The organism is Deltaproteobacteria bacterium (assembly GCA_028818775.1).
In the GTDB taxonomy this organism is placed as follows: Bacteria; Desulfobacterota; Binatia; order UBA9968; family JAJDTQ01; genus JAJDTQ01.
Map to the genome: position 1 here is coordinate 1 of JAPPNE010000167.1, position 44720 is coordinate 44720.

40 protein-coding genes and 1 tRNA gene are annotated in these 44720 nt (G+C 65.1%); 12 read left to right on the forward strand and 29 right to left on the reverse strand.

Annotation, left to right across the window (positions count from 1 at the left end):
• Positions 1–842 precede the first annotated feature (842 nt).
• The 7 genes from OXU42_17700 to OXU42_17730 form a co-directional block, all read right to left on the reverse strand.
• Positions 843–1883, reverse strand: a complete 1041-nt coding sequence (locus tag OXU42_17700; GenBank protein ID MDE0031222.1) for a nucleotidyl transferase AbiEii/AbiGii toxin family protein — start codon at positions 1881–1883, stop codon at positions 843–845.
• The gene (locus tag OXU42_17705; protein MDE0031223.1) at positions 1880–2503 is read right to left on the reverse strand and encodes a DUF6088 family protein; all 624 of its coding nucleotides are present in this window, start codon (positions 2501–2503) and stop codon (positions 1880–1882) included. Before OXU42_17705 ends, OXU42_17700 begins: the two co-directional genes overlap by 4 nt.
• 133 nt (positions 2504–2636) lie before the next feature.
• Positions 2637–3170, reverse strand: coding sequence for a hypothetical protein (locus OXU42_17710; protein MDE0031224.1), 534 nt, complete (start codon positions 3168–3170; stop codon positions 2637–2639).
• Positions 3171–3205: 35 nt separating this feature from the next.
• Positions 3206–3433 (reverse strand): DUF433 domain-containing protein, encoded by a 228-nt coding sequence (locus OXU42_17715; protein ID MDE0031225.1) that lies wholly within the window; start codon positions 3431–3433, stop codon positions 3206–3208.
• Between the two features lie 137 nt (positions 3434–3570).
• Positions 3571–5079 (reverse strand): GMC family oxidoreductase, encoded by a 1509-nt coding sequence (locus OXU42_17720; protein ID MDE0031226.1) that lies wholly within the window; start codon positions 5077–5079, stop codon positions 3571–3573.
• 103 nt (positions 5080–5182) lie between these two features.
• The gene (locus OXU42_17725; GenBank protein ID MDE0031227.1) at positions 5183–6694 is read right to left on the reverse strand and encodes a GMC family oxidoreductase; all 1512 of its coding nucleotides are present in this window, start codon (positions 6692–6694) and stop codon (positions 5183–5185) included.
• 87 nt (positions 6695–6781) lie between these two features.
• Positions 6782–8140: an MmgE/PrpD family protein gene (locus OXU42_17730; GenBank protein MDE0031228.1), complete on the reverse strand. Its 1359-nt coding sequence runs from the start codon at positions 8138–8140 to the stop codon at positions 6782–6784.
• Positions 8141–8304: 164 nt separating this feature from the next.
• Here OXU42_17730 and OXU42_17735 point away from each other — a divergent pair, with 164 nt between their 5' ends.
• Positions 8305–9426, forward strand: a complete 1122-nt coding sequence (locus tag OXU42_17735; protein MDE0031229.1) for an amidohydrolase family protein — start codon at positions 8305–8307, stop codon at positions 9424–9426.
• A 75-nt stretch (positions 9427–9501) separates the two neighbouring features.
• Entirely contained in the window at positions 9502–10284 is a 783-nt protein-coding gene (locus tag OXU42_17740) for an aspartate/glutamate racemase family protein (protein MDE0031230.1), read from the forward strand.
• A 235-nt stretch (positions 10285–10519) separates the two neighbouring features.
• Here the strand turns inward: OXU42_17740 and OXU42_17745 are convergent, their stop codons facing one another.
• From OXU42_17745 to OXU42_17755, 3 genes are all read right to left on the reverse strand, one after another.
• A complete protein-coding gene (locus OXU42_17745; GenBank protein MDE0031231.1) occupies positions 10520–13588 on the reverse strand; it encodes an SIR2 family protein in 3069 nt (1022 codons plus the stop codon).
• 28 nt (positions 13589–13616) lie between these two features.
• Positions 13617–14633 carry an LLM class flavin-dependent oxidoreductase gene (locus OXU42_17750; protein ID MDE0031232.1) on the reverse strand — a complete coding sequence of 339 codons (1017 nt, stop codon included), beginning with the start codon at positions 14631–14633 and terminating at the stop codon, positions 13617–13619.
• 183 nt (positions 14634–14816) lie between these two features.
• Positions 14817–15890, reverse strand: coding sequence for a glycosyl hydrolase (locus OXU42_17755; GenBank protein ID MDE0031233.1), 1074 nt, complete (start codon positions 15888–15890; stop codon positions 14817–14819).
• Between the two features lie 494 nt (positions 15891–16384).
• Between OXU42_17755 and OXU42_17760 the strand changes: the two genes are divergently transcribed.
• Positions 16385–17305, forward strand: a complete 921-nt coding sequence (locus tag OXU42_17760) for a hypothetical protein (GenBank protein MDE0031234.1) — start codon at positions 16385–16387, stop codon at positions 17303–17305.
• Between the two features lie 7 nt (positions 17306–17312).
• Positions 17313–18182, forward strand: coding sequence for a DMT family transporter (locus tag OXU42_17765; GenBank protein MDE0031235.1), 870 nt, complete (start codon positions 17313–17315; stop codon positions 18180–18182).
• A 9-nt stretch (positions 18183–18191) separates the two neighbouring features.
• Here OXU42_17765 and rnr read toward each other — a convergent pair whose 3' ends face one another.
• The 8 genes from rnr to OXU42_17805 all read right to left on the reverse strand — a co-directional run bounded on the left by rnr (position 18192) and on the right by OXU42_17805 (position 27860).
• Positions 18192–20309, reverse strand: a complete 2118-nt coding sequence (gene rnr, locus OXU42_17770) for a ribonuclease R (protein ID MDE0031236.1) — start codon at positions 20307–20309, stop codon at positions 18192–18194.
• A gap of 4 nt (positions 20310–20313) precedes the next feature.
• Positions 20314–20601 (reverse strand): DUF4911 domain-containing protein, encoded by a 288-nt coding sequence (locus tag OXU42_17775; GenBank protein ID MDE0031237.1) that lies wholly within the window; start codon positions 20599–20601, stop codon positions 20314–20316.
• A 62-nt stretch (positions 20602–20663) separates the two neighbouring features.
• Positions 20664–23282 (reverse strand): hypothetical protein, encoded by a 2619-nt coding sequence (locus OXU42_17780; GenBank protein ID MDE0031238.1) that lies wholly within the window; start codon positions 23280–23282, stop codon positions 20664–20666.
• Positions 23283–23436: 154 nt separating this feature from the next.
• The gene (locus OXU42_17785) at positions 23437–24642 is read right to left on the reverse strand and encodes a thiolase family protein (protein MDE0031239.1); all 1206 of its coding nucleotides are present in this window, start codon (positions 24640–24642) and stop codon (positions 23437–23439) included.
• 45 nt (positions 24643–24687) lie between these two features.
• Positions 24688–25428 (reverse strand): 3-hydroxyacyl-CoA dehydrogenase family protein, encoded by a 741-nt coding sequence (locus OXU42_17790; protein ID MDE0031240.1) that lies wholly within the window; start codon positions 25426–25428, stop codon positions 24688–24690.
• Positions 25415–26278, reverse strand: a complete 864-nt coding sequence (locus OXU42_17795; protein ID MDE0031241.1) for a 3-hydroxyacyl-CoA dehydrogenase NAD-binding domain-containing protein — start codon at positions 26276–26278, stop codon at positions 25415–25417. Before OXU42_17795 ends, OXU42_17790 begins: the two co-directional genes overlap by 14 nt.
• Positions 26279–26307: 29 nt before the next feature.
• Complete coding sequence (locus OXU42_17800) at positions 26308–27090, reverse strand: enoyl-CoA hydratase-related protein (protein MDE0031242.1); 783 nt, start codon at positions 27088–27090, stop codon at positions 26308–26310.
• Positions 27087–27860: an enoyl-CoA hydratase-related protein gene (locus OXU42_17805; GenBank protein ID MDE0031243.1), complete on the reverse strand. Its 774-nt coding sequence runs from the start codon at positions 27858–27860 to the stop codon at positions 27087–27089. The genes OXU42_17800 and OXU42_17805 overlap by 4 nt, the downstream gene beginning before the upstream one ends.
• A gap of 109 nt (positions 27861–27969) precedes the next feature.
• Between OXU42_17805 and OXU42_17810 the strand changes: the two genes are divergently transcribed.
• Positions 27970–28656 carry a TetR/AcrR family transcriptional regulator gene (locus OXU42_17810; GenBank protein MDE0031244.1) on the forward strand — a complete coding sequence of 229 codons (687 nt, stop codon included), beginning with the start codon at positions 27970–27972 and terminating at the stop codon, positions 28654–28656.
• Between the two features lie 18 nt (positions 28657–28674).
• Here the strand turns inward: OXU42_17810 and OXU42_17815 are convergent, their stop codons facing one another.
• The 5 genes from OXU42_17815 to OXU42_17835 all read right to left on the reverse strand — a co-directional run bounded on the left by OXU42_17815 (position 28675) and on the right by OXU42_17835 (position 33702).
• Positions 28675–29304, reverse strand: coding sequence for a glutathione S-transferase (locus OXU42_17815; GenBank protein ID MDE0031245.1), 630 nt, complete (start codon positions 29302–29304; stop codon positions 28675–28677).
• 7 nt (positions 29305–29311) lie between these two features.
• Positions 29312–30613: an OFA family MFS transporter gene (locus OXU42_17820; protein ID MDE0031246.1), complete on the reverse strand. Its 1302-nt coding sequence runs from the start codon at positions 30611–30613 to the stop codon at positions 29312–29314.
• A 24-nt stretch (positions 30614–30637) separates the two neighbouring features.
• Entirely contained in the window at positions 30638–31381 is a 744-nt protein-coding gene (locus OXU42_17825; GenBank protein ID MDE0031247.1) for a hypothetical protein, read from the reverse strand.
• Positions 31382–31383: 2 nt separating this feature from the next.
• Positions 31384–32562, reverse strand: coding sequence for an ABC transporter substrate-binding protein (locus tag OXU42_17830; protein MDE0031248.1), 1179 nt, complete (start codon positions 32560–32562; stop codon positions 31384–31386).
• Between the two features lie 258 nt (positions 32563–32820).
• Positions 32821–33702, reverse strand: coding sequence for a deoxyribonuclease IV (locus OXU42_17835; protein ID MDE0031249.1), 882 nt, complete (start codon positions 33700–33702; stop codon positions 32821–32823).
• 152 nt (positions 33703–33854) lie between these two features.
• Between OXU42_17835 and OXU42_17840 the strand changes: the two genes are divergently transcribed.
• From OXU42_17840 to OXU42_17850, 3 genes are all read left to right on the forward strand, one after another.
• On the forward strand, positions 33855–34262 hold the full coding sequence (locus OXU42_17840) for an EVE domain-containing protein (GenBank protein ID MDE0031250.1): 408 nt from the start codon (positions 33855–33857) through the stop codon (positions 34260–34262).
• A 188-nt stretch (positions 34263–34450) separates the two neighbouring features.
• Positions 34451–34597: a hypothetical protein gene (locus OXU42_17845; GenBank protein MDE0031251.1), complete on the forward strand. Its 147-nt coding sequence runs from the start codon at positions 34451–34453 to the stop codon at positions 34595–34597.
• Positions 34598–34666: 69 nt separating this feature from the next.
• A tRNA-Val gene (locus OXU42_17850) sits at positions 34667–34743 on the forward strand.
• A 120-nt stretch (positions 34744–34863) separates the two neighbouring features.
• On the opposite strand, the gene OXU42_17855 is transcribed toward OXU42_17850, so the two are convergent.
• The 3 genes from OXU42_17855 to OXU42_17865 all read right to left on the reverse strand — a co-directional run bounded on the left by OXU42_17855 (position 34864) and on the right by OXU42_17865 (position 36663).
• Positions 34864–35325, reverse strand: coding sequence for a hypothetical protein (locus OXU42_17855; protein ID MDE0031252.1), 462 nt, complete (start codon positions 35323–35325; stop codon positions 34864–34866).
• Positions 35322–36041, reverse strand: a complete 720-nt coding sequence (locus OXU42_17860; GenBank protein MDE0031253.1) for a DUF3800 domain-containing protein — start codon at positions 36039–36041, stop codon at positions 35322–35324. Before OXU42_17860 ends, OXU42_17855 begins: the two co-directional genes overlap by 4 nt.
• A gap of 70 nt (positions 36042–36111) precedes the next feature.
• Positions 36112–36663: a hypothetical protein gene (locus OXU42_17865; GenBank protein ID MDE0031254.1), complete on the reverse strand. Its 552-nt coding sequence runs from the start codon at positions 36661–36663 to the stop codon at positions 36112–36114.
• Positions 36664–37344: 681 nt separating this feature from the next.
• Here OXU42_17865 and OXU42_17870 point away from each other — a divergent pair.
• Complete coding sequence (locus tag OXU42_17870; protein ID MDE0031255.1) at positions 37345–38505, forward strand: hypothetical protein; 1161 nt, start codon at positions 37345–37347, stop codon at positions 38503–38505.
• Positions 38506–38551: 46 nt separating this feature from the next.
• Here the strand turns inward: OXU42_17870 and OXU42_17875 are convergent, their stop codons facing one another.
• Positions 38552–39397 (reverse strand): DUF3891 family protein, encoded by an 846-nt coding sequence (locus OXU42_17875; protein ID MDE0031256.1) that lies wholly within the window; start codon positions 39395–39397, stop codon positions 38552–38554.
• 62 nt (positions 39398–39459) lie between these two features.
• Positions 39460–40434: a tripartite tricarboxylate transporter substrate binding protein gene (locus tag OXU42_17880; GenBank protein ID MDE0031257.1), complete on the reverse strand. Its 975-nt coding sequence runs from the start codon at positions 40432–40434 to the stop codon at positions 39460–39462.
• A gap of 197 nt (positions 40435–40631) precedes the next feature.
• On the opposite strand from OXU42_17880, the gene OXU42_17885 reads away from it, so the two are divergent.
• The gene (locus tag OXU42_17885; GenBank protein ID MDE0031258.1) at positions 40632–41090 is read left to right on the forward strand and encodes an Hsp20/alpha crystallin family protein; all 459 of its coding nucleotides are present in this window, start codon (positions 40632–40634) and stop codon (positions 41088–41090) included.
• A gap of 190 nt (positions 41091–41280) precedes the next feature.
• Here the strand turns inward: OXU42_17885 and OXU42_17890 are convergent, their stop codons facing one another.
• Entirely contained in the window at positions 41281–42303 is a 1023-nt protein-coding gene (locus OXU42_17890; protein MDE0031259.1) for a kelch-like protein, read from the reverse strand.
• Between the two features lie 99 nt (positions 42304–42402).
• Between OXU42_17890 and OXU42_17895 the strand changes: the two genes are divergently transcribed.
• Both OXU42_17895 and OXU42_17900 read left to right on the forward strand, forming a co-directional pair.
• Positions 42403–43449, forward strand: a complete 1047-nt coding sequence (locus tag OXU42_17895) for an amidohydrolase family protein (GenBank protein ID MDE0031260.1) — start codon at positions 42403–42405, stop codon at positions 43447–43449.
• A 79-nt stretch (positions 43450–43528) separates the two neighbouring features.
• The gene (locus OXU42_17900; GenBank protein MDE0031261.1) at positions 43529–44641 is read left to right on the forward strand and encodes a hydantoinase B/oxoprolinase family protein; all 1113 of its coding nucleotides are present in this window, start codon (positions 43529–43531) and stop codon (positions 44639–44641) included.
• Positions 44642–44720 lie beyond the last annotated feature (79 nt).

Here is a 44720-nt window from a genome sequence, read left to right on the forward strand (position 1 = left end):
GTCAGTTCGTTGAAGAGGGTTCAGCGAGTCTGTGGAGATTTCGTAGATGGGCATGGAAATCAACTCTCCAAAAATTTTTGACCGCTGCCGGCTGAGTATAAAACCCAACACCTGCTGGCGCAGTCGATCAAGGGGGGCGTATTGCAGTTCGGGAACGCTCCACCGCAACCGCGAGCTCCTCGACACCACGCGGAGCCGCCCGGCTACGAATCGCCGCTAGTCCGATGGTCTTCTGTGCCGGCAGATCTCGCTCCAGGACCACGTAGAACTCCCAAGCGCCGGGGTCCCGTTGGTCTGCCGTGTCACGTCGCTCTCCGTGCCAGGCAAACACGTAGATGTCGGCATGACGTCCGGTCTGGTCCACCCATTGTCCGCCGTCATTGATCCAATACCCGGTTCTGGGAGCGATGTCGAAGCGGGGGAGACTGCTGCGTTCCCCCCAACCCTGCGCAGACGCGGATTGCTTGACCTCCAGCCTGACGCCCGACTCGTGCTCACAGTCCCATGAATCCCACGGAGTCATGCGCTTCCAGCCGCTGTCCTTGAGTGCGAGAGCCACGATGGCTTCGACGTACTCGGATCTGTGGACGTTGTTCATCACCCGCCGGTCGTACGTTCGGCTGACCTCCGAGAGGACACTGGCAGGTATGAGCGGTGATGTCATGCGATCGACTTTGATGGCGGTTTCACAACCGCCCCGACGATGGCCGATCCTCTGGATTCTCACGTCAAAGGTGTCTCGCTTATCAGGCAACCGAGAAATGGCGACCGCAACGAAAGGTTCCGTCAAAAGTGATGCACCACCCTGGAGAATCGAATGCAGAGACCCGCTGTGGCCACGTTCAGGTTCCGTTTATTGCAGCTTCGGCATGTCGGAGCTGATCCGTGACCCATCGGAAGTCCGGGCAGTCACCGAGGATCATGCCCTGCATGGCTCGGTAGTCTTGTTCGATCACCGCGCGCAGTTCCGCTTGCGGGACCAGCCTTACCGATCCGGGAACGGCTTCCTCGAACCGCTTCCAGGCCTGCCGGAAGGCGACGATGTTGTGGTTCCGAACCGCGTCCAGCAGATCCGTGTCAACCAACGCCGACTGGCCGACTTCCGTCGCCGTGATTACTGCGACATCGTAGTAGTGACGCGAGATGCGGTCCTTGTCGGCCGGCAGGCGCCCGGCATCCCGGTATCCGCAGTGCACGCCATGCAGGATCAGCAGCTTCTCCCAATAGGTCCGCTCAGGGGCGATCACGCGAAGCCCGCCCGATGCGAATGACCAGCCCGGGAGTTCGTTGGCCATATAGGGAGTGATCGTGCATTCCCGGCTTGGGTCAAGCGCTGACCTCGCGCCAGCCTCGATCTTCACACGGGGGGCCACATAGGTGACTTCGCTGCTTGGAAAGAGGGTAGGATACTCGATAAACAGCGTCTGTCCGTCGTGGCTCTCATCCGGAACGATTTGACAGTCGGTTGCGAGTTCGTCGATCCGACTTGCCAGAGCGGTCCGCAGGGCCCCACGAATGTATCCGCGGCACGCCGCCCCGAGATCCTTGAACAGCGCGGCCCGCTTCTTGTTCGACAGGCCGCTCGCCACGGTCGGGTCGCGCTCCCCTTCGAACCCGAGACCGTCGCGGAACACCACGAGATCGATGTCCTCGGAAAAGCGTTCAATGAGTGCGAAGGCCTTGGACAAGGAGGTCCCACCCTTGAAGAGCAGCCTAGGATGCCCCTCCGGCTGACGGTTGAATAGCGCGTCGAGAACAAGGCAAACCCAGAAGTCCTTTTCCACGTAGCCCGGCAACGTGTCGAGGCGGGCTGCCGCCGCTTCGAAAACATCGCGCCTGTCCTGCTCCGGCAGGGCGAGGAACGATTCAAAGCCTCCGTTCATACGGCAACGGCTTGGTCGCTCGCGATACTGCGCGCCAACGGCAATGCCCAGCCGGGCAGATCGCGGCTGTTGTGCAACAGGTCGACCTTCACGTCGTTGGGAAGATGACGATTCAGCGTCGAAACAATCCCTCCGTCTGCGGCCGCGCGGGGACCCAGCCAACGCAGCGCCTGAACCACCGGCGCGGCGGGTCTTCCCGCCCACTTCATGACGCTGGGACCCGCGTGCCGGAACCGGACGGTTCTACCGTCGATCTTGAGCGTCCTGGAGTGGCCGTCGGTCACGTAGCTGACTTTCGCAGGCACTGCGTTGGTGAGGCCCAATTGATTCGCGGCCACCAAGCCGTCCGGCATGATCCGCACACCGTCCCGTCGTGCCAGTGCTGCAATGGCGGCATCCAGGTCGACGGGCGCGGGACGGTTCAACACGTTGCTGATCCTGGGCATGTCGTACAGGCCGTGGCTCACCCGGCGAAGCCGTCCCGCCTTGGTGAGACGCGACAGGGCCTGATCAACGGCCTCGCGGCTGCCGAGGTCCATGAAATCCTTCGGTGTGCACACCCACCTTCCGCTATCGTGGATGGATACCCTCTGCATGATCTTGTCGGCGATTCCGGTCATTGGGATCACAACGCTCGCGGTCGGAGGTGTACCTATAAGTGTCAGAAATCTATACTATTTATCTTACCGCTGCAACAGGCCCAAGAAGGAGAGCGCAGAGAATCTCGTGCTAACGGGATCGAGGCGCATCACCTTACGGCTGCTCCCAGGAGCAGTTCACGGTCGTGAGAACCTGCTTGTTGCCGCGGTAGGCCGCCTCGTAGTCACAGCTTCCGCGAACGTTGGAGAACCTGCCGGTACCGCCGTCAAGCGTTCCTCCGCCGCTGCCGCCCGTCTCCACGCCCCCGCCCGTCCTTCGACCCGACATGTAGAGCTTGTTCTCGCCCTGGGCGTCGCTGAACGTGCACACTGTCTCCAGGAGGAAGCTCTTCGGGGTTTTCCTGCCGTAGGCCACGCACGTCGTGTCACCGTGGGTACCCTTCGTAAACGGATCGCCGGAACTCTCGACAATGACCGCCACTCCGTTCAAACCGCCGCCGAAGACGGTCACCTCCGGCTGCTTCACCGTGGTGTAGCTGTGAGTCGAAACCATGAGCATGGTGAAGGTGCCGGTCGCAGCGCCGAGAACGGGCTGAACCACGCCCAAGCTTCCGGCCGCGACGATGCCCACCACGGCCGTCATTGTCCTCGCCGACGCCAGAACTCCAAGGATCTTCTTCGGTTGCATGGCAAGTCCCCGTTTGAATCGCACTTGGGCCATTCCTACTCGGATAGTGATACCGTTCGCTCCTTGGCCAACTCCGCGGCGTAGGACACCGCTGCCTGCACAGACTCTTTTTTGATGGAAGGATAGCTCTTGGCGATTTCCTCTGAATCCAAGCCTGCTGCCAAATTGTCCAGGATGGTGGTGACCAAGACTCGCGTGCCGGTAATGCAGGCTCTCCCATGGCAGACTTCGGGATCGACGGTAATGTGCTCTCGCCAGTTCATTGGCCTGTCCCCCTTTCATATTCTTGGTACGCGAAAACGGCCTCGGTTCCAACAAGGCAATGTTGGGTAGGTCAAGAGGATCACTTGGGGATCTGGGGACAGCGGCAGCGGATCGCGCCGTGGACCGTTACGGGCTTCTACGCCGCGCTGCTCAGGAACTCCGCCAGCCGCTCGCCGATGACGTAGACCGTGGCGTTGGTGTTGGCGCGCACCACCTCGGGCATGACCGACGCGTCCGCCACCCACAGGTTGTCCAGTCCGTGGACCCGCAGCCGTTGGTCCACCACCGAGGCGGGGTCGTCCGCCGGTCCCATCCTGCAGGTGCCGCTGGCGTGCTGGTAGCTGTCGTAGGTGGAGCGGGCAAAGGTCGCCCAGTCCTCGCCGGGCGCGGGGTTGCGTACCGCGCCGTAGAACTCTCGCATCGGCGCTGTGCGGGCGAGGTCGCGGATGAATTCCATGGCCGCCACCGTCTTCTCGACGTCCTTGGGATCCTTCAACATGCCCGTTTCGATGGCGGGAAAATCCCGGGAGTCCAGGCTGTTGAGGCTAATCCGGCCGGGCGCCGCCTGCTCCAGCAGTTGAAGCGACAGGGGCAGGAGCGAGCCCACACCCTCGATCTTGGTCGGAGGTCGCAGCGTCAAGCTGAAGTCGCCGTAGCCGGCGCCCGGGGTCCGCGCCATGAGGCGAAGCCTCGGCAGGGTCCAATCTACCTCGAAGTCCCTGACGGCCTCGAAGGTCACGTGCACGGTGGCGTGGTCCTGGAAGTTGCCGCCGACGCCCTCCAGCGCGTGGGTCACGGTGATTCCCAGCCGTTCCAGCTCGGCGGCCGGGCCGATGCCCGACAGCATGAGGATCTGGGGGCTGCGGTACGCCCCGGCGGCCAGCACCACTTGGCCTGCGGTGTCCGTGTGGACGCGGCCGTCCTTCTCGTAACGCACCCCGTCCACGCGGCTGCCGGACAGGGTCAGGCCCAGCACCGGTGCTTCTGCCTTGATGGTGAGGTTCGGACGCTCCCGCGCCGGATCGAGATGGCTCACCACGGCGGACTGGCGTACCCCGTCCTTGATGTTGCAGACCCCCGGACCCACGCCCACGGGATCGGGGAGGTTGGTGTCGGGCAGGCGCGAAATGCCCATCTCCGCGGCGCCGTCGATGTAGGCCCGGATCACCGGGGCGAGGTCCGAGTCCAGGCTGAAAGGGCGTTTGACGTAGACCGGTCCGGCGTGGCCGTGGTCCGGGTCGTCCGGGAAGTCCTGGTCGGCCTCGATCCGTTTCAGAACCCCGTGGACGGTTTCCCAGGACCAGTCGGAATTTCCCGCCGCCACCCATCGCTCCATGTCGTGGCGGATCGGCCACACCCAGCCCATGGCGTTGACCGACGAGCCCCCGCCCAGGATCTTGCCGGCCATGGGATAGAACGGGCTGCCGTCGATGGGCCGCTCGACGGTGAACGCATCGACCCAGGGGCTCTCGAACCAGACGCGGTCGCGAGCGCCGGAGTCCTGGATGACGTCGGGGATCGGCCGCGGGTCCGGCGCGGCGTCCAGCAGCAGCACCTTGCGGCGCGGGTCTTCGCTGAGCCGGGCGGCGGCCACGCAGCCGCCGGAGCCGCCGCCGATGATGATGACGTCGTAGTGTTCGGGCATGTGGTTCTCCTTAAGGGACGACCTTCAACGGCATATTCGCACAGAGACCGGTGGCGGCACCACGACCATGTGCTCGTACCGAACCGGCGGCCGGCAGCGGTTCCTACGCCGCGCTGCTCAAGAACTCCGCCAGCCGCTCGGCTATCACGTACACCGTGGCGTTGGTGTTGGCGTGCACCACTTCGGGCATGATGGAGGCGTCGGCCACCCACAGGTTGTCCAGCCCGTGGACGCGCAGGCGCTGGTCCACCACCGCGCCGGGATCGTCCGCTGGCCCCATTTTGCACGTGCCGGAGGCATGGTGGTAGCTGTCGTAGGTGGAGCGGGCGAAGGTCGCCCAGTCCTCGCCGGGCGCCGGGTTGCGTACCTCTCCGTAGAACTCGCGCATCGGCGAGGTCCGGGCCAGGTCCCGGAGGAACTCCATGGCCGCCACCATCTTTTCCACGTCCCTCGGGTCTTCCAGCAGTCCTGTCTCCACGACGGGGAAATCCCTGGCATCCAGGCTGGGGAGGCGGATCCGTCCCGACGCCTCCTGCTCGAGCAGTTGAACGGACAAGGGCAGCAGGGTGCCCACGCCCTCGATCCTGGTGGGCGGCCGCAGCGAAGCGCTGAAGTCGCCGTGATCGATGCTGGGGGAAGTCCGCGCCAGGAGACGAAGCCGCGACAGGGTCCACGCCACCTCGAAGTCCTTGGCGGCCGCGAAGGTCACGTGGACGACGGCGTGGTCCTGGAAGTTCCCTCCGACGCCCTCCATACCGTGCGTCACCTCGATGCCCATCCGTTCCAGCTCCGCGGCCGGGCCGATGCCCGACAGCATGAGGACCTGGGGGGTGCGGTACGCGCCCGCGGCCAGGACCACCTGGTCTGCGGTGTCCGTGTGCAAGCGGCCGTCCTTTTCGTAGCGCACGCCGTCCACGCGGCTGCCCGACAGGGTCAGTCCCAGCACCGGCGCCTCGGCCTTGACGGTGAGGTTCGGACGGCCTCGCGCCGGTTCCAGATGGCTCACCACCGCGGACTGGCGGATGCCGTCCTTGATGTTGGAGACCCCCGGTCCCACGCCCACGGGGTCGGGGATGTTGGTGTCGGGGAGGCGAGGCAGGCCCATTTCGACGGCGCCGTCGATACAGGCCCGGACCACCGGCGACAGGTTCGAATCCAGGCTGAAGGGACGCTTGACGTAGACCGGTCCGGCGTGGCCGTGGTCCGGGTCGTCCGGGAAGTCCTGGTCCGCCTCGATGCGCTTCAGGACCTCGTGGACCGTTTCCCAGGACCAGTCGGGATTCCCCGCCGCCACCCACCGGTCCATGTCGTGGCGGGTCGGCCACACCCAGGCCATGGCGTTGACCGACGAGCCCCCGCCCATGATCTTTCCCGCCAGGGAGCGGAACGGGCTGCCGTCGACGGGCCGCACGACCGGGACCATGTCGACGTAAGGGGTCTCAAGCCAGACCCGGTCGCGGGCGCTGGCCAGGCGGATGGTTTCCGGGATCGGTTGCGGGTCGGGCGCGGCTTCCAGCAGCAGAACCTTGCGGCGCGGGTCTTCGCTGAGCCGGGCGGCGGCGACGCAGCCGCCCGAGCCGCCGCCGATGATGATGACGTCGTAGCGCTCGGACATGAGGTTTCCTTACGCGGATGGGCATTCAATGGTCAATCCGCGCGAGAACGGGTAGAGGCACTACCACTATACGGGTAAAGGCCGCCCCTATGACGCGGCCGGCGTAGCGGCGCGGGCGAGGGCGCCCGCGTCCTCCAGCTCCGCCACCTTCCGGCAGGCGCGAATCAACTCTCCGGTTGAAGCCTCCCCCAGCATCGGATCGGCGAGCGCGTGGACCTTCGCGTCCATGTCCTCGTCGGACAGCGGGCACTCCAGGCTTCCCGAGGCCTGCTCCACCACCTCCTCGACGGTACGGCCGTCCTTCAGCCGTATGGTGATCACAGCGCCGGCTTCCCGGATATTCCCGTCCACCACCGCGGAGACCCGGTCGCGCACGTCCATGACCCGGGGGTCTCGCACGACCTCGTCGGTGAACTCGGCGACGCCGACCCGCCCGAGGACGAGGGCCGCCCCCACCGCGTGGTACACGCTGAACTTGCCCTGGAGACCGGTTTGCGGCGTCTTGTTGCCGGTGAGCTCCAGCACCAGCGGATGCACCCGCAGCTCCACGGACTCGATGTCATCGCCGGTGAGTCCGTGCCGTCGCTTCAGGCTGATGCAGCCGTCGAGGCTGGGATGGATCACGACGCCGCAGGGGTAGGGCTTGTAGGTGTTGAGCAGAATCTCGTAGCTTTCGCCGAGGCCGTCGCAGATGGCGGCGTAGTCCTGTTTCGCGGACAGCACCCGGGCGAACCCCCGGGGGGCCTCGAGGGCCTGCTCGGAGCCGGTCATCCCCTCGGCGGCCAGCAGGGCGGCGGCCAGGCCGTTCTGGGCCGCCCGTCCGATGAGGAAGGGCTTCAACATGGTGCCGAACATCTCCCGCAGCCCGGCGGCCTGGGTGGCGGCTCCGGCCAGGGCCCAGCACATGCGCTGGACGTCGAGTCCCAGAAGACGTCCGGCGGCGGCCGCAGCCCCGAACACCCCGGCGGTGCCGGTGATATGCCATCCTACGTCGTAGTGGTCCGGGTAGACGGCGTTGCCGATGCGGCACTCCACCTCGACCCCGAGGATCAGCGCGTGCAGGAAGTCGCGCCCGGAGACGGGGCGATGCTCGGCCAGCGGCACTAGCGCCGAGGCCACCGGACCCGCGGGATGAATGATGGTTTGCAGGTGGGTGTCGTCGAAGTCGAACACGTGGGAGCCGACGCCGTTGAGGAGCGCGGCGTGCAGCACGTCCACCCGCTCCGTGCGGCCCAGCACCGACGCCTGGGGCTGTCCCATGAAGGGACCTAGCGCCCGCAGCGTGATGTCCACGGATTCGTGCCGCGAACCTCCCACGGCGCATCCCATCCAGTTGAGCAGCGTGCGCGCGGCTTCGTCGCGCACGGCGTCCGGGACGGCTGCGATATCCGACCGGCAGACCCACTCCGCCAGTCGTTTGGTCACTTTGATGTCGGGTGTGCTCATTGGAAAGGCTTCCTCACGGGGCTTGCCGGCGCCAAGTGCCGGTGGACGTTCTCTCGATGTTCGCGGCTCACGGCCCCGCGCCGCGCCGCGCCATCCTTGACAAGGTCCATCAAGGTCATCAATGTTGAGTGCACAAATGTACCGTGAATTGCTGGAGGTGAGAAATGAACTGTGTCGACGCTGACGGCCACGTGGAAGAGTGCCTGGAAACCTTTGACGACAAGTACCTGGACCCCAAGTTCCGCGGCCAGCGGCCCCGGGTGGTGGGCGTGGACGGCATGGCCTACTGGATGATCGACGAGCAGCTCTTCCCGCGCCGGGTAGGCCGGGGCTGCAACAACCTCGGAACGCCCCTGACCATCAACGGTGAGCTTGCGAAACACTCGGTGGGCAAGGTGGACAGCGTCGGCAGCCAGGAGCTCACCAACATCCCCGAGCGGCTGGCGATCATGGACGAGGAAGAGATCGCCGTGCAGGTGGTCTACACGACGCTTTTTCTCGCCTATCCGCTTACCGACAACGTTCCCCTGGCCACGGCTCTGTGCGACTCCTACAACCGTTGGCTGGGTGACCGGCTGGGCGGCAACGACCGTCTCAAGTGGGCCGCGGTGGTGAACCTCGACGACGTGGACGGCGCCGTGCGCTCGGTGAACGAGGCCGCCGAGCTGGGAGCCGTGTCCGTCATGGTGCTGGGAACCGCCGGAGACCGGCTGCTGGACGACGACGCGCTGCTGCCCTTCTACGAAGCGGTGGAGGGAAACAACCTCGCGCTGGGCGTGCACGTGGGCTGGTCCTGCCCGTCGGTGAACAACCTCTACTCGCACATCTACCCGTCCGGTGTCATCGCGTTCCACATGCCGGTGCTGATGGCGTGCACCTCGCTCATCGCCGGCGGCGTCCTCGACCGGCATCCGGACATGCGGGTGGTGTTCCTCGAGGCCGGGTGCATGTGGGTGCCCTTTATGCTCGACCGCCTCAAGCACCGCTACGAGAACCAGGGAGAGCTGCTGCTCAAGTTCCTCCCCGAGTGCGTCCCCAACCAGGCGCTGCCGGCCATGGACTACGTCGAGAAGGGGAACCTCTTCTTCAGCACCGAGATAGAGGACTCGCTGCTGCCGCAGGTGATGGACCTGGTGGGGCAGGAGCAGATCGTCATGGGGACGGACATGCCGCACGGTGACCGCGAGCGCTTCGCCGCGCGCATCCTGCGGGAGCGCGCCGACATCTCCGACGCCGCCAAGGACGCCATCCTGGACGCCAACCCCAGGCGGCTCTACGGACTGTAGGCCTTCAACGACGGACCGCCTGCTTCGCGCCAGGAACGGAGCAGGCGGTCTTGCAGCGACTCCCGGGAGACCCGCATGGCACTGAAAGCCTCCATGGGCGCCACATACGGCTGGCGCGCCCGCATCGGTTTCGTAACTCCAAGTCCCGGCCACGAGAACAACGGCTACGAGTTCTACCTGATGGCCCCCGACGGGGTCACCATCGTGATGACGTCGCTCCACGTCACCCAGCTCACCCAACAGCAGTACGACGACGCGGTGAGCCGCATGGACGCGGCGGTGAAGGAGCTGGAGGACCGGCGGGTGGATTCGATCATCCAGGCCGGGGTGCCGCTGGTGGTGACCCGGGGATGGGGCTTCGAGGAGAAGCTCCTGGCCGAGGTGGCGGGCCACACCGCCATTCCCTTTGCCACGGACATCGGCGCCTGCATCCGCGCCATGCGGGCCCTGGGCATGAAGCGCGTGGTGATGCTCACGCCCTTCGACGAGGTCATGCACGGGCTGCTCGCCGAGTACGTGGGGCACGCGGGCATCGCAGTGGTGGCCACCCGCTCCCTGTGGCCCTCCGACGAGGCCGCCATGTCGCGGCGCTACGGCGTCTCCACCATGCCGCTGGCGGAGGTCTACCGCGCCGCCAAGGAGCTTTATCTCTCCACTCCCAACGCCGACGGCATCTGGATCACCGGCGCCCTCATGCCCAGCGTCGCCATCATCGACAGCCTCGAGCAGGACCTCGGCGCCCCCGTGGTCAGCAGCATGCAGGCGATGATGTGGGCCGGCCTCGGTCTGGCTCGAGTCAAGGCCGAGGTCGCCGGCTACGGGCGACTGTTCGACCACGCGTACGCGCCGAAGGTTTGAAAACTAGGACGTATTGAGGCAACACCCGACCAGGAGCTGCTCGCACTATGCGTGAGCAGCCACTCCGCCGAAAAAGGTGCAGGGGAACTTGTGGGGCAGCCTTCGCCCGTAGCCCATCCATAAAAAGGAAACATGCGGAGCGGAGGTTCCCCCGATGGAGCCTTCGGTCAGACGCCTGGAACCTCCGACGAAACGCGATCAGATCACCAGCGCAACATCGAACGCTGCTAGTCCGTTATACGTGAAACCAATACGGTAGTCCACGGGAGTTCCCCCGTGAAAGTTGATTCCAGATGTCTCTCTTCGTCTTATTCCTGTGCAAAAAAGCCCACTCTTTACCTTCTAGTTGTGAAACTAGTGCATATGTCGCTTCTAGCCGCTCTACTCGACCGCTGAACCGTGTTGGCGATCCCTCATCCGTGTTGAGTACGCCGCGAATTTTGTGTCTAACTTCCGGAGATACCGGTGCGGTCCGAAGCCCCCGGAAAACCTTCATGGCTTCTTCCGTCTTTCCGTTCACGTAGAGTTGCCTTGCATACCAAAACTGGGTCGAATAATTTGCGTCGCCGTCCGTAAAGGCACGGCGCCAATGGTATTCCGCCTTCATACCCTCGGCCGGAAAGTGCTCTGTAATGAGTCGCGCTAATGCCGCATTAGTTCCCTTATCACCCGGGCGGTTTTCCAAACAGGTCTCCAGGGTCGACCGTGCAGCCGGTAGGTCATCCGAGAGCGTATATAATCGCGCCAAACCTTTTGCGATAAACGGACTAGCAGGATTCCCGCGGAACGCGCGGGCGAGTGACTCCATAGCCCTAACGTCGTCCTTAACCAGTCGGGCGAGTCGGGCTTCGGCGTCAAGCAAGTACTGGTCGTCAGGAAACCGCTGCAGGCCCGCTTCAAGTTCCTTTTCTAGAGCCCTAATAGAGGTGTCTATGCGGTCATCGCTGTCGGCGTCGCTCCTAAGTAGTTGTTGTAGTTCATCCAATCCCAACTTACACAAGGTATGGAACCCGTAGGACGAATCGGCATCCGCGGAGGTTAGACTCCGAGCGAGTTGTTTAGCCGAAGTGATGTGTCGTCCGTGTTCTATAGGATTATTTGAGCGTTTGGATCTCTCGAGTTCAAGCTCGGCGAGCGTATGCGTAATACTCTTATCATAAGGCGCCAGGCGTTCCGCCACGATGAGTAGGTCGTACGCAGCCGACAGATTAGGGTTTTCCCGTCTCATCTCAAAGATAGCATATTGCTGGTAGACGTAAGCGTCGTCCACAGAAATTTGTTGCGCCTTTCTGAATAGGGTTCGTATGAGTTTGGGGTCGTGGAATAACTGAAGCAACTCGCGCGCCCGGATAAGGCGACGGAACGCAATACGGTCGACGCTGTAGCCCACATCGATTGCATCGAGTAGACGCATATACAGATCGAATCTTTCATCAGGGGAGGTGAGGGCTCTTTCGAACACGGTCTCGGCGATCCACGGGTGTCGGGCTTGGTATGCCATGTCGCGTCCAGCGACGTAATCCAGTGTCTGAACGATTGACTCTAAGGGAAGAAAAAAACGTTCTTGGAAGGTCGAAAAGGACACACCGTGCACGCGATTCACCAAGCCAGCTCGAACGAGTACATCGAGGCGGTTTAGGCTGCAGATCGTGAGGTAAATGTTACGCGCGGTTTCCGGTTCGACTGAACAGTATTCGTCGTATATTATTTCTTCAAAAGTCCTCCCCATCGTTGCTTCGTGCAGGGCTACCAATAGTTGCCGACCTGCTTTTTCGGCAAATGCTGCGACCCGCTGCGCTTCCGTAAGTTCCTCAAGCAGACCCAGGGCTTTGTTCTTTTCCAACTTGGCCAGAAGGTCGGTAATTTCTGGCAGGGAAAGGTATTTCAAGTCAAATGAGTCATTCAAAAGGTTCTTCAAGGGCCCACATTCTACGTTCCACTCGTTAGCGCGCTCGGTGCAGATCACTGTGAACCGCTGTGATTCGCGCCGCGCGCGCCGCAATAGGTATGTGAGATCAGGCACGTGATCAACGGGTCTGTCGAGAAACAAGAACAGACGATCGTTGATCAAGTCCGCAATTTCCGCCACGGCGTCATACGGCAACCGCGCGGTACCCGAATAGTATAGGCAGGTCTTCGAAAAGGTCACGGCTGCTTCCCAGGCAAGCCTTTTGAGAAAAGTCGTTTTTCCTGCGCCGGCGTGGCCCTTGATCAGATAAAAGTCGCAACCGGTCGGTCGATCGACTTCGTCGAGCAGGATACAATCGCTGAGAATTGAGTCTGTCAACCTGCGGGGCGCGTCCAAATTCTGTTGAATTGGTGACCAACCGAGGCTGGCGCCCTTGTAGAACACGTCGGGACGAACCAGGGGACATGGCATGTCTTCACGGACGAAAGTCAGGTCACCCTGGAGAAGGGCTAGTGTGGGTTCCGAAAAGCTTCGGTCCGATTTGACGATCCTGCCTTCGAGCGGGTGGGCGGTCCGAGGCGTCGATACCGCGCGCAAGGCGGGAACCAAAGAACTGTCGACGGCAGCAATGAAATCGGCGAACGAACACGGAAGGGCGGTGATCTTCTTTGTTTCCCAAAAACGTTGTTGGCGGTCACTGACATTGGGGACTACAATATAGTAACGAGGACGGTCGATCCCCTCCTCGGAGAGTTCAAGTAGGATCTGCCGAACGTCTGGGTCTGCCAAGCTATGACCAATAAAGACTACAGTATAGTTGGTGGCGTAATATTTGACGCGTTCAAATAAACTGTTTCGGTTCTTTCGGTGGATTACGTACTGATCGGTGGTGAGAATCAATGGGATGGATAGGTCGGCATGTCGGGATCTGCAGCCGTGCAGTTTGACGTACGGGAGAGAAGTAGGGGTTCGCAAGCTCGCATCGACTCGATCGGAATTTTTGTAGAAAGGGACTAACTCCTGGGCGGGCTGTTTGCAGTCCCGGTATGCGTGTTCGATAAGGAGGTCATAATTTGTGGTAGCAAGAGCAGCCCAACGAAACGTGGGAATCAAGCGATGGAAGGCTGCAGGTTGAAAATCGCGAAACGTGTCGTAGATGAAGGTTTGAACAGTGGTGAGGTCGGTTTCGGATATGGCCAATTCGGCGATTACGCCTAGTGGTTTATCAGCGTCCTCGCCACCGAGGAACTTATCGGCCAGGGCGACGGACAAGTCGTTGGTCGTAGGTAGTGGTCTACCTTCGGGCGTGTTAGCGCCCAAAGAGGCGCCGGCACCTAGAAACAACATTACCGCTCCGTCGCGGATTTGCGTGATGAGTGTGGGTGGAAGTTGCATGTCGTCAGCCGCGGCGCGCCACAACGGGTTACGCCAGCCGCGGCGCGACCTTCTCGGTGAGCAGCCGGATGGAGCTGATGACCTGTTCGTGGGGGATCTGGCCGCCGTGGTTGACGTCGAGGATCATGCCGGTCAAGCCCGTGCGTTCACGGAACTCCTCGATGCGGTCGATGACCGACTCGGGCGAGCCGTAGATGACGCGGGTGCGCAGGAACGAGTCGTAGTCTGCCAAGTACGCCTGGGCCTGGGCCACGCGGTCGGCGGCGTTCATGGCGGTGGCCTCGGCGATGACGCGGTGGAGGTCGTGCTCCACGCTGGCGCGGGGTATATCCCGCGCGGCGGCTTCCGACTCGGCGATGAAGATGGGCACGCGCACGTGGACCTCGGGCGGCTCGGCATGGCCCGCGGCCTGCCATTCCTCGCGATAGATCTGCAGGCGGTCCTCGTAGTAGTCGCCCATGAACCACAGCACCACGTTGAACCTGCTGCGGGCGGAGTGCGCGAAGCCCTCGGGCGTGCGCACCGCCATGTAGATGGGGGGATAGGGTTGCTGGAGGGGCCGCGGCGAGATGCTGACGTCGTGGTAGGAGTAGTAGTCGCCGTCGAAGGAGAAGGTCTCCTGGGTGAAGGCGCGCATGACGATCTCGAACGACTCGGTGAAACGCGCCGTGCTTTCCGAGTAGGGGATGTTGAAGCCGTCGTAGAACTTGGGGATGCTGCTGCGGCCGACGCCGAAGTCGAACCTTCCGTGGCTGATGTGGTCGATGGACGCCACCTCTTCGGCGATGCGCAGGGGATTGCCCAGCGGCAGTACCTGCACCGCCGTGCCGATGCGCACGCGTTTGGTGCGCGCGGCGATGGCCCCGGCCACCATCATGGACGCGGACAGCACCGAGGCCTTGGGCCGGAAATGGTGCTCGACGATCCAGATGGAATCCATCCCCATGGATTCGGCGGCATCCACCTGGTCGAACAACTCGTCGAAAGCCAGGGTCTGCGTCCGACCCTCGCGCACGTGACAGTCAACCAACAAGCCGAACTTCATCAAGTCATCCCCGTTGCACGGCGCGACGTACCCATCGCACGTTCGTCGCCGTCGTCCGTTGTCTGCCCGCGCGGACCGACACGGGGGCGGGTCTGAAACCCACCCCCGTGCGTTGGCCGCGGAAGCTCTTTTCGCGTTGTGTATGCCCGGCCGTGCCGAGACAAGCCCTTGGACCCCTTGGAATTACGCTGCCTGCAGGTCCCTGTAGTGGAAATCCTTGGAGATGGGCGCCAGTCCGCCGGCGATGACCGACCAGCTTTCCCCGGCATCGTCGCTGCCATAGACCTCGCCGCTGGTGGTGGCGGCGAAGACCGAGACCGAATCGCCTACCGCTTCCAGGCACAGCGCCTCGATGCTCGCCTGCAGGCGGTCCGGGAGCCCGTTGCGCAGGATCTCCCAGGTGCGCCCGCCGTCCATGCTGCGCGAGATGCGCGCGCCGGCGGAGTGGGTCCTTCGCCACTGGCCCGGGTTGTACTGCGCCGCGCTCAGGAACATCATGTCGGGATTCAGCGGGTTGAGCACGCATCCGTCCGGATAATCGCCGTTCTCGCACGGCCGCACGAGCCGCTCTTCGAAGTTCTTTCCGCCGTCGTCCGAGACGTACAGACCACGTCCGGTGACCTCGTACAAACGATCGGAGTCCTGCGGGTGGATCACCAGCCTGTGGGCGTCCTCGTAGATCCCGAGAAGCTCCTCGAAGGACTCGCCGCGGTCCCGGCTCCTGAGGAGGCCCCCCACCTCCACGCTCACGTAGACGGTGTCGGGGTCATGCGGGTCGAAGTTGATGTGCTTGGCGTGGGCGATGTGCGGCGGCACCGGGAACTTCCAGTTGGGCACGCTGGGGACCGACCGCAGCGCCGGCAGCTCGGTCCAGTGCTCGCCCAGGTCGTCGCTGCAGAACAGGTGCGCGGGCTCGGTGCCGGCGTAAAGCCGGGTGCGGCCGTTGCTGCGGGACGAATTGATGCTGTAGACGTCCAGCTCGGTGAGCCCGTTCTCGCGCGCCTCCCAGGTGGCGCCGTGGTCGCCGCTCACATGCAGCCCGGCGTGAAACGCCCCGACGAAGAACATGCCGCTCTCCGGCTCCTGGTGAATCGCGCTGATGTGCTTGTCCTCCAGCATGTGGCGGGCGACGCGCCAGCCCGCGCCGGAGTCGCGCTCCAGGACCGCGATGCCTTTGCGCGTCCCCACCCACAGTTCGTCGGAGCGGGAGGGGGACGAATACATGGTCGTTCCGCCGTGGGACAGTGCGATGGACATGGCTGTGCCTCCTTCGAGAAACGGTTCCCGGTCGCGCCCTGACAGACGGTCGTTGACGGGCGCGGAAACCCCGCAGGTGAAAGCGAAACCGACGCGTGATACCGTCCGTCTATGCAAGGCGGTACACCTTCGCTATGGTGGTGTCAAGCTTTGCCGGACGGAGCCGGCAGGCGGGAGAGCAGGCTGTGTCAATACTCCGCTCGGCTACGCCATGGCACTGAACCCCCCGAACCGTCATTCCCGCGAAAGCGGGAATCCAGGGGTGGGGAGGCGGGGAAACGCCGCTATAGCGCCCCGCCACCTCCCCTGGATTCCCGCTTTCGCGGGAATGACGGATTAGACTTTCGTCGCTGGGAAGTGGTGTGTTGACACAGCCTGTTTCGCGGGAATGACGATCCGGGGGATGCCTCTCTCAGGTGGTGTTTTGACACAGCCTGTTCTACGGAATGACGGTTCGGTGCGTTGGCACCTCGCGGAAGATGGCAGGAGACGGGATGCAAGTCACACGGCTACGGGTGCTTTACGGGGTTCTCGGCGAGGGGAGTGAACGCGTGGCGCGCGACCCCACCGGGTATCTGGGGATCGAGCAGGGGATCTACCGGCGCCACGGGCTGGAGCTGGCCTGGGACCACGTGCAGGGGACGGAGGAGCGCAACCAGGCGCTGGCGGACGGCGATGCCGACCTGTCCCTCGTCATCGGGCGCGCGTCGCTCCAGCATTTCCTGCGCACCGGGGCCACGCGGCTAGTCGGCTCGTGCATGAACAGCAGCCCCTACGTGCTGATGGCCCCGGCCGGGATACGCGAGCTCCCACACCTTGAGGGCAAGGTGCTGGCATGCCGCCGCGTCATCGCCGAGACGGCGCCCTTGGCCGAGACGTTTCGAAGTCTCGGCCGCCTTGAACTGGGAGCCGACCTGGGCCTCGATACGGTGGACACCGATCAGCACGCGCTGGATCGGCTCACGGAGGGGTCCGCGGGCGCGGCGCTGTTGCCGCGGCCTTTCGACTTCGTCGCGCGCGAACGGGGCTTCCTGCCGCTCGCCGGCTGGCCGGTGGTGGCGGACGATCCCATGCCCATTACCGTCGAAACGATGGCCGTGCGGCTGAGCGAGAAAGGCGGCATCATCGCGGCGTTCCTGGCCGCGCACCGGGAGGCGGTCCGCTATCTCCAGGGGCATCGGAGCGAGACCCTCGCGATGCTCGGCCGGGTGTTCGGCTATGCGCCCGATCTCGCGGCCGTGCTCTACGATGAGTACCTCGTGTTGCTGGACCCGCGTCTGACCGTCGACCTCCCGCAGGTGGAGAGACTTGTGCGCCTGACCGCGCCTGACGCGGGCGTCGGCGTGTCCGAGCTGGCGTCGCGCTGGCTCGTGCCGGGAGCGGCCAGCCCCGAGGCGCCAGTCGCCGGCGCCTGAGCGCCCGATGCTCCCCGAGCTTGTCGCGGTCGTTGCGGCCGCCATGTATGCCGTGAGTTTCATCGTCGCGCGCCGGGGCCTGCTCTACTCCACCCCCGCCACCGTGACGGCATTCTCCATGGTGTTCCAGGCCGGGATCTTCAGCGTGGCGGTGGCGGTTCGGGGGATGCCCGACTTCAGTTGGTACGCGGTGGCGCTGATGGTCGCCGCCGGCAGCCTGCAGCCCTTCGTGCGCCAGTTGACCTATCGAGGCATGCAGACCATCGGCGCCGCCCGGAGCGGCTCGCTTCGGGCCACTCACCCCTTCTGGGCCGGCATCATCGCGATCTCGTTGCTGGGGGAAGAGCTGACGCTGCCCGTGTTCCTCGGCAACGTGACGGTCGTCGCCGGTATCGCGGCCATTTCGCGGGAGGGCGCCAAGACCACCGACGAGAGAGCAGAGAGCCCCGGGTGGTACGTCCTCGTACCCCTGGCCGCCGCGGTCATGGCGGGCATCGCCTTTCCCTTGCGGCGGGCCGCGCTGACCCTGACCCCCGAGCCGGTCTTCTTCACCGCCGTCACCGGCACGGTGGGCTTGGCCCTGCTGGGAATCACCCAGGCCGTGCCGGGGCTGGCGCAACGCTACGTCTGGGACCGGCGGGCGTTCTGGGCCTTTGTCACGGCGGGGCTCTTCGAGGGCGTCTCCGCCGGCGGCATCCTCTACGCCCTCAACGCCGGCGAGGTCATCGTCATCGCCCCCATCACCGCCACCCTCCCCATGTGGATCCTCCTGGGCACCGTCATCTTCCTCCGGGACATGGAGCGAGTGACCCGCGCCACCGTGCTCGGGACGGTGCTGGTGGTGACGGGGATCATCCTGGTGTCGGTGGCGCGTTGACGCCAACCGTCACGGCCGCGCCAGCTCGAAGTCGATCTCCCCCTGAAACAGCTTCACCCGCGACACACGGACCGTGACCGGGTCGCCCATGCGGAAGCTGCGGCCGTGGTTCTGGCCCTTGATGAGGTGGGCGGTGTCGTAATAGCGGTAGAAGTCGTCCTCCAGGGACTTGAGGCTCACCAGTCCTTCCACGAACCAGCGGTCCAGCTCGACGAAGAAGCCGAAGTTGGTGAGGTCGGTGATGACGCCGGTGTGTTCCTGGCCGATCTTGTCGGTCATGAACTGGGCCTTCTTGAGGTCCACCATCTCGCGCTCGGCGTCCATGGCCAGGCGCTCGCGCCGGGAGCTGTGGTCGGCGGCCTCGCGCAGGTAGGCGTCGAGGTCTTCGCGGGTGCCGGCATCGAGCTTGGGGCCGGCGGCGCGGTCCAGGAGCCGGTGGACCATGAGGTCGGGGTAGCGGCGGATGGGCGAGGTGAAGTGCAGGTAGGCGTCTGACGCCAGGCCGAAGTGGCCGGTGTTCTCCCGGTCGTAGAAGGCCTGCTTCATGGAACGCAGCAGCATGCGGTTCAGCACGCGTTCCTCGGGCTTGCCGCGGCACGCTTCCAGCACGCGCTGAAGCTCCCCGGACGAGATCTTCTCCTCGCTCCGGTGGAGCCGGTATCCGAGGGTGGAAAGGAACGGGCCTATGGCGTCCAGGGTGTCCTCGTCGGGTCCTTCGTGCACGCGGTACACGCACGGGAACTTCCGCTTCCGCAAGTGGCCGGCCACGGCTTCGTTGGCCGCGATCATGAATTCCTCGATCATGCGGTGGGCGATGGTGCGTTCGGCGCGCCGGATGTCGACGGGCACGTTGTCGTCGCCCAGCACGATCTCCGTCTCCGGCAGCTCGAAGTCGAGGCTCCCGCGGGCGCGCCGCCGGTCCATGAGGAGGCGCGTCAATTCCTCCATGGCGCGCAGGGAGTCCATCAGCGCCGGGTACTTCGCGCTGGCGGCGGCGTCCCGGTCCACCAGCATGCGCGCCACCTGGGTGTAGGTGAGCCGGGCCGCGCTGCGGATCACCGACGGGAAGATCTCCACCCGTTCGACTGCGCCCCGGCGGTCGATCTGCAAGAGCGCCGTGCGCGTGAGCCGGTCCACCCCCGGCTTGAGGCTGCAGATGCCGGTGGACAGCGCCGGCGGCAGCATGGGTAGGGCGCGGTCCGGGAAGTACACGCTGGTGCCGCGTTCATAAGCCTCGGCGTCGAGAACGGAGTCCCGCGGCACGTAGTGGGCCACGTCGGCGATGGAGACGTAGAGTGCGTAGCCGTCGTCGGCGGTGCGCTCCAGGCCGACGGCGTCGTCGAAGTCGCGCGCGGTCTCGCCGTCCACGGTGAAGGTGGTGAGGCCGCGCAGGTCGCGGCGTCCGGCTGGGCTCCGCGGGACACCGGCCGCGGCGTGGCGCCCGGCCTCCTCAAGGGCTTCGTCCGGGAAGTCCTCGGGCCAGCCGTAGCGGAAGATCACCGCCCGGGCCTGGACCTCGGGGTCGTCGGGCGCCCCCAGCACTCGTTCCAGACGCGCTTCGGCGGGCGTGTAGCCGCCGCCGTAGCGGGTCATCTCCACCGCCGCCACCTGGCCGGGCTCGAGCGGTCCGGGCGCCTTCAGCGGGATGGCGGGCGCCACACGCGGGTCCATGGGCACCACCACGGTACGGTCGCCCTCGGTCTGCACGACGCCCACCAGGCGCCGCTGGCCTCGCTCCAGGACCTCGACGACGTGTCCCTGGCTGTCGCCGTGGCGCTTCTTCTCCGGGCGCACCAGCACCCGGTCGCCGTGCATCACCCGGCGCATCTCCCTGCGGCTGAGGTAGATGTCCTCCATGCCCTTCTGGTCCGGCACGACGAAGCCGAAGCCGTCCGGATGCCCCTGCACCACGCCCGACACGAGGCTCGCGGCCTTGGCCAGGGTGTAGTGGTTCTTGTGGAGGCGGATGACGGTGCGTTCGTGGACCAATTCCTTGAGGGCGTCCGCCACCGCTTCCCTTGACGCCTTGCCGAAGCCCTTGCGGATCTCGCGCAGGCTGAAGCGATGGCCCGGCTTGGCCCGCATCAGCGAGAGCACGCGGGGTTTGAGGTCGGTGGGACCGCTCATTCCCTCAGGCTTCTTCGTCGCCGTCAGGCTCCAACGCGGCAAGCTCGCCCAGGAGCCAGTCGTCACCGAGACCGGCGGGCCGGGGAATCTCCTCCAGCGGGACTTCTCCGGAAAGTGCCTCGATCACGTCGCGCGCCAGCGGGAGCGAATCCTCCAGCACGAGCAGCACGATGACGGCCTCGCGCGGGTCCACGGTGCGGATGATGCCGAGCAGTTCGTAGGACTCCACGATGAACTTGATGTAGGCGATGTCTTGCCGGCGCACCCGGAGGTAGAGTTCGTGGACGTCCATGTCTGCGGCCCGCGGTGCAATGAAGGGATGAGCGTGGCGCGGCGCCAAGGCGCTCGCCGGCGTCAACGGAGCAGTTCCATGAAGCCCCGCCCAATGCGCTTCCACAGGTTGCCGCCGTCGTCTTCGGCCCGTGGCGGCCGCTCCTCCGCGAGCTTGTTGTACATGTAGCGCACGAGTTGCGGCACGTCGGGTTGGATGGTGATGTCGGGGATGCGGCCCGCGAGCCGGAAGGGCAGACTGATTCCCTCGGCGTCGAAGAGATAGCGTACGTTGCGGTAGCGGCCGCTCAGGTCGCGGGAAAACGCCGGCGACAGCACGAGGGTCGCCAGAAGTTCCACTTGCCCGTCCGGGTTCAGCGAGCCTTTGCCCACGATGCTGTAGTCGCCCGAGACCAGCCGCATGTCGTCGCTGCGGACCTTGCCCTGGCGGATGGTGAAGCGGCCGGCGACGCTCTCGAAGGAAGTCCGGTCGTCGCGTACCAGGGAGAGGAAGGCGGGGCCGGCCGCGTCGATGCGGTCGATCCCTTCCACGGCGTCGAGCGTCGCGAGAACCCCACGGACCGGGTTGAAGTTGCCGAGGACGCCCTTGTCCAGGGTCATTCGGCCCTGTCCGTCCAGGTTCCGGACGAGAGACGGCCAGTCCGTGCCCGTGCTGTGGAAACGGCCTTCGAGACTCACGTTTCCGTTGATTGAATCCGCGGGATAGTGGGGAAAGAGCGCGAGCAGTCCGTTGGCGTCCAAACCCTCCGCGGCGGGCTGCAGCTCGACGTCGAAGCCCCGGCCGTTCCGGCTCGTGACGGTGCCATGGCCGTAAACCGCGCCACCCAAGGTCTCGACGGCAAGCCGTCGCACGGTCAAGGAGCCGCGGGTCCAGTGCACGAGGCTCTGCAGGTTCTGATAGGTGGAGCCGCCGACCTGGCCGCTGGCGGAGGCCAGGTAGCCTCGCACGGAGGCAATGCCTTCGTGCAGTTGGGCGGAGCCCTCGTGAACGACGTCGCTGAAGGAGTGCGCCCGATGCGCGGAGTCGCCGGTCACGTCGCCGAGGTTCAGGAGGTCGGAGTGGAGGCTGTAGTGCAGCGTGGGTCGGCTCAGGTTGACCAGCAACCCGCGCAGCCGCAGGTCCGACAGGCCCGAGCGCAACCGCAGGTCGCGTATCTCGATCTCGTCGCCGCGGAATACGAGCTCTCCCTGGAGCCCTTGCACGTTCCTGTTCGTGCCGGGCGGGCCGATGATGCGGGCGTCGGCCAGGCTCACGTTGCCGCGGAGAGTCGGCGGTTCGGTGCGCGGCCCCGACCGGTGCCCCAGCGCCAGCCGGACGCTCACGGACCCGTCGAGCTGGTAGTCCTTGGCCGCCGGGACGATTCCTTGCCATCCTGCCAGCGGCACGTCATCGGCCTGAACACGGAGTTGAACGAGGTGTTCCGGTTGTTGGACGATGACACCGGAGAACGGCACCTTGGCGTTGTGAAGCCGGGCTTCGGCTTCGTGGATCACCATGCGGTCCGGGCGAGCCCGCAAATTCATGGCCAGACGGGCCGAAACTCCCGGCGCCTTGAGGAACCAGTCGCCGTACTGGATGGTGTGGTCGTCCGCATCCATGGTGACCCGGATCCTCAGATCGTCCAGCGGTCCCTCCAGCGCGTTGGCCATGCGGATGGGCTCGTGGACTCTCAACCCCGCCGGCACCATTTGTTCCACCCAGGGCAGTTGTCTGAGTTGGTCGAGCTGGACGGGTCCCAGGTCCAACTCGCCCTTGGCCATGGCGCGGTTCCATGGCGACCCTCCGGAGAAGTCCACTTCGCCGGTCAGGCGGGCGTTGTCGGCCGGGGCGCCGAACAAGGCGCCCGTGATCTCCATCCCGGATACGCGCGGACGGTCGATCCGGCCCGTCACCCTCGCGCTGACGGTCAAGGGGCCAGAGGGGCGGAGGTAGGCCGGGAAGTGCGCTTCCAGGAACGTCCAGGCACGCGACACCAGGGTTTGCGGCAGCGACGCGGCGCGAACCTCCAGGTCCACCTCGTTCCGGCTCCACTCCGACAAGGGCGCCGCCGTGCCCACGGTGCCGGCCACGGAGAACGGGCGCGTGCCGTCCTCGGACAGCGCGCCGGATACCTCGACGCGGATGCGCTGTCCCCGCTGCCATTGGAGCGTTGCCGTCAGGTCCCGCAGGCGCAGTTCCTCGGCCTTCTCGGAGGAACGGTCCACCAGGTAGAGCTTGGCGCCCTGGGCATGAACCGCCGCACCGTTGGCGTGGGCCGACTTGAAACCAGCCTTGAGCGGCTGCGCGGGCGCGAGGATGTTGACGTCGCCGTACTCGTTGCGGATGAGCTGGATTTCCGGCCGGTCGAGGACCACGTCGGAAACGGTGGGCGCGCCAGTCAGGAGCGACAGCCAGCCGAGGGAGAAGGTGAGCTCGTGCGCGCGGATCAGGGGTGTGGCGGCGAACCGTGGATCGTCGGCAACGCGCAGGTCCGTGACCGTGATGCCCAGGCTTCCCGGGCGCCGGAACAACCGCAGCCGGACGGATTCAAACGCCACCGCGCGGCCGACGGCGTTTTCGATCTCCCGGCGTATGGATTCCTTGCGGTTTTCCAGGAAGGCTTCCTGTCCCACCACCGCCGCCACGCCCAGCATCGTCGCGAGGGACAGGAAGATCAGCAGTCTGGATGCCTTGCTTCTCATGCGACGCAGCATCCCGGCCTTGCCGCAGGACGATCCCCTCTTTTGTCCCGGCAGCCCGGCCTCGAAAAATTATTCCCGATACGGGAATACTGTTCCCGATACAGTGATCGGATCGCTTTCCCTTCAATTCCTATCGGATATTTTTGTCCGCCGGTCAAGAGTCCGCGCGTTCCACGATGGTGGCGATGCCCTGGCCCACGCCGATGCACATGGTGGCCATGCCGTAGCGGCTGCCGCGTCGCTTCATCTCGTGGATCAACGTGGTCAGGATACGCGCGCCGCTGCAGCCCAGCGGGTGGCCCAGCGCGATGGCGCCGCCGTTGACGTTGACCTTGTCCGGGTCGATGCCGAGTTCCTGGACGCACGCCAGGGACTGGGACGCGAAGGCCTCGTTCAGCTCCACCAGGTCCAACTGGTCCGCGGTCAGGCCCGCGCGCTTGAGCGCCTTGCGGCTGGCCGGAATCGGCCCGATGCCCATGAAGGCCGGGTCCACCCCCGCCACCGCCGACGCCACGATGCGCACCACCGGCCTGAGCTTGAGCGCCTCCGCCCGCTCGCGCGACGCCACCAGCAGCGCCGCGGCCCCGTCGGACAGCGGCGACGAGTTCCCCGCGGTGACGGTGCCGTTCCGGACGAAGGCCGGGCGCAGGGCGGCGAGCTGCTCCAGGCTGGTGTCCGGCCGCGGCCCCTCGTCGCGGCCGTGCACCACGGGGTCGCCGCGCCGTTGCGGCACCGGCACCGGGATGATCTCGTCGTCGAGCCGCCCCGCTTCCTGGGCCGCCACCGCGTTGCGGTGGCTCTTGAGCCCGAACGCGTCCTGTTGCTCGCGGCCCACCGCGTACTTCTCGGCCACGTTCTCGGCGGTCTCGCCCAGGCTGATGAGTGGGTACATCTCCCCCATGCGCGGGTTCGGAAAACGCCACCCGAGCACGCTGTCGTAGACCGTGACCTCGCCGCGTGCGAAGGGCACCGCTCCCTTGGGCATCACCAGCGGCGCACGGGTCATCATCTCGACGCCGCCGGCCACGAACAGGTCGCCTTCCTCGGCCCCGACGGCGCGCGCGGCCTGGTTGACCGCTTCGAGCCCCGAGCCGCACAGGCGGTTCACGGTGGCGCCGGGCACCGAGTCGGGAATGCCCGCCAGGAGCGAGGCGTTGCGCGCCACGTTGCGGCAGTCCTCGCCGGCCTGGTTGGTGCAGCCGAGGATCACGTCCTCGATGGTCGCCCGGTCGATGCCGTTGCGGGCGATGAGCTTGTCGATGACGTGCGCCGCGAGATCGTCCGGCCGGACGTCCTTGAGGATCCCGCCGTAGCGCCCCATGGGGGTGCGCGCGGCGTCGATGATGACGGCTTCTGGCATGGTTTCCCTTCCCGCGGCGGAGGCCTGGTCCTCCGTCGTGCAATGTCAAATTCCGGCTTCGCCGTGGCGGTAGAACCCGCGGCCCGCGCTTTCGCCGAGGCGGCCGGACGCCACCATCTTCCGCAACAGCGGCGCCGGACGGTAGCGGTCGTCGCCGGTCTCTTCCAGGAGCCCTTCGAGGACCGCCAGCACCTCGTCGAGGCCGACCTCGTCGGCCCAGCGCAGCGGTCCCTGGGGATAGTTGGTGCCCAGCCGGAGGGCGACGTCGATCTCCTCGGCGGTGGCGACCCCCTCGTCCAGGCTGCGCGCGGCCTCGTTGATGATCAGGCTCAGGATGCGCGGGAACACGAGGCCCGGCGCGTCCTTGACGACGGCGCTCTCCTTGCCCAGGCCTTCCACCAGGGCGCCGGCCGCCGCCATGGCCTCGTCGCCGGTGTCGAGTCCGCGCGCCAGCTCGATGACGTTGCGGCGCGCCAGCGGATGGAAGGTAGCGAAGCCGACGACCCGCTCCGGCCGGCGGCTCCAGGAGGCCAGCGTCGTGGTGGACCAGCGGATGCAGGAGCTGAGCACGAGCGCGGCTCCCGGCGCGGCCGCGTCGATCGCCTCCACCAGCCGCCGCTTCTCCTCGCTCCCGTGGGCGAGCGTGTCGACGACGACGTCGGTCGCCGGGTCCACCGCGTCCGGGCCGGCGCACCGTGCCGCGTTCAGGCCTTTGTCCAGGGCGAGCCGGAGCAGGTCCTCCGCCAGGCGGTTGCCGCCGAGGATGGCAACGCTACTTGGACTCATAGTTGTAGAAGCCTTTGCCGGTCTTGCGCCCCAGGTGGCCGGCCAGATACAGCTTCTGCTGCAGCGGGCTGGGGCGGAAGCGCGGGTCCTCGAAGAAGGCGTGGTAGAGGGTCTCGGTGGCGGTGAAGTTGATGTCGATGCCGATGAGGTCCTGCAATTCGAACGGGCCCATGCGGAAACCGCCGGATTCGCGCATGATCCGGTCCACCGTCTCCACGTCGGTGCCGCCGTCGCCCAGGATGCGCAGCGCCTCGTTGTAGAAGGGGCGCGCGATGCGGTTCACGATGAAGCCGGGCGTGTCCTTGGCGCGCACCGGGGTCTTGCCGAAGCGCCGGGTGATGTCCATGGCCTTGGCCACGGCGGCGTCGCTGGTGAGCTCTCCCTGCACCACTTCCACCAGCGCCATGAGCGGCGCCGGGTTGAAGAAGTGCATGCCCAGCACCCGCGTGGCGTCCTTCACCGCGCCGCCGATGGCGGTCACCGACAGCGAGGAGGTGTTGGTGGCCAGCAGGGTCTCGGGCCCGCACGCGGCGTCGAGCTTCTGGAACAGCTCCCGCTTGACCGGGAGGTTTTCGGTGGCGGCCTCGATGACCAGGACGGCGTCGGACAGATCCTCCAGCGCGAGCGAGCCCTGGAGGCGCGCCAGGATGCGCGCTTCTTCCTGCTCGTCGATGTTGCCTTTCTCGCGGCTGCGGCCGATGAAGCCACGGATGCGGCCGAGGCCGCGGTCGAGGAACTCCTGGGCGATGTCGTACACCACGCACTCGAACCCGCCCTGGACCGCCACCTGGGCGATGCCCGCGCCCATGGTGCCGGCGCCGATGACTCCGATCCTGTTCTCGTTCGCCATGCTCGGATTCCGCCCCGATCGTCCCTGACCTACTCGCCCTTGAACACCGGCTCGCGTTTTTCCATGAAGGCGCGTACGCCTTCGTCGTAGTCGGCGGTGCGTCCGGCGATCTCCTGGGTGCAGGCTTCGTACTCGAGCTGCGCCTCCAATTCGGCGTACATGGAGCGGTTGAGGGTGCGCTTGATCAGGCCGGCGCTGCGCGGCGCGCGCGCGAGGCGCTCGGCCATGGCGCGGGCCTCCGCCGCCAGCTCCGCCACCGGCACCACCTTGGTGACGAGCCCGTGGCGCAGCGCGTCCCGGGCTTCCAGCGGCTCTCCCAGAAGGAACAGCTCGGTGGCCTTGCCGAGGCCGATGAGGCGGGGCATGAAGTAGCTGCCGCCGCAGTCGGGGCCCAGGCCCACGCGCACGAACGCCTCGATGAAGCGCGCGTTCTCCGAGGCGATGCGCAGGTCGCACGCCAGCGTGAGGTTGCAGCCCGCCCCCGCGGCCACGCCGTTGACGGCGCAGAGCACGATCTTCTCGGTCCGGCGGATGGCCAGGATGATGGGGTTGTAGCGCTCCCTGAGAGATTCGCCCAGAGAGCCCTTCTTGTCCGGCGAGCGCTCCTTCAGGTCCTGGCCGGCGCAGAAGGCGCGCTCGCCCGCGCCGGTGAGGACGAAGCAGCGCACCGCCTTGTCGCGATTGCCGTCCCTGAATGCGTCCAGCAGCTCGCGGTTCATCTGCGGGGTGAAGGCGTTGAGCGCCTGGGGGCGGTTCAGCGTGATGGTGGCGATGCCGTCCCGCTTGTCGTAGAGGATCGTCTCGTAGCTCATTTTCCCTTGAACTCGGGCTTGCGCTTGTCGAGGAACGCCTTCATGCCCTCGCGGCGGTCCTCGGACGCGAACAGCGTGTAGAAGGACTTGCGCTCGAAGGCGAGCCCTTCGTCCAGCGGCGCGTTGGCGGCCTTGAGGATGGCTTCCTTGGCGAAGCGGACGGCGATGGGCGGCTTGCGCGCGATGGCGTGGGCCATGGCCTTGGCCTCGTCCAGCAGCACCTCCACCGGCACCACCTTGTTGACCAGCCCGGAGCGCTCGGCCTCGGCCGCGTTCATGAACCGGCCCGTGAGCACCAGCTCCATGGCCTTGTGCTTGCCCACCAGGTGCGTCAGCCGCTGGGTCCCTCCGGAGCCCGGGATGACGCCCAGGTTGACCTCGGGCTGGCCGAAGACGGCCGACTCCGAGGCGATGATGATGTCGCAACTCATGGCCAGCTCGCAGCCGCCGCCCAGGGCGAAGCCGCTCACCGCGGCGATGACCGGCTTGGCGAGGTGGTTCAGGCGGTCGCGCAGCACGAGCCGGTCGTGCGCCGTGCCCGCGAACGGGGTGGCGTCCACCATCTCGTTGATGTCCGCGCCCGCGGCGAACACGCGTTCGCCCCCGGTGATGACGAAGACCCGTACGGAGTCGTCGCGGTCGAGCTCCTCGAAGGCCGTGCACAGGTCCTTGCACAGGCCGTAGGAGAGGGCGTTGAGTTGTTTCGGGCGGTTGAGCGTGGCCACGGCCACGGGGCCGTCGCGGTCCAGGATGATGTTGTCGAAGGTCATGCTACGGGGCAGCTATACACCATAGGTCGGGTGGTTTCAATTCGCGCCCGGGACACCACACTAGTGATTTCATTGACTTGAAAATCCCGATCTGACAACATCGGTGCTCATGCCGAACGGTCCTGAATCACGCACCGCCCACCACGACGAGAAGCTGCAGGGGATCCTCAAGACGTCCGCCGCGATCTTCGCGGAGAAGGGGTTCGACGGCACCTCCATCCGCGACATCAGCCGGGCCACGGGGATGAGTCTGGCGGGACTGTATTACTATTTCCGCACCAAGGAAGAGTTGCTGTGCCTGATCCAGGAGCGTTGCCTGGTGACGTTGCTGGAAACTGCGCGGAAGATCGAGACATCCGGAAAAGCACCCCGCGAGAAGGTCGCCCTGTTCGTCCACAACCATCTCGGTTTCTTTCTGCACAACATGAACGAGATGAAGGTGATGTCCAGGGAGGACACGGCGCTGACGGCGGACTACGAGAAGCGCATTCTCGAGCTGAAGCGGCGTTACGTGAAGGCCTTGGTGGACCTGGTGGAGGAACTGCAACGGAACGAAGGTGCGCCCAAGCTCAACGTCCGCGTGGCGGCGCTGGCGCTCTTCGGCATGATGAACTGGGTCTACACCTGGTACAACCCCAGCCGGGACCCTTCGCTCGAGGGTCTCATCGAACAGGTGCTGCGCATCTTCTTCTTCGGCGTGCTCCACGGGGAGGCGGAGGGCGAGGGAGCGGAGGACCGTCTGCGCCGGTCTTTCCTGCCGGACGACAAGAGCTTCGTGCTCTGGCCCGGGTCGTGAGCCGCCGAGCCGACCCCGTCAGGCGGCGGCGCTGGGGCGTTGGCTGACGCGTTCGTACCAGTCGGTGGCGTGGCGGCACTCGGGAGGCAGGCTCATCTTGATCCAGCCGGCGAAGTCCACGGTCACCTGCGCGGTGATGTCGGCGATGGTGTAGCGTTCGCCGGTGACGAAGGGATGGTCGGCGAGTTGCCGGTCGAGGTCGGCGAAGAAGCGCTCGACGCGGGCGCGGCCGCGCTGCACGAGTTCGGGAATCTGCTCGGCGCCGTCCGGGCCGGTGAGCGCCCGGCCTTTGAGTCCCCTGGCCTGGTTGCGGAACGCTTCGGTGACGGCGAGGAAGCCGTCGATCTCGAAGCGGTGCTCCCACATGGCCACGCGCGCGCGGTCGCGCGCGTCCACGCCCATGAGCGGCGGCTCGGGACGGGTCTCTTCCAGGTAGCGGCAGACGGCGACGGCTTCACTGACGGTGGTGCCGTCGTCGAGTTCCAGCACCGGGACGGTGCACCAGGGGTTCAGCTTGCGGAAGGACTCGGTGAGGTGTTCGCCGTTGCGCAGGTCCACCTGGACGGTGGGGATGTCCAGGCCTTTCTCGGCGATGAAGATGCGCACGCGGCGCGGGCTCGGGGCGGTGCTGCAGTCGTAGAACTTCATGGGACGGTTATACCGGAGTTCGGGCCGGAATGCCGTACTGCCGCAGCGTGGTTTCGAGCGTCGGGCGGCCGAGCCGGAGGCGGCCGTCGTTCAGGAGATACGAGAACAGGTAGCCGGCGCCGAGCATGAGGATGCCGATCAGGAAGCAGTACATGACGGCCCGGTCCGGGTAGGAGTCCTTGAGGTAGCCCACGTAGAGCGGGCCGAAGATGCCCGCCGCCGCCCAGGCCGTGAGGACGACGCCGTACATCTTGGACATCTTCTCGGTGCCGAAGACGTCCAGGATGTAGGGCGGCATGGTGGCGAAACCGCCGCCGAAGCAGAGCAGCACGTAGCACACCAGCACGGAGAAGACCCACGGGTTCTCCTCGGTCATCAACACGCCGAACACCACCATCTGGCTCGCCAGCAGGATGCGGAAGACCTTGACCCGGCCGATGCGGTCGGACAGGAGGCCCCAGAACAGCCGCCCCACTCCGTTGCACACGGAGCTGGCGGCGATGAGCGTGGCGCCGTACTCCGCCAGCACCGCGGGCTCGACGGTGGGGTCCGCCAGACCCCAGACCTCCTGCAGCAGCTCGGACTGGAAGCTGATGACGGAGATGCCCGCGGCGATGTTGAAGAAGAACACGATCCACATGATGATGAACTGGCCGGAGCTCAGGTAGGGCAGGGTGGACTCCGGCTCGTCCGGTTCCAGGTGCGGAACGGACGCACCCGCGTTCTTCGCCGGGGCCACGGGGTCGCTCAGGGCCAGGCTGCAAGGCAGCAGTATGCCGGCGAAGATGATGCCGAGCCACAGGAAGACGTGGGCCAGGTCGCCCTCGGTGCGCACCACCAGGAAGGGCGCCAGCCCCTTGCTCAGGAGCAGCGCGCCGATGCCGAAGCCCATCACGACAATGCCCGTGACCAGGCCCTTCATGTCCGGGAACCACTTGGCCACCGTGGCCACCGGGGTCACGTAGCCCAGGCCGATGCCGGCGCCGCCGATGACGCCGTAGCCGAGATAGAAGAGCGGCAGGTAGTCCAGCCACAGCGCGGCGGCGGCGATCACGTACCCGCCCGAGAACATCAGGCTGCCGGTAAGCGCCAGCCGCCGGGGTCCCAGCCGCCCCAGCGCGGAGCCGGCCCAGGCCGCGGACGTTCCCAGGGAGAAGATGGCGATGCTGAAGGCCCAGGCTGTCTCGGTGTGCGTCCACCCGGACTGGTGCACCAGCATGGTCTGGAAGAAGCTCCAGGCGTAGACCGTCCCGAAGCATATCTGCAGCATGGTGCAGAAGAATGCGATGGCGGCTCGGTGAATGCGCACCTCGCTATCCCTCCCGTCTCGCGGCTATCCGGTGGCGTCCGCCGCCGGGGGCGGCTCGTCCGATGGGGTCCGGCGTTGCGACAGGTGCAGGAGCAGGCGCGCCAGTTCCCCGGCCTCGTCGTCCCGCGCGAGAATCCGTTGGTCTTCGGCGCCGTTGGCGTCCTCTTCCTTGGCCAGCTTGACGGCGAAGGCCAGAAGTTCGCCCAGCGGCCTGGCGGCCAGGTTGACGAACCATATGGAGCCCAGGACGCCCACCACCAGCAGGATGGAGATGAGGTACACCTGCTGGCCGATGGCCCGTTGGATCTTGAGGCCGATGACGTCCAGGTCCATGCCCACGTGCACGGTGCCCGCGAATCCTGCCAGGATCGGGCTGCCCACCTCCACGAAATCGCCCATTCCCGGCAACTGCCTGTTCACCGCCTTGGTCTCGTTGGGGTCGCTGTTGAGGATGACCTCGGGAATGCCGGGAACGAAGGTGTGGGCCAGGAACTCGCCGGTGTCGCTGGTGATGTAGACGTAGCGGATGCCCTGGATCTCCACGAACTGGTCGATGAGCGACTGGAGCGTGGCGAGGTTGCGGTTGAGCAGGATGTCCACGCTGGCGTCGGCGATGGTCTTGGCGATGTTGCGGCTGTTGCTCTCGTACTCCGCCGACAGGTGGGTCTGCACCGTGTAGATGGTCAGCGCCGAGGTGGACAGCACGATCAGGCCGAAGAGCCCGAAGATGCCGAACTGGGTCTTCTGAAAGAGCTTCCTGATCTTCATGATCACCCGAACTTGGCTTTCCAGTCGTCCAGGGTGACGAACCGGCCTCCCTCGACGACCGTGTAGTAAACCTTCTGCAGCCCCTGCCGGCGCTCCGGCCCGAAGGACACGGCCTCGCCGATGCCCAGGTCGTAGTCGCGCACCGAGAAAACGGCCTCCTCCAGGCCGCTTCTGTCCGGTCTGCCCTTGAGACGCCGGAGAATCTCCACCAGCAACTTGGCGTCCAGGAACCCTTCCAGGCTCACGAAGCTGTGGGGAAACGGCTTGTAGGCCTCCTTCACCAGCTCCTTGGGCACCTGGGGATCGTAGCGCGCCATCAGCTCGCGGTACTCCTTGACGGCCGCGATCGAGGTGTCCTCGTAGCTGGGCACCACCTGCGAGTTCACCAGGTACCGGGCGTAGGTATCGGGGTCGTCCTGCCCTTCCGACAGCAGGTTGAGCAGGTTTTCGCTGCCGACGAAGGAGAGGTTGGCGATGGGGACGCGCAGGCCCAGGTCCACGGCGTCGCGGGCGAAGCCGGCGCAGGCGGCGTAGGCGCCGACGCAGATTACGGCGTCGGGAGAGGCCTTCTTCAGGATCTCCACCTGGGCCCGGAAGCTGCCCGTGAACCGCGACCCCCGGCGGTACGTGGCCTCGCCGACCATCTCGATGCCGTGCTTCGCCAAGGCTGCCCGCACCCCCGCCCAGCCGCTGCGGCCGTAGGCATCGGCCTGGTAGAACATGCCGATGCGTTCCCGGCCGATGCGCACGAAGTTGTTCACGAGGCCGGCGGTTTCCTGGCGGTAGGACGCCCGCAAATTGAAGGCGAACTCCCCGTAAGGCGGCTCCCGCTGGGGCTGGGCGCCGGTGAAGGGGAAGAACAGGTAGACCCGCTGGGCCTGGAACTTCTTCAACATCGGCAGAACGCGGGTGACGGTGGGGGTGCCCACGTAGCCGAAGAGCAGGAAGACCTGGTCCTCCAGCATCAGCTTCACGGTGTTCTCGACGCAGGGATCGGGCTGGTAGCCGTCGTCATAGAGCTTCAGCGCGATCTTGCGGCCGTTGACGCCGCCGTTCTCGTTGACGTGGTTGAAATAGGATTTGGCGCCGCGATAGAGCTCGGTACCCAGGCCGCGGGAGGGGCCGGAGAAGGCGGCGGACACGCCCAGCACGATCTCGCCGTCGGGTCCGATGCCTCTCATCGCGGCTGCTCGTGCGCCCGCGTTCATGGAGTGGAGCCAAGGCGGCGCCAGCATCGCCGCGAGCCCGGCGCGGACGAATGTTCTGCGTGTCAGGCCCGCGCGCGCGGCCGGAGCGGTCCGGCCGTCTCTACCGGTAGGACTCCGCGTATCCACAAGCAGCCTCGCTTTCCTGAAGTCCGATGCGATGGGAAACCGCGGTTTGCGTGGAGGACAACTGCTCCGCAGGTTAACCGCAAATATCAAATTGAATCAATCGTCTTAGAAAGACCGCAGCAACTCCAGGGTCTCGCGGTCTTCCTTCAGGTCCTTGCCTTTCGGGGTCTCCAGGCACATGGGCAGGCCGAAAAAGCGCTTGTCGTTCATCAGCAGGCGGAACGGCTCCACGTCCAGGTGCCCTTTGCCGATGATCTCGTGGCGGTCCACCCGGCAGTCCAGTTCCTTCTTGGAGTCGTTCAGGTGGAAGGCGGCGAGCAGCTTGACGCCGACGACCTCGTCGAACTCCGTGAAGGTGCGCTCGTATCCCTCGCGGGTGCGGATGTCGTAGCCGGCGGCGAAGGCGTGCTGGGTGTCGAAGCACACCCGGAGCCGGTCGCTTTCCCTGGCGCTGTCGATGATGTTGCGGATGTGCTCGAAGCGGTAGCCCAGGTTGCTGCCCTGGCCTGCGGTGATCTCCAGCGCCACGCGCACCTTGAAGCCCTTGCAACGGCGGTGGATCGCGTCCAGCGAACGCGCGATGGTGCGCAGGCCCGCGCGTTCGCCCGCGCCCGTGTGGGCGCCCGGATGGGCGATGAGACAGGGGATGTCCAGGGCCTCGCACCGCTCCATCTCGTCCACGAACGCGGCCACGGACTTCTGCCGCAGCTCCCGGTCGGGCGCGCCGAGGTTCAGGAGGTAGGAGTCGTGCGCCACCACCGTGTGCACCCCGCTGGCCTTCTGCGTGTCCTTGAAGGTGCGCACGTCCTCGTCGCTCAAGGGCTTCGCGGCCCACTGCCGCGAGGACTTGGTGAAGATCTGGACGGCTTCGCAGCCCACGCTGTCGCCCGCGTGGAGCGCGTTGTGAACGCCGCCGGCGATGGACATGTGGGCTCCCAGAAGAGGTCGGTCCTTGGGGGGTGTCTTCTTGTCGGGGGCGGGGGCCATGGTCGGTGTTGTACCACAAGCCCGCCGCTCACTTCATCCTCGGAGGAAGGGGTGCCATTGCGTCGCGCGGGCCGCGGGCAGACGCGTGTCCGAGTTTGCCACGCGCGGCGCTTTGCAGTATCTCAACACATCCACCAACGAGGAGGTCCGCCATGGCCAACTGGCTTCTGAAGACCGAGCCCAGCGTCTACTCTTTCGCCGACCTGCAGCGGGACAAGAGCACCATCTGGGACGGCATCAAGAACAACCTCGCCTTGAAGCACCTCGCCACCGTGAAGAAGGGCGACCGGTGCATCATCTACCACACCGGCGGCGAGAGGATCTGCGTCGGCGTCGGTACCGCCACCACCGGTGCGTATCCCGACCCCGAGAAGGATGACCCCAAGCTCCTGGTCTTCGACATCAAGGTGGGCAAGGCGCTGAAGCGCGAGGTGTCGCTGGCCGAGATGAAGCTCAACCCCCAGCTCGAAGGCTTCGACCTGTTCCGCCTGGGGCGGCTGTCTTTCGTTCCGGTGAGCGACGCCCACTACGACGTCATCATGGAGATGGCCAAGGGCTGAGCGCCCGGCCATGGCACTTGTCGCATCCGCCACCGAGCGGCAACAGGAACCCCGACAGGAGAGAACCCATGAAGAAGGCAGACTTCCGCCAGTTCTACCGCGACGCTCATGCCGTCGACTGCCTAAGCGAGCGCGAGAAGATATTCCTCGGCCTCGCCGTTGCCATGACGCGCAACTGCGATCCCTGAGTGGACCGCCGCCTTGCGGACGCAAGGAAAGCAGACATTCCCGAGGAACACCTCGACGCCGCGGTGGACGTCATCGCCGCCGTGGACGCCGGCATCCTCCAGTCCCTCAACCAGCGCATCAAGCAGCGTCACAAGGAACGGGAATAACCCGTTCCACGGGCCGGCCGCGTCCTTGAAACCCGCCCTCCGAGGTGGTAAAGGTCTAGGTCCCACAGTGGTCGCATAGCTCAGTCGGCTAGAGCGCTTGCCTCACATGCAAGAGGTCGCAGGTTCGAGTCCTGCTGCGACCACCATCCCACTTGTTGCGGGACACCCTTGACATTCGCTTCTGAAGACTGCATATAGAAGGTGTCTCACCTGCCACGAGTAGGAGGAGCATTCGAAGCCGTCCGGGTTCGCTTGGGCGGCTTCAGCTATTTGACCTTCCGCACTATCCTAAACGACGAAAGTTGTTCAATTCGCCGATGTTGGTCGGTGCAGTAGGCGGTTTTGAGCAGCCAAGAATTCTGTCGTTGGGCGAGCACCACCAAGTACTCCTCACGATACCAGAGCAAGGTGTTGGTTTCGTTTGTTCTGGTGTTCCGCCATTCGTCGATTTCTGGGTGTTTCCCGGCGTTTTGAATCACCCACCGTATCCAACGAAGGCGTTCGCAACGGCGCAGATCCGGCGTACGTTCGTCTTCCGCATGCCCCTGCTGAACCAAATGCCAGAAAGAGGCCCAACGTCCACCGGTCTCCGGAATACGGCGACAAGCGATTTTCTTGCCGCGAAACTCGAGTCCGCTACGCGCGAGCTCATCAATGAAGACACGGTAAAGCTCGTGCTCGTAGACATCCCAGTTGCCGTTGAACTGGAGAAGATCAGGGGGCCTCATCTTGCTAGATCCCGTGCGCGCCAAACCAGGATGTTGAATTTATCGGAGGCTAGCGGCGAGGTGCGGGTAAGCGCTTGCTCTCCAAATTGTTGGCGGAGCCGTCCCATGACAGCTACTTTTGCCTGATTGCCGACAAGTCCTCGATTGGCGTAGGTCAAAGCGCCGATAAGAAGGTCAGACATCTGCAATAACTCACTCTCGTCGGATCTAATCTGTTGTACACGCTCGACGTGTTCGCGACCGAAATCGTGCAGACTGTTGGCCAGAACTTCGTGGAGTTTCCTCGTCTTGGGACCACCTCTCGTATCCTTTAAATCCAGATAGAAGCGGTAACGTTGGGCCGGTTCAAACACCGGGCGGAGCATCGTGAAGTACATCTTGTAGTACCAATCATCGTGCGACTGATCGAAGCGGGCATGATCCAGGCGGTGCTTGTCAGGAACTACAAGTCCGCGGAATTGCAAGCGGTCATCGGTGAGAAAGATCTCCAGCAAGGCCAAGTAGAAGGCGGTTTTGGCCGGAGAAACTTTGGTCCACTTTGCCTCGAAGGAGGGTTTCAACCCGAACTCCACCTTTAGCTTCCGTATCCGGACCGACAGGTCCTCAACAAAGCGCTTCTCACAAAAGACCGCCCCCCAAGCCATGACGGGGATGCGGTCATGCTCCAGATGGCAACTCTCGTCGCAATAGACGTTGAATGTCTTGGTGTCATTCATGCAATTGTTTCTCCGTTCACTTTGACAAGGCCCTCCGTAGCGCTGCCCTGCTTCATTCTCTTCGTCATCCTCAACTACCGTCCACTGCGATTCGACCTCGTTCTCCTGGATATGCTGCTCCGTCTTTCACTCGCCACAGGATACGGATATCCAGAGGTATTCCAAACTTTTTTGACATGGTCACCATCGCTTGGCTCGCTCCGTTCGCGGGTTGGCCCTGAACGGAGATGTCAATCTCTGGGAGGTAGCTGAAACCCTCATCTTCCTTGGGTCCCTTCACCATGTTTGCCGGACAGCTTTCTTGGAGTCTTTCAAAGCTGCCGGCCCGCTTCATGGCGTGTCGCAAAACCTCATCGAGAAGCCGATTCCAGTTTGGTTTGGAGATTGGCTGTCCCCCGATTGACGCTTCGAGTACCTTGGAGTGCGTCAGGTTCGGTAACGCGTTGGGGTTGAGCCGACGCTCTGCTTCAGCCGCTTGTTTGCTTACTGGAGGATGCTGGTTGACCTGCTGTTCAAGGGCATCGAGCACACGAGTGATCACCGTGTCGGGTGTGTCAACGAACGGCTTGGCATAGCGCTGCAGTCGCTCAAACGTGGACTGTAGTATCGAGATTTCTGGCATTGCATTCCTCCATACCATATTCTGCTAGAATATATAGAGCATATTTCACATAAAATCAAGTATATTCTGGCTATTTCTCATGGATCCACAGTGATCCACATGAGCGGGCACGGAACCTTCCCCTACGCGCTGCAAGGATAACTGAGGCAGCATCAGCATTATTCCAGGAGTATCCGAGACTGATGGACGAGACATCCAGGGTTGTCTAGACTGCGCCGCCGATCAGGACCCGAAGTGCCTCGATGCGCACGGCCACGGCACCCGCAGTCGCGCTGTTCCCGATGCGGTGATCGGCGCTGTGCTGTGGCGGGATGACGATGAAGCCCGCATCCGCCAGCGCTCCGGCCGTCAACTGGTGGTTACGGAAACGTCCGCGTGGAATACGTATTCGGTGCCGCGCCAGAGCCAAGACGGAGGGCGCCTGCTCTCCCATGGCAGGAAAGCCAGGACGAGAGCTGCCACGGCTGCCCAGTGGAGAGGCCGGCGACTTGCTCCATGTCTCCTACAATAAGTAAGGGGAGGACGCGTTGCCTGTAGGCAAGGCTATGAAGCCAAGTCCCTCGGCGGACAACTCATGGTGAAACGGCTGCCGGCGGGCCACGGGGCCCGCATCGGCGGATCTTGCACCTCGACAGACTGCGCGTTAATCTTCCGGCTAATCCTACCATCGGAGGACAGGACATGAGTACCGATTTGAAGATGTTTCTTTTGACCGCCGACAACTTGGTGCGCTGCCATTGGGACGGCCGTTCCCGGCAGGTGGAGGTGCTGGACCGGGTGATGGACGGAGAGGTGCTGCGGGAGGTGGCGCGGGACGCGGGGGATCCGAACCGGCTCTACGCCGCGACCGGCACGGAGATTCACGTGAGCGAGGACGGCGGCGAGAGCTGGAAGTGGATTCCGTCCGGTGGTCTGGACTACCGGGACATCTGGACGATGCAGGCACATCCCACCCGGTCGGGGGAGGTCTACGTAGGCACGTTGCCGGCGGCGGTTTACGTGAGCGACAACGGCGGGCGGTCGTTCCGCGAGTTGACGGCCTTCCGCAAGATCGAGGACTACGCCCGCTGGACCTTTCCGCCGCCGCCCCATGTGCCGCACATCCGCTGCATCGTGCTGGACGGCCGGGTGCCGGATGAAGTCGTCGTGGGGGTCGAGGAAGGCGGCGTGGTGCGGAGCAGCGACCGGGGCGAGACCTGGGAGGACATCAGCGGACCGTCGAGCGGTGCCGCGTACCCCGAGTACAACGACCCGGCGGGCCTGTTGCCGTACCAGATGGGCGCCCACGAGGACGGGCGCGTCTATCGCGACGTGCACTGGGTGATGCGCGATCCCTCGAGCCTCGACACGCTGTACGCCACCACCGGCATCGGCACTTATCGCACCGACGACGGCGGCGCGTCCTGGCGCAAGCTGGAATACGACATGGGACGCTCCTACGCCATTCCCTTCGACATCCATCCCGGCGTGCCGGAACGCATCTTTCTGGGCGCGGCGGAGAACGGTCCCACGTCCTGGAAGGGCCATCGCACGGTCCGTCCCGGTCCCTACAACACCATCCGCTTCAGCCGGGACACCTCGGAGGAGCTGGGCGGCGCCAAGTCCGCCATCCTGCGCAGCGACGACCGCGGCGCGACGTGGCGCAAGCTCGAAGGCGGCCTGCCCCAGGGGCATGTGCACATGACGAGTTGCGTGGCGGTGCATCCCGCCGATCCCGATACCGTGGTCATCGGCTACACCGACGGTTCGGTCTACGCCAGCCACGATGCCGGCGAGGCGTGGGAGAGGCTGGAACTGCCGGAAACCCGGCTTTACGGGGTGCGGTTGCTGTCCGATTCGTGATGCGGTCCCGACAGGCGGGAGTGTCCCGTCTGACAGGCCGTAGCCGTCAGCTCGAACAGAGCGTGTGCGTCACGGTGATGCGCTCGCCGCGATAGAACTCGTTCAGGAAATCGTCCGCGTCGGCGTAGCGCCGGTTCGGCACCAGCCGGGCGGGGAAGCTGAACACCAGCGGGTCCACCGCGAACGGGTAGGGATCGAGGACGGCGCGGTGCTCGGCCACGGTATCGATGTGGATGTGCACGGGGGGCTCCCCCTTCCGGGTGGGCACGTCCACGTCGTTGAGCGTGTCGCTGGGACCGAGCTTCCGTTTCTTGCTGTTCAGGGGATAGCGGTTGCACACGTACTGCGCGAGCTGGTCGAACACCTCGATGTAATCGTAGTTGGTCCAGATTCGCTCCTCGGAAGTGTAGTCCGCAAATTCTTCGGACTGGGCCAACTCGGCGGCCAGGCGTTTCCTCAGCTCTTCCTGATGGTCCACGTACGCGCGCACCCGCGGATCGGCGGTGCGATCCGGCGGATGGGTGTACTTGCCGTAGCCGGCGTTCATCAGCGCCACCCCGTGCATGGCGATCAGCATGGCCGCGTAGGGATCCCGCTGCAGCACGTTGTCCACCACGTTCTTGTAGAAGTCCAGTCGCAACTGGCCGAGGAACTTGAAGCTGCCGTCATGGTAGTCCATGGGGAAGTTCTCGTCGTTCAACGTGGCCGGCTTCATCTCCCATTCCCACCAGCCGTGGTCGTGCTCTTGGGCCGCCAGCACGACGGATGCATACGGCTCCGGGCGGTCGAACTCCTCGTTGCCCCAGTGGGCGGCGAAGAAGCCCGCCACACGTGAGTGGTCGAACTGGAGCGCCAGCATCAACTGCGAATCGTTGTAAGGATTGACCATCATGGCGAATCTTCTCCTCGGCCCCCCAGCGGTGTCTTCCGGCATCCGTGGTCGGCCGCACGCGGCTATTTCTTCTTGAGCGCGTCCAGCATGGGCTGACGGTACTTGCTGTACAGGTCCACGAACACCTTCATGTCGCCGGCCGCCGCCGCGGCGTTCCCCGGCACCAGCGGGATGCCGAACGAAGCGGCCCAATCCTTGTACGGTTTGCTGTCCATGGTCTTCAACAACAGGCTCTCCCACTTCTTGTGGAGGTCCTTGGACAGTCCCGGAGGCCCGACCATGGCGCGGAACACCTTGACGATGAGGTTCTTGTAGCCCAGCTCGATGGCCGTGGGAGTATCCGGGGCGTTCTTGGCGCGGCTTTCGCCGAGGTTGACGATGGGCACGATTTCACCCGACCGGATATACGGCAGCGTGGAGGGGTGGTCGATGGGCTGCGTAAACACGTCGAAGTCACCCCGAAGCAGGCCCGGCAGCGTCTCGCCGGTACCGCCGTAGCCGGCCACCACGTCGAACGGGATCTTCAGCTCGTTGGCCGCCAGAAACGCGTGGACCCAACGCGCGATGCCGATGCCCTCGACCCCCCAGGTCACGCGCTTGGCCTTCTGCAGGTCCTTGACGGTGCGGTAAGGCGATTCGCGGCGAACCAGCAGCGCCTCCGCCTCTTGCGAGCTCACCACCGCGAGCCAGGTGAACTTGTCGATGTCGTAACCGACGTTGTCGCGGATCATCTGGGTTCCCAGCATGCCGTCGGCGTAGATGTGTCCGATGGTGTAGCCGTCGGGCTTGGCGCGGTACATGGCCACGGTTCCGGTGATGCCGCCGGCGCCGACGACGTTCTTGACGATGACGTCGACGTCTTTCGGCAACAAGGGCTTCATGTAGCGTCCCAGGGCCCTGGCAATGGCATCGAACCCGCCCCCCGGCGAAGCGTGCACGAGTATCGTGATGTCGCGGTTGGGAAACTCCGCCTGAACGGTTCCGGCGAATACCATGAGGCCAAAGGCGGCGAACAAGGCGGCGAATGTCCTCTTCATGTCACCCTCCTGTGGTTGGTTCGGAACGAAACGCGCATTATAGGGTCGCGCCGGAGTCGGTGTCAACGACGAAATTTTTGGTCGGAGAGTTTGTGATGGACCCGTTGACACGTGCGGTTCCGATGCTTACCTTCCGTTCGCAACGAGGAGCTCCATGGCAGTTCGGTAAGAACGTTACAAGGAAGGAGGTACGAACCATGTTGGGTTATGAAGTGACGAGGTGGAACCCGCTTCTGCACAATGGACATCGGGAATTCGATGCCATGTTCGACCGGTTCCTGGGACGCCACGAGAGGAACGGCGGTTGGATGCCTCCGATGGACGCATTCACGCGCGACAACCACTACGTGATCCGGATCGACATGCCCGGGGTGGATCCGAAGGACCTGGACATCCAGGTGGAAGGCAGGGTCCTGTCCATCAAGGGAGAGCGCAAGGGCGAGGAGAAGGGGCATTACCTGCGGGAGACGTTTCGCGGCAAGTTCGAACGTACCGTCAGGCTGCCCGCGGGGCTCGCCACCGACAAGCTGGAAGCCCGCTACAAGAACGGCGTGATCGAGATTTCGGTGCCGTTGCCCGCCCAGGCGGTGGGACGCAAGGTGCCGGTCCATATCGACGCGGCCGAACCCAAGGCGGTCGACGCCGCCGGTGCCTAGCCGCCCGGCGGGCCCAGGTCTGTCAGCAAGGGGTCTCCCGTCATGGGAGGCCCCTTTTTCATACCTCGACGATGGGCTGCCCGATGATCCACAGGCTGAAGATCGTGTAGCCGACCATGAGCCTCTACGAGGCCGATTCCCGGTCGAGGATTCGGCCGTAACGAGTGCGCCGCATCGCCGGCGCCGTCCCTCAACGGCACTGCATGTTGGTGCGCACGACCTGGTGGTGCGTGGTGCCGCTGCTGCCGCCCCGCCGGATGCCGCCGCCGGGCAGGTGAATCCAGCCGTTCAGATAGACCAGGCCGGTGACCCCGTGGACCGGTATGGGCATATCGGGCAGGCGTGTCCAGGTGTCCGTCTTGGGGTTGTAGACCTCGTGGTGCGGGAACACGCCCGACGGACCCGCGGACGGATGCTCGCCGCCGAAGGTGTGGAAGCAGCCCTCCACGGCGATGCCGTTGAGTCCGCCGCGAGCTTCGGACATGGGCCGCCGTGCGGCCCACTGGTTGGTCCCGGGGTCGTAGACTTCCAGGGCCGGGGTGATCTCGCTGCGGAAGCCCCCGCCGAAACGCCCGCCCGCCACATAGAGCTTGCCGTCGATGTTTGCGGCGGCGATGTGGTTGCGCTGGGTGGGCATGTCGGGCAACGCCGTCCACTTGTCCGCCTTGGGATCGTAGACCGCGAAGTCGTGGCCCCGGGGCGGGCGTCCTCCGGCTACGTAGAACTTCCCGTCGATGACGTCATGGGCCATGGCGCTGCGCTTGGTGGGCATGGGCGCCCGCGGCGTCCACTTCCGCGTCTTGGGGTCGTAGGCGTGTACCGCATCGGTGTAGCGGGACCGTTCCCTGCGTCCGCCGGCGTTGGTCTGCCCGCCGATGACGTAGAGGAGGCCTTCGAAGCCGATGGCCGAGGCGTGGTTGATGGTGGTGGGATAGGGCGTCGTGAGATCCCACTTGTCCGTGGCCACGTCGTACACCTGCACGGTGTCGACGCTTATCCGCGTGGAAGGGTAGCCGCCGACCACGTAGATCTTGCCGTCGAGCCAGGCCACCGCCATTTCCGAGTTGGGTTCGATCATCTCGCCGCGTTTGCCCCACTCGCTCGCGGGCTTCGCATCGGCCGCCAGGGCGGCCGTCCCGGCCGGCAAGAACGCGCCGCAGAGCACCGCCAAGGTCAGGGTTTTCAGGTGAAGACAGTGCTGTTTCATGGTCATCCTTGAACCTCCTGAGTTCCCTTTACGCTCATTGACAAACAAGGTCAAAACCAATAAGGCCACAACGAAAGCCCAAATGCCGAACCCGGAGGTAGAATCATGGAAAACGCGACTTGCGTCGATACGGACGGACACGTTCTCGAACGGGCGGCGGACATCCGCAAGTACCTGGAAGCGCCCTGGAACGAGCGCGGGACCCCCCTCTGGCCGGGAGACCAGCCCTGGGACCCGAACCTGTTCAAGGGATTCAAGATGGCCGTGAACTGGGAGGGGCTGGCCCCCGAGGAACAGGTGCGGCGCTGGCACACGCTCATGGACAAGCAGGACATGGAAGTGGCCATCTGCTTTCCCACCGGTTCGGGCAACATCGCCAAGAACCAGGAAGTGCCCTACCAGGTGGCCGTGGCCAAGGCCGCCAACACGCACTTCGCCAAGGAGTACAACACGCTGTCGAACCGCCTGAGCTGCGTGGGCGTGCTGCCCATGAGGGCGCCCGAGGAGGCCGCCAAGGAGCTGCGCCGGGCGGTCAACGAGTATGGCCTCAAGGGGTTCGAGATCCTGCCCACCGGGCTCCCCATCGCCCTGGGCGAGACCTACTATGACCCCATCTACAAGGCGGCCGAGGAGGAGGGCGTGGTGCTGGGCATCCACGGCACCCGCAACACCTCGCGCGAGCTGGGCGCCTCCATCCTCACCACCTTCGCCGAGGTCCACTCCTACGCCTTCACCGCCGGCATCCTGCTGCAGTTCACCAGCATGGTGTGCCAGGGCATCACCGAGCGTTTCCCGAAGCTCAAGCTGGCCTTCCTCGAGATCGGCGCCACCTGGCTGCCGTACTACCTCGACCGCCTCGACGAGCACTGGGAGAAGCGCGGCGCCCACGAGATGCCGCTGCTGAAGCAGAAGCCCAGCGACGTGGTGCGCGAGTCCAACATGTACTTCAGCCTGGAGTCCGGCGAGTCCCAGTTGGCCGCCACCGTCGACTACGTCGGCAGCGACCACTTCGTCTACGCCTCCGATATCCCGCACTGGGACAACGAGTTCCCCGGGAACCTGGAACATCTCAGGAACCACCCGGATCTGTCGGACGAGGTGAAGGAGAAGATCCTGCGCAAGAACGCCCAGCGGCTGTTCGACCTCAACTAGTGTCGCGGACAGGACACTTGGCACGGGACCGCGTGGCGGGGATGACGTTCCCGTAAGGGGACCGGCGGGGAGGGTCTTCATGGATGCCGTGCAAATGGAGGTGGTCTACCGGGCCACCGCGCAGATCGCCAAGGAGCTGGCGCTCAACATGCTCCGCACGGGCTACTCGAGCGTCATCAAGGAGAGCCAGGACTTCACCTTCACGATCTTCGACGGCGAAGGGCGGATGGTGACCCAGGGCCTGCCGCAGCCGCTTCACATCGGCGGCATCTCCGCCCAGGTGGGCGAGGTGATCCGGGTGTTCGGCGGAGACATGGCCGAGGGCGACGTCTTCATCCTGAACCACCCCTACTTCGCCTGCCAGAACCACGCCACCGACGTCACCGTGGTCTCGCCGGTCTTCGACCGGGACCGGCGCGTGGCCTTCATCGCCAACACCGCGCACAAGCCGGACCTGGGCGGCATGGTGCCGGGCACCAACTCGCCTCAAGCCACCGACGTCATCCAGGAAGGGCTGTTGCTGCCGGCCCTCCGGCTCTACCGCGCGGGCGAGGTCAACGAAGACCTCAAGACCATCGTCATGGCCAACACGCGCACGCCCGAGGTCACGTGGGGGGACATCCAGGCCCAGGCCCAGACCAACTTCTACGGGTTGCGGAAGCTGGCGGAGCTGATGGTGCAGTACGGCGCGGACGAGGTGACCGCGTGCTGGACCCAGTGGATGGACATCTGCGAGGCGGAGGTGCGCAAGGCCATCGAGAAGATCCCCGACGGGGATTACGGCCCGTGCGTGGACTACCTGGACGACGACGGTCTCGACCGGGAGCGCTCCTACCGCATCGCCGCCTCCCTGCGGGTGGCGGGCGACGAGCTGCACTTCACCCTGGAGTCTTCGGAGCAGGCGCGCGGCCCGGTCAACCTCCGGCCCTGCGTGATCCGGAACTTCATCGACTGCCTGGCGGTGGCCGTGCTGTGCCCGGACCTGCCGGTGAACCAGGGCATCTCCCGGCCCATCCACGTCGCCTTTCCGCCCGAGGGCTCGATCCTGAACCCGCGCTACCCCGCGCCGGTGAACATGTACGTCCGCCCCGCCCAGATGGTCACCTCGGTGGTTCAGATGACGCTGGCCGAGGCCCTGCCCGGGGTGGTGCCCGCGCCCGGGCGCGGCGCCCGCGGGGGGGGGTGCAACTAGGGGGAGGGCGGCGACCCCGGGCGGGGGGTTTTGGTCTAAGACCGCAAAAGCGGCGGCGGCGGCGCGCGCGCGGGGCGCG

Excerpts from the sequence above, each read along its gene's own strand:
- OXU42_17700 (MDE0031222.1), bottom strand. The coding sequence starts at position 1,883 with ATGAACGGAGGCTTTGAATCGTTCCTCGCCCTGCCGGAGCAGGACAGG.
- OXU42_17705 (MDE0031223.1), bottom strand. The coding sequence starts at position 2,503 with ATGACCGGAATCGCCGACAAGATCATGCAGAGGGTATCCATCCACGAT.
- OXU42_17710 (MDE0031224.1), bottom strand. The coding sequence starts at position 3,170 with ATGCAACCGAAGAAGATCCTTGGAGTTCTGGCGTCGGCGAGGACAATG.
- OXU42_17715 (MDE0031225.1), bottom strand. The coding sequence starts at position 3,433 with ATGAACTGGCGAGAGCACATTACCGTCGATCCCGAAGTCTGCCATGGG.
- OXU42_17720 (MDE0031226.1), bottom strand. The coding sequence starts at position 5,079 with ATGCCCGAACACTACGACGTCATCATCATCGGCGGCGGCTCCGGCGGC.
- OXU42_17725 (MDE0031227.1), bottom strand. The coding sequence starts at position 6,694 with ATGTCCGAGCGCTACGACGTCATCATCATCGGCGGCGGCTCGGGCGGC.
- OXU42_17730 (MDE0031228.1), bottom strand. The coding sequence starts at position 8,140 with ATGAGCACACCCGACATCAAAGTGACCAAACGACTGGCGGAGTGGGTC.
- OXU42_17735 (MDE0031229.1), top strand. The coding sequence starts at position 8,305 with ATGAACTGTGTCGACGCTGACGGCCACGTGGAAGAGTGCCTGGAAACC.
- OXU42_17740 (MDE0031230.1), top strand. The coding sequence starts at position 9,502 with ATGGCACTGAAAGCCTCCATGGGCGCCACATACGGCTGGCGCGCCCGC.
- OXU42_17745 (MDE0031231.1), bottom strand. The coding sequence starts at position 13,588 with ATGCAACTTCCACCCACACTCATCACGCAAATCCGCGACGGAGCGGTA.
- OXU42_17750 (MDE0031232.1), bottom strand. The coding sequence starts at position 14,633 with ATGAAGTTCGGCTTGTTGGTTGACTGTCACGTGCGCGAGGGTCGGACG.
- OXU42_17755 (MDE0031233.1), bottom strand. The coding sequence starts at position 15,890 with ATGTCCATCGCACTGTCCCACGGCGGAACGACCATGTATTCGTCCCCC.
- OXU42_17760 (MDE0031234.1), top strand. The coding sequence starts at position 16,385 with ATGCAAGTCACACGGCTACGGGTGCTTTACGGGGTTCTCGGCGAGGGG.
- OXU42_17765 (MDE0031235.1), top strand. The coding sequence starts at position 17,313 with ATGCTCCCCGAGCTTGTCGCGGTCGTTGCGGCCGCCATGTATGCCGTG.
- rnr (MDE0031236.1), bottom strand. The coding sequence starts at position 20,309 with ATGAGCGGTCCCACCGACCTCAAACCCCGCGTGCTCTCGCTGATGCGG.
- OXU42_17775 (MDE0031237.1), bottom strand. The coding sequence starts at position 20,601 with ATGGACGTCCACGAACTCTACCTCCGGGTGCGCCGGCAAGACATCGCC.
- OXU42_17780 (MDE0031238.1), bottom strand. The coding sequence starts at position 23,282 with ATGAGAAGCAAGGCATCCAGACTGCTGATCTTCCTGTCCCTCGCGACG.
- OXU42_17785 (MDE0031239.1), bottom strand. The coding sequence starts at position 24,642 with ATGCCAGAAGCCGTCATCATCGACGCCGCGCGCACCCCCATGGGGCGC.
- OXU42_17790 (MDE0031240.1), bottom strand. The coding sequence starts at position 25,428 with ATGAGTCCAAGTAGCGTTGCCATCCTCGGCGGCAACCGCCTGGCGGAG.
- OXU42_17795 (MDE0031241.1), bottom strand. The coding sequence starts at position 26,278 with ATGGCGAACGAGAACAGGATCGGAGTCATCGGCGCCGGCACCATGGGC.
- OXU42_17800 (MDE0031242.1), bottom strand. The coding sequence starts at position 27,090 with ATGAGCTACGAGACGATCCTCTACGACAAGCGGGACGGCATCGCCACC.
- OXU42_17805 (MDE0031243.1), bottom strand. The coding sequence starts at position 27,860 with ATGACCTTCGACAACATCATCCTGGACCGCGACGGCCCCGTGGCCGTG.
- OXU42_17810 (MDE0031244.1), top strand. The coding sequence starts at position 27,970 with ATGCCGAACGGTCCTGAATCACGCACCGCCCACCACGACGAGAAGCTG.
- OXU42_17815 (MDE0031245.1), bottom strand. The coding sequence starts at position 29,304 with ATGAAGTTCTACGACTGCAGCACCGCCCCGAGCCCGCGCCGCGTGCGC.
- OXU42_17825 (MDE0031247.1), bottom strand. The coding sequence starts at position 31,381 with ATGAAGATCAGGAAGCTCTTTCAGAAGACCCAGTTCGGCATCTTCGGG.
- OXU42_17830 (MDE0031248.1), bottom strand. The coding sequence starts at position 32,562 with ATGAGAGGCATCGGACCCGACGGCGAGATCGTGCTGGGCGTGTCCGCC.
- OXU42_17835 (MDE0031249.1), bottom strand. The coding sequence starts at position 33,702 with ATGGCCCCCGCCCCCGACAAGAAGACACCCCCCAAGGACCGACCTCTT.
- OXU42_17840 (MDE0031250.1), top strand. The coding sequence starts at position 33,855 with ATGGCCAACTGGCTTCTGAAGACCGAGCCCAGCGTCTACTCTTTCGCC.
- OXU42_17855 (MDE0031252.1), bottom strand. The coding sequence starts at position 35,325 with ATGAGGCCCCCTGATCTTCTCCAGTTCAACGGCAACTGGGATGTCTAC.
- OXU42_17860 (MDE0031253.1), bottom strand. The coding sequence starts at position 36,041 with ATGAATGACACCAAGACATTCAACGTCTATTGCGACGAGAGTTGCCAT.
- OXU42_17865 (MDE0031254.1), bottom strand. The coding sequence starts at position 36,663 with ATGCCAGAAATCTCGATACTACAGTCCACGTTTGAGCGACTGCAGCGC.
- OXU42_17870 (MDE0031255.1), top strand. The coding sequence starts at position 37,345 with ATGAGTACCGATTTGAAGATGTTTCTTTTGACCGCCGACAACTTGGTG.
- OXU42_17875 (MDE0031256.1), bottom strand. The coding sequence starts at position 39,397 with ATGATGGTCAATCCTTACAACGATTCGCAGTTGATGCTGGCGCTCCAG.
- OXU42_17880 (MDE0031257.1), bottom strand. The coding sequence starts at position 40,434 with ATGAAGAGGACATTCGCCGCCTTGTTCGCCGCCTTTGGCCTCATGGTA.
- OXU42_17885 (MDE0031258.1), top strand. The coding sequence starts at position 40,632 with ATGTTGGGTTATGAAGTGACGAGGTGGAACCCGCTTCTGCACAATGGA.
- OXU42_17890 (MDE0031259.1), bottom strand. The coding sequence starts at position 42,303 with ATGACCATGAAACAGCACTGTCTTCACCTGAAAACCCTGACCTTGGCG.
- OXU42_17895 (MDE0031260.1), top strand. The coding sequence starts at position 42,403 with ATGGAAAACGCGACTTGCGTCGATACGGACGGACACGTTCTCGAACGG.
- OXU42_17900 (MDE0031261.1), top strand. The coding sequence starts at position 43,529 with ATGGATGCCGTGCAAATGGAGGTGGTCTACCGGGCCACCGCGCAGATC.